This window comes from Thermonema sp. (assembly GCF_026003375.1).
Classification (GTDB): Bacteria; Bacteroidota; Bacteroidia; order Cytophagales; family Thermonemataceae; genus Thermonema; species Thermonema rossianum.
This window is the reverse complement of the sequence record NZ_BPHD01000002.1, coordinates 114,562-172,232: the sequence shown is the minus strand read 5'-3', so window position 1 is coordinate 172,232 and position 57,671 is coordinate 114,562. Positions and strand designations below refer to the sequence as shown.

The 57,671-nt window shown below is 47.9% G+C and carries 47 protein-coding genes and 1 CRISPR repeat array (2 of these 48 only partly in view); of the genes, 24 read left to right on the top strand and 23 right to left on the bottom strand.

Features of this window, described 5'->3' with window-relative positions:
- From QVE43_RS05790 to QVE43_RS05780, 3 genes are all read left to right on the top strand, one after another.
- Window positions 1-59, top strand: the end of a protein-coding gene (locus QVE43_RS05790) for a polyprenyl synthetase family protein (RefSeq protein WP_288005083.1). Its footprint begins 913 nt before the window's first position; 59 of the gene's 972 nt are visible here — the last part of the coding sequence; its start codon lies off the left edge, out of view; its stop codon occupies window positions 57-59.
- Window positions 60-98: 39 nt separating this feature from the next.
- Complete coding sequence (locus QVE43_RS05785; protein ID WP_288005081.1) at window positions 99-1,487, top strand: dipeptidase; 1,389 nt, start codon at window positions 99-101, stop codon at window positions 1,485-1,487.
- Between the two features lie 327 nt (window positions 1,488-1,814).
- Window positions 1,815-1,967, top strand: coding sequence for a hypothetical protein (locus QVE43_RS05780; RefSeq protein ID WP_288005080.1), 153 nt, complete (start codon window positions 1,815-1,817; stop codon window positions 1,965-1,967).
- On the opposite strand, the gene nuoH is transcribed toward QVE43_RS05780, so the two are convergent.
- From nuoH to QVE43_RS05685, 19 genes are all read right to left on the bottom strand, one after another.
- On the bottom strand, window positions 1,947-3,041 hold the full coding sequence (nuoH, locus tag QVE43_RS05775; RefSeq protein WP_038032089.1) for an NADH-quinone oxidoreductase subunit NuoH: 1,095 nt from the start codon (window positions 3,039-3,041) through the stop codon (window positions 1,947-1,949). The genes QVE43_RS05780 and nuoH overlap by 21 nt on opposite strands.
- A 20-nt stretch (window positions 3,042-3,061) precedes the next feature.
- Complete coding sequence (locus QVE43_RS05770) at window positions 3,062-4,009, bottom strand: succinylglutamate desuccinylase/aspartoacylase family protein (protein ID WP_288005079.1); 948 nt, start codon at window positions 4,007-4,009, stop codon at window positions 3,062-3,064.
- A gap of 84 nt (window positions 4,010-4,093) precedes the next feature.
- On the bottom strand, window positions 4,094-5,218 hold the full coding sequence (locus QVE43_RS05765; RefSeq protein WP_288005077.1) for a LysM peptidoglycan-binding domain-containing protein: 1,125 nt from the start codon (window positions 5,216-5,218) through the stop codon (window positions 4,094-4,096).
- A gap of 28 nt (window positions 5,219-5,246) precedes the next feature.
- Entirely contained in the window at window positions 5,247-6,071 is an 825-nt protein-coding gene (locus tag QVE43_RS05760) for a DUF4905 domain-containing protein (protein WP_288005075.1), read from the bottom strand.
- 168 nt (window positions 6,072-6,239) lie between these two features.
- Entirely contained in the window at window positions 6,240-6,704 is a 465-nt protein-coding gene (locus tag QVE43_RS05755) for a DUF6691 family protein (protein ID WP_288005073.1), read from the bottom strand.
- Between the two features lie 29 nt (window positions 6,705-6,733).
- A complete protein-coding gene (locus tag QVE43_RS05750) occupies window positions 6,734-7,318 on the bottom strand; it encodes a YeeE/YedE family protein (RefSeq protein ID WP_051633324.1) in 585 nt (194 codons plus the stop codon).
- A gap of 44 nt (window positions 7,319-7,362) precedes the next feature.
- A complete protein-coding gene (locus tag QVE43_RS05745; protein WP_288005070.1) occupies window positions 7,363-8,691 on the bottom strand; it encodes a hypothetical protein in 1,329 nt (442 codons plus the stop codon).
- A gap of 4 nt (window positions 8,692-8,695) precedes the next feature.
- The gene (locus QVE43_RS05740) at window positions 8,696-9,781 is read right to left on the bottom strand and encodes a c-type cytochrome (RefSeq protein WP_288005068.1); all 1,086 of its coding nucleotides are present in this window, start codon (window positions 9,779-9,781) and stop codon (window positions 8,696-8,698) included.
- A 721-nt stretch (window positions 9,782-10,502) separates the two neighbouring features.
- Window positions 10,503-10,889 (bottom strand): Co2+/Mg2+ efflux protein ApaG, encoded by a 387-nt coding sequence (gene apaG / locus QVE43_RS05735; protein WP_038032121.1) that lies wholly within the window; start codon window positions 10,887-10,889, stop codon window positions 10,503-10,505.
- A gap of 160 nt (window positions 10,890-11,049) precedes the next feature.
- Complete coding sequence (locus QVE43_RS05730; RefSeq protein WP_288005065.1) at window positions 11,050-11,601, bottom strand: hypothetical protein; 552 nt, start codon at window positions 11,599-11,601, stop codon at window positions 11,050-11,052.
- A gap of 83 nt (window positions 11,602-11,684) precedes the next feature.
- Window positions 11,685-16,474: a CRISPR direct-repeat array (repeat unit 30 nt; unit sequence ATTTCAATTCCACATTGGTGCGATTAAAAG).
- A 254-nt stretch (window positions 16,475-16,728) separates the two neighbouring features.
- Complete coding sequence (gene cas2 / locus QVE43_RS05725; RefSeq protein WP_038032082.1) at window positions 16,729-16,992, bottom strand: CRISPR-associated endonuclease Cas2; 264 nt, start codon at window positions 16,990-16,992, stop codon at window positions 16,729-16,731.
- A 1-nt stretch (window position 16,993) separates the two neighbouring features.
- Window positions 16,994-17,998: a type I-B CRISPR-associated endonuclease Cas1b gene (gene cas1b / locus QVE43_RS05720; RefSeq protein ID WP_288005063.1), complete on the bottom strand. Its 1,005-nt coding sequence runs from the start codon at window positions 17,996-17,998 to the stop codon at window positions 16,994-16,996.
- Between the two features lie 5 nt (window positions 17,999-18,003).
- Window positions 18,004-18,552, bottom strand: coding sequence for a CRISPR-associated protein Cas4 (gene cas4, locus QVE43_RS05715; RefSeq protein ID WP_288005062.1), 549 nt, complete (start codon window positions 18,550-18,552; stop codon window positions 18,004-18,006).
- A 4-nt stretch (window positions 18,553-18,556) separates the two neighbouring features.
- Window positions 18,557-20,980 (bottom strand): CRISPR-associated helicase Cas3', encoded by a 2,424-nt coding sequence (gene cas3 / locus QVE43_RS05710; protein WP_288005060.1) that lies wholly within the window; start codon window positions 20,978-20,980, stop codon window positions 18,557-18,559.
- Window positions 20,965-21,684 (bottom strand): CRISPR-associated protein Cas5, encoded by a 720-nt coding sequence (gene cas5 / locus QVE43_RS05705; protein WP_288005058.1) that lies wholly within the window; start codon window positions 21,682-21,684, stop codon window positions 20,965-20,967. The genes cas3 and cas5 overlap by 16 nt, the downstream gene beginning before the upstream one ends.
- Before the next feature lie 13 nt (window positions 21,685-21,697).
- Window positions 21,698-22,663, bottom strand: coding sequence for a type I CRISPR-associated protein Cas7 (locus tag QVE43_RS05700; protein ID WP_288005056.1), 966 nt, complete (start codon window positions 22,661-22,663; stop codon window positions 21,698-21,700).
- A gap of 57 nt (window positions 22,664-22,720) precedes the next feature.
- Window positions 22,721-24,592, bottom strand: a complete 1,872-nt coding sequence (locus tag QVE43_RS05695) for a hypothetical protein (protein ID WP_288005055.1) — start codon at window positions 24,590-24,592, stop codon at window positions 22,721-22,723.
- Window positions 24,593-24,622: 30 nt separating this feature from the next.
- A complete protein-coding gene (gene cas6 / locus QVE43_RS05690) occupies window positions 24,623-25,438 on the bottom strand; it encodes a CRISPR-associated endoribonuclease Cas6 (protein WP_288005053.1) in 816 nt (271 codons plus the stop codon).
- Between the two features lie 77 nt (window positions 25,439-25,515).
- Window positions 25,516-26,451, bottom strand: a complete 936-nt coding sequence (locus QVE43_RS05685; RefSeq protein ID WP_288005051.1) for a YafY family protein — start codon at window positions 26,449-26,451, stop codon at window positions 25,516-25,518.
- A 238-nt stretch (window positions 26,452-26,689) separates the two neighbouring features.
- Between QVE43_RS05685 and asnS the strand changes: the two genes are divergently transcribed.
- The 7 genes from asnS (at window position 26,690) to QVE43_RS05650 (ending at window position 34,458) form a co-directional block, all read left to right on the top strand.
- The gene (gene asnS / locus QVE43_RS05680) at window positions 26,690-28,129 is read left to right on the top strand and encodes an asparagine--tRNA ligase (protein ID WP_288005049.1); all 1,440 of its coding nucleotides are present in this window, start codon (window positions 26,690-26,692) and stop codon (window positions 28,127-28,129) included.
- Window positions 28,129-28,788 (top strand): CoA pyrophosphatase, encoded by a 660-nt coding sequence (locus QVE43_RS05675; protein ID WP_288005047.1) that lies wholly within the window; start codon window positions 28,129-28,131, stop codon window positions 28,786-28,788. The genes asnS and QVE43_RS05675 overlap by 1 nt, the downstream gene beginning before the upstream one ends.
- A 268-nt stretch (window positions 28,789-29,056) precedes the next feature.
- Complete coding sequence (locus QVE43_RS05670) at window positions 29,057-30,940, top strand: T9SS type A sorting domain-containing protein (protein ID WP_288005045.1); 1,884 nt, start codon at window positions 29,057-29,059, stop codon at window positions 30,938-30,940.
- 153 nt (window positions 30,941-31,093) lie between these two features.
- Complete coding sequence (locus QVE43_RS05665) at window positions 31,094-32,662, top strand: bifunctional GNAT family N-acetyltransferase/carbon-nitrogen hydrolase family protein (protein ID WP_288005043.1); 1,569 nt, start codon at window positions 31,094-31,096, stop codon at window positions 32,660-32,662.
- A gap of 81 nt (window positions 32,663-32,743) precedes the next feature.
- The gene (locus QVE43_RS05660; RefSeq protein WP_288005041.1) at window positions 32,744-33,262 is read left to right on the top strand and encodes a hypothetical protein; all 519 of its coding nucleotides are present in this window, start codon (window positions 32,744-32,746) and stop codon (window positions 33,260-33,262) included.
- Between the two features lie 63 nt (window positions 33,263-33,325).
- Complete coding sequence (locus QVE43_RS05655; protein ID WP_288005039.1) at window positions 33,326-33,892, top strand: hypothetical protein; 567 nt, start codon at window positions 33,326-33,328, stop codon at window positions 33,890-33,892.
- 128 nt (window positions 33,893-34,020) lie between these two features.
- Window positions 34,021-34,458, top strand: a complete 438-nt coding sequence (locus QVE43_RS05650; protein WP_288005037.1) for a hypothetical protein — start codon at window positions 34,021-34,023, stop codon at window positions 34,456-34,458.
- 996 nt (window positions 34,459-35,454) lie between these two features.
- Here the strand turns inward: QVE43_RS05650 and QVE43_RS05645 are convergent.
- Both QVE43_RS05645 and QVE43_RS05640 read right to left on the bottom strand, forming a co-directional pair.
- Window positions 35,455-38,247, bottom strand: a complete 2,793-nt coding sequence (locus QVE43_RS05645) for an aconitate hydratase (protein ID WP_288005035.1) — start codon at window positions 38,245-38,247, stop codon at window positions 35,455-35,457.
- Window positions 38,248-38,430: 183 nt separating this feature from the next.
- On the bottom strand, window positions 38,431-38,727 hold the full coding sequence (locus QVE43_RS05640; protein ID WP_038032063.1) for an SCP2 sterol-binding domain-containing protein: 297 nt from the start codon (window positions 38,725-38,727) through the stop codon (window positions 38,431-38,433).
- Between the two features lie 201 nt (window positions 38,728-38,928).
- Here QVE43_RS05640 and ung point away from each other — a divergent pair, with 201 nt between their 5' ends.
- The 5 genes from ung to QVE43_RS05615 all read left to right on the top strand — a co-directional run bounded on the left by ung (window position 38,929) and on the right by QVE43_RS05615 (window position 43,972).
- A complete protein-coding gene (gene ung, locus QVE43_RS05635; RefSeq protein ID WP_038032112.1) occupies window positions 38,929-39,585 on the top strand; it encodes a uracil-DNA glycosylase in 657 nt (218 codons plus the stop codon).
- A 65-nt stretch (window positions 39,586-39,650) separates the two neighbouring features.
- A complete protein-coding gene (locus QVE43_RS05630) occupies window positions 39,651-40,427 on the top strand; it encodes an enoyl-CoA hydratase/isomerase family protein (RefSeq protein WP_038032060.1) in 777 nt (258 codons plus the stop codon).
- A gap of 98 nt (window positions 40,428-40,525) precedes the next feature.
- Window positions 40,526-41,053 carry a hypothetical protein gene (locus QVE43_RS05625; protein ID WP_288005032.1) on the top strand — a complete coding sequence of 176 codons (528 nt, stop codon included), beginning with the start codon at window positions 40,526-40,528 and terminating at the stop codon, window positions 41,051-41,053.
- A gap of 13 nt (window positions 41,054-41,066) precedes the next feature.
- A complete protein-coding gene (locus QVE43_RS05620) occupies window positions 41,067-43,274 on the top strand; it encodes a GAF domain-containing protein (RefSeq protein WP_288005030.1) in 2,208 nt (735 codons plus the stop codon).
- A gap of 107 nt (window positions 43,275-43,381) precedes the next feature.
- The gene (locus QVE43_RS05615) at window positions 43,382-43,972 is read left to right on the top strand and encodes a DUF5606 domain-containing protein (protein ID WP_288005028.1); all 591 of its coding nucleotides are present in this window, start codon (window positions 43,382-43,384) and stop codon (window positions 43,970-43,972) included.
- A 352-nt stretch (window positions 43,973-44,324) separates the two neighbouring features.
- Here QVE43_RS05615 and trpA read toward each other — a convergent pair whose 3' ends face one another.
- Both trpA and QVE43_RS05605 read right to left on the bottom strand, forming a co-directional pair.
- Entirely contained in the window at window positions 44,325-45,119 is a 795-nt protein-coding gene (trpA, locus tag QVE43_RS05610) for a tryptophan synthase subunit alpha (RefSeq protein WP_288005026.1), read from the bottom strand.
- 18 nt (window positions 45,120-45,137) lie between these two features.
- The gene (locus tag QVE43_RS05605; RefSeq protein WP_288005025.1) at window positions 45,138-46,160 is read right to left on the bottom strand and encodes a helix-turn-helix domain-containing protein; all 1,023 of its coding nucleotides are present in this window, start codon (window positions 46,158-46,160) and stop codon (window positions 45,138-45,140) included.
- Window positions 46,161-47,513: 1,353 nt separating this feature from the next.
- On the opposite strand from QVE43_RS05605, the gene QVE43_RS05600 reads away from it, so the two are divergent.
- The 9 genes from QVE43_RS05600 to QVE43_RS05560 all read left to right on the top strand — a co-directional run.
- Entirely contained in the window at window positions 47,514-47,846 is a 333-nt protein-coding gene (locus tag QVE43_RS05600) for a hypothetical protein (RefSeq protein WP_288005024.1), read from the top strand.
- 237 nt (window positions 47,847-48,083) lie between these two features.
- A complete protein-coding gene (locus tag QVE43_RS05595) occupies window positions 48,084-49,019 on the top strand; it encodes a GLPGLI family protein (protein ID WP_288005022.1) in 936 nt (311 codons plus the stop codon).
- 87 nt (window positions 49,020-49,106) lie between these two features.
- The gene (locus QVE43_RS05590; protein WP_288005020.1) at window positions 49,107-51,866 is read left to right on the top strand and encodes a carboxypeptidase-like regulatory domain-containing protein; all 2,760 of its coding nucleotides are present in this window, start codon (window positions 49,107-49,109) and stop codon (window positions 51,864-51,866) included.
- Between the two features lie 34 nt (window positions 51,867-51,900).
- Window positions 51,901-52,740 (top strand): GLPGLI family protein, encoded by an 840-nt coding sequence (locus QVE43_RS05585; RefSeq protein WP_288005018.1) that lies wholly within the window; start codon window positions 51,901-51,903, stop codon window positions 52,738-52,740.
- 153 nt (window positions 52,741-52,893) lie between these two features.
- Complete coding sequence (locus tag QVE43_RS05580) at window positions 52,894-53,274, top strand: hypothetical protein (protein ID WP_288005016.1); 381 nt, start codon at window positions 52,894-52,896, stop codon at window positions 53,272-53,274.
- Between the two features lie 152 nt (window positions 53,275-53,426).
- On the top strand, window positions 53,427-54,194 hold the full coding sequence (locus tag QVE43_RS05575; protein WP_288005014.1) for a glycosyltransferase family 2 protein: 768 nt from the start codon (window positions 53,427-53,429) through the stop codon (window positions 54,192-54,194).
- A 4-nt stretch (window positions 54,195-54,198) separates the two neighbouring features.
- Entirely contained in the window at window positions 54,199-55,851 is a 1,653-nt protein-coding gene (locus QVE43_RS05570) for a glycosyltransferase family 39 protein (RefSeq protein WP_288005012.1), read from the top strand.
- 9 nt (window positions 55,852-55,860) lie between these two features.
- Window positions 55,861-56,895 (top strand): quinone-dependent dihydroorotate dehydrogenase, encoded by a 1,035-nt coding sequence (locus QVE43_RS05565; RefSeq protein ID WP_288005010.1) that lies wholly within the window; start codon window positions 55,861-55,863, stop codon window positions 56,893-56,895.
- Window positions 56,896-56,945: 50 nt separating this feature from the next.
- Window positions 56,946-57,671, top strand: partial view of a DNA translocase FtsK gene (locus QVE43_RS05560; protein WP_288005008.1) — the start only. The gene runs 1,935 nt beyond the window's last position; only the first 726 of its 2,661 coding nucleotides appear in the window; the start codon lies at window positions 56,946-56,948; the stop codon falls past the right edge of the window.

Below are 57,671 nucleotides of genomic sequence, written 5' to 3'. Positions count from 1 at the left end.
CCGACTTCGTGGCTTTGCTGGAGCAACTGATGCAAAAGCTTCTTGTCCGTAAAGTGTAATTTTCAATACCCGTCTTTTTCAAAAACTTACATTTATTTATGCAACACTATCAACAATACATCGAAGCAAACAAAGAGCGGTTCTTGCAAGAACTGTTTGATTTTCTGCGCATTCCGTCGGTGAGCACCGATCCTAAGTTCAAGGATGACGTAAAGCGGGCTGCCGTCTTTTTGCGCGATAAGTTATTGGAAGCCGGCGCCGACAAAGCACAGCTTTTCGAAACAGCCGGGCATCCTATTGTGTATGCCGAAAAAATAGTGGACCCCCAAGCACCTACGGTACTGGTGTATGGGCACTACGACGTGCAGCCGGCCGACCCCTACGAGCTGTGGGAGAGTCCGCCCTTCGAGCCTGTCATCAAAAAGACAGACATTCACCCGGATGGCGCCATCTTTGCCCGCGGTGCCTGCGACGATAAAGGGCAGGTGTATCTTCAAGTCAAGGCATTTGAAACCATGGTGAAGACCAACGACCTGCCTTGCAATGTCAAGTTTATGATTGAAGGGGAGGAAGAGTGCGGTTCCGATAACCTTGAGCCCTTTTTGAGGGAATACAAAGATATGTTGAAAGCCGATGTGATACTTATTTCCGACACCAGCATCATCAGCAACGATACCCCTTCCATCGAATGCGGCTTGCGTGGGCTTTCTTATGTGGAGGTAACCGTGACCGGACCCAACCGTGACCTGCACTCGGGTGTGTATGGTGGGGCCGTTGCCAACCCCATCAACGTGCTGTGCGAAATGATAGCTTCGCTCAAAGACGCCAAAGGGCGTATCACCATCCCCGGATTTTATGATAAGGTACAGGAGTTGAGCGCCGAAGAGCGGGCTTTGATGGCACAAATACCTTTCGACGAAGAGGCGTATAAGAAAGACTTGGGGGTTGAAGCTCTCTTTGGCGAAGAAGGCTATACCACCATCGAACGGGCTTCCATACGTCCTACCTTGGATGTAAACGGCATTTGGGGCGGTTATACGGGCGAAGGTGCAAAGACTGTACTGCCTTCAAAAGCACACGCCAAAATCAGCATGCGCTTGGTGCCTGACCAAGACCCCGACGAAATCACAGAGCTGTTTACCAAACATTTCCTTTCCATTGCGCCGCCCTATGTGAAGGTAGAGGTGCATCCGCACCATGGCGGTAAGCCGGTGGTGACGCCCATCGACTCGCCCGGCTTTCAGGCGGCAAGCCGTGCTTTCGAGCAGGCTTGGGGCAAAAAGCCCATCCCCACACGTGGCGGGGGAAGCATACCTATCGTAGCTTTGTTTGAAGAAATCTTGGGCTTGAAGAGTGTGCTTATGGGCTTCGGTTTGGACTCGGATGCCATCCATTCGCCCAATGAGCACTTCGGTCTGTTCAACTTTTACAAAGGTATAGAGACCGTACCGCTCTTTTATCAACACTTCAAGGAGTTGGCAAAATAAGGGCATAAGCAACAGAAGCAAAAAGCGCCACTTGTGGCGCTTTTTGTCCTTTAGTGTCCATGATACATTTCGAGCTTTTCCCTTGTCGTTTCGAATTCCCTTTCTTATCACTTCGGTTTCCCCTTTGTCATTTCGAGCGTAAGCGGGAAATCCCCTTTTGGGGGTATGGTTTGACGAGATGTCTCATTCCGTTCGACATGACAAGCTGCGCTTACGCTCCGTTCGACGCGACAAAGCACATGTGCTTTGAAAAAGTGCCTCGCTTCATTTGAGCTGACAGCTTTTGTTCATTTTTTGTATCTTCAGACTAAAACCAAAAAACAAACCATGCGCACTTATCTGCTTATTTTCCTGGTCATCATAGCCCTTGCCATGATAGGTATAGGCATTGCCATGAAACTACTGCCGCCGGCATTGACAGGCGTGGGCTTTCTTGTCATCGCTTATTTGCTGCATAACTCACCCAAGCACCATCCATAGGCGCCACAGGCTGCAAAACAACAAGCTGACCAAGGCAATGGGGAGTAATACCTTCCAGCAAAGTGTCATGAGCTGATCTACGCGCAGGCGTGGATAGGTCCAGCGCATCACGATTTGGAAAAAGACCAGCAGCAGCATCTTGCTTGAGAGCCACACCACAGCCCAGATGGTGCCGCTTACGGAAGTGCCTGCGGCCGTCCAGTCATTGAGGCGTAAAAAGCCGAGGTTGGGCAAAGGCGTATGCCATCCGCCAAAGAATAAAATCACGGACAAAAGACTCACCAAAATCATCATGCCGTACTCTGCCAGAAAGAAGACGGCAAAGCGAAAGCCGGAATATTCGGTATGATAACCACCAATGATTTCCGACTCGCCTTCGGGAATATCGAAAGGTGCACGGTTGCACTCTGCCAAGGAGGTGATGTAAAAAACCAAAAAAGGCACCAGCAAGAAAGGAAAGCGCACGATATTCCAGGTGAGCAGTCCTCCATAAGCGCGCAAATCGGCCGGCAGGGCAGGCAGCCCCAGCCAGTGCAGGGAGCTTGGTGCCCGGCTTCCCTGCATCTGCACAATGAAGCTCAAATCCACACTTTGATAGAGCACCACCACCGAAAGCAAGCTCATGGTAAGCGGCACTTCATAGGAAACCATTTGAGCTGCCGAACGCATGGCGCCGAATAGTGAAAATTTGTTGTTCGAAGCCCAGCCGGCCATCAAAATGCCTATGACGTCGAGTGATACGATGGCCAACAGAAACAATAAGCCTGTTTCCAAAGAGGCGTGTTGTATGGGCGGCGCTATAGGAACCACCGCAAAACCGGCAAAAACAGCCGGGAATATCAAAAAAGGCGCGATGCGAAACAGCCACTTGTCGGCAGCTTGTGGCACGATGTCTTCTTTTTGCAGAAACTTGAGCAGGTCGGCTACCGGCTGAAGCAAGCCATAAGGACCTACTTCGGTGGGTCCCATGCGGTCTTGGATGAAAGCGGCTATTTTACGCTCTGCATAAAAAACAATAAGCACATTGACCAGTACAAAGCCCAGATAGATGCCGAAGGCAAGCAGTGTGTCCATGTAGTATCTTCTTTGCTGCTTTACAAAAGTAGTAAATCATAGCCTAAATGAATGAGCGCATCGCCGGCATTGACTACCGGGTTGTTGTTCAAGCCGATGATATAGCCTTCATGGGGGGCTTTCACAAGGATGCGCACGCTGCCGTAGGGGTCGGTGATTTCGGCAAGGCGTTGCCCCTTCTTTACATAGTCGCCATATTCTACCAAGCTATGGAAAATGCCGGCTGTGCGGGCGCGCAGCCAGCTGGTTTTTTGTAATACTTTTGTAGGATACACAGCCGGGGGCGGGGGATCGCCCGTAATCATGCCCATGCGGTGCATCAGGCGCATCACGCCGGCAATGCCTTCTTCTACAGACAGCTTGTCGATACGGCTCGATTCGCCGCCTTCGTACACCAAAACAGGTTTGCCCAGCTTGGCAGCGGCTTTGCGGAAAGAGCCTTCTATCAGCCCGGAATTGAGTATAAAAGGGGGGGCAAAAGCTTTGGCAAGCGCTACGTTTTGTGTCTCTTTGAAGACACAACGCAACTGCGGAAAGTTGCTCAAGGCTTTACCGCCGGTGTGGAAGTCCACGCCGAAGTCGATATGGGGTACTATTTCGTTCATGAGCACATGGGCAATGCGCCGTGCCAGCGAGCCGGTGGGTGCCCCCGGAAAGCTGCGGTTGAGGTCCTTGCCGTCGGGCAGGGTGCGACTGCCTTGCAAAAAACCGTAGATATTCACCAGCGGAATGGCAATGACGGTGCCCGCATCGGGATGCAGCCGTTTTTCGGCAATGAGGCGCCGCAAGATGGCAATGCCGTTGATTTCATCGCCGTGGATGCCCGCAGTGAGCAGCAGGGTAGGTCCGGCAGCCTTCCCCTTGTAAATAAAAACGGGCATGTCAATCAAGGTATGAGAGGGCAGTCGTTCAATTTCTATGTCTATGCGCTTGAACTGCCCGGGTAGAATGTCGTCGAGGTCTATCATGGAACGGAAGTATTGCTTTTAGCATATGAAAAAAGCCCGGCTTACCGTTTGTAAGCAGAGCTTTCGGCTTGTGAGTGTGTTCGTTTATGGAATGTAAGAGACTTCTACCGGGAAGCGTTTGCCTTTGGCGCCCAAGGCTTCATAGGCGGCTTTCGATATTTTGATAATGACTTTGTTGCGTACGTCCGATTCGGGCAGCTTGCCAATAATACGCACAAATACATTTTCGCCATTGGCTTGGTTCTTCACGGCGATGATGGTGCCAATGGGGGCATCTTTGTGTAAGCCCACATAGCTTGATACCGATTCGTCTTCGATGACCTCGCCCATGCCTTTCTCTATGATTTTTTTGTAACCGGCCACTTCCACGGTTTGCACGGCATCTTCATATTCTGTTGACGGGGCGTCCGGTACTTCATTGCTGACTTCTTGCGGCTTTTCTTCCGGCTGCTTGCTTTCCTTAGGCGGAACGCTCTTGTTTACTTGGGGCGAAGGTTGCTCTTTGGGTGTGGCAGCAGGAGTGGTGGTCTGTTTGTCCGGTGCTGCACCGCTTTGTTTTTTAGGATAGATGGTCAGTTTTTGCCCTACGTCCAGCGCATCGCTTTCCAGACGGTTCCACTCTTTGATGTCGCTGACCTTTACACCATAGCGTTTGGCAATGACATAGAGGTACTCGCCTTCTTGCACCTCGTGCACGATGGCGGCGCTGTTTTCTTGCTTGCTTGCGTAGATGGTTTGCCGAGGATCCGACACTACCAGCACCTGACCGGCATAAATATTATTGTCGGCAAGTCCGTTCCAGCGCTTGATGTCTTCCACCTCTACGCCATATTGCTTGGAGATGCGATAGAGCGTTTCGCCGGCCTGCACGGTATGTTTTTTTACACCTTTGAGCGTGTCGCGCTGTGCCGAATACACGGCCGGCCGGTACTTTTTGTAGGGGATGCGTATCAAGTCGCCTATTTTCAGTATTTCAACATGGGGGTTGGCTGCCTGTATCTCTTCTATGCTTACACCGTAGCGCTTTGCCAAGGTATAGAGTGTTTCTTTGGGTTCCACTTCATGGATGATCCATGCTTTGGTGCCGTCTTTCGATACTTCCAGACGCACAGAGTCGGCAGGAACAGGCATGGCCTTCACACGGGCAGGGCTCAGGTTTATCAGCGCAAAAAGCACACAGACATTGAATAGTGATAAAATGTATCGCATAGCTTACAAATAGTTTCTTTCTTGGCGTTTAGCTTTCTTCTTTTTCTAATTGGAAAGATATTAATTCCGTACGATTTTTAATAACAATCAGTTCATTTTTTAGCACAAAGAACAGGTCGGCATAGGTGTTGCGCAGTTTGCTGTCGAGCATGAAATGCAGATAGGGGGTGCCTTCATTGTCGCTTACCAGCAGGTAATAATCGAAGTAATTTCCATTTTTCAGGTAATAGCCTAAAATGTGCCAGTCGTCCAGCTCTATGTAATCGATGACTTTTTGCGGGTAGTTTTCTTTGGAAAAGATTTGAACGAATTGGGCGAGGGTGTCGAAGTGGGGGTGGTGTTCGTTGTATTGCAGCGGGCTGACAGCCATTTGTTCAAATAGGCGGCGAATGCCTTGCTTGGGGCGGTTGATGCTCTGCGGTTTGCCCGTATGCAGGTTCAGGGCACTGTATTTGGGCAGCAGTTCGCCGCGTTTGAAAACCACCAGGGCATCTTCTTCTTTGAGCAGGGTGTAGTAGGCGTATTCGTGGTTTTCCCACAGCTTTGTTTGTTGGAATATATCATAAACGAAGAAGCCCCGTTGGGTAGGTTGTTTTTCGTCTTCGTAATAGAAAAAGACAACCTTGCCTTTATGAGCGGCGCCCATACTGATCCACCAAGGGTCATCAAAGCTTTTGTCTGTCCACAATAATTTGTGCTTAAGCAGGTCTATCACCGAAAAGTAGGTTTTACGCTCTTTCTTGTCGCGCAACTCTACTACCAAAAGGTCTTCTACGTCGTCGGTAAGGACACGCCAGATGGGCAGCTTGAAGGCATGATGAAAGTTGACCGGAAGGTTTTCTACTGTTTTCATAGAAATGTTTTTTCACTTGGTTAAGGGAAGGTATAATGATATAAAATTAAGCTACTTTTTTGGGAAAAAAGTAAAAAGCACAAATAAAAAAGCCAAGTAGTTGGTAATAAAGGCAAAAAGCCTACCACAGACGGCAGGCTTTTTTTGATTGCAGAAAAAGTAAGGCGCTTAATGCGGCAGTTTATCGCGCAGGAAGCCGTAGGCCATGGTGCCCAGCACGGCAGCACCAATCATAAGCGCAAAATGCAGGAAGCCGGCGCCCAAGCCAATGAACATGGGTCCCGGGCAGGCACCGGTCATAGCCCAGCCCAAACCAAAGAGGATGCCCCCAAAAAGGTAGCGCTTATAAGTGGGGGCTTTGGGCGGCACTACGATGCGCTCGCCCCGCACGTTGCGGATGATGCCTTTGCGTATCAGCCAGTGGATGAATATGCCGAGCACTATGGCTGTGCCAATGACACCATACATGTGGAAGGCGTGGAAATGAAACATTTCAAAGATGCGAAACCAAGAGATGACCTCTGCCTGCACCATGATGACGCCGAAGGCAATGCCTACAACAAAGAAGCTAATCAGCTGACGCAATGCCGGTTTTTTGTTTTTATTTTCGATGGGTTTATCTGCTACTTTCATTGTGTACTTTCAACTTTAGAGGTTCAACATTATCCCAAAAGGAATGGAATGATTAGATAGGTGCTTATGAGCCCGCCAATAAAAAAGCCTATCACGGCTACGAGTGAGGGCAACTGCAGATTGCTTAATCCACTGATGGCATGCCCGGAGGTGCAACCACCGGCCCAGCGGGCACCGAAGCCCACCAAAAAGCCGCCTACGATAGTAAGCACCAAGCCGGCAGGGCTGCCGAGGTTTTCAAGAGAAAAGATTTCCATAGGATAAAAGCCCTGCTGCGGGTCGATGCCCATGGAGGCCAACAAGGTGCGGGTAGCTTCCGACAGGTTCAAAGCTGCGCCTTCGGGATACATGAAGTGGTAAGCAATGAAGCCCCCCGCCATACTTCCCAGCAAAAAGCTCAGGTTCCAGCTTTGGTGGCGCCAATCGATGTCGAAGAAGTCGCAACGGCGCCCTACGCCGGTCATGGCGCAGATGGTGCGGAAGTTAGAAGAAACACCAAACGATTCGCCCAGCCATAAGAGTGCCAACATCACAAGGGCAATGCCTGCGCCTGCCCAGTACCAGGGCAGATAGGCTTGTGCTTCTACGAACAATTGATTCCAGATTTGTTCCATACAGTTTCAGGATTTTTTTTTGCAAATATATGAAAATATGTTAATTATTGCAATTTGTAGCTTACGAGCAAGTGAAACAAAGCCAGGTTGAGCTTTCCGAAACGCTGTGCATCGTTGAGCTTTTGTGTGAGGGGCGTTTTGTAGGTAATGAACGCCGAAAGGTTCCAGTGTGCGTGCCGGTAGCTTAGCTCCGTATTGAAATGCTGATAGGTAGCCAAGCCGTAGCGGTTCGAGGCATAGTTGCCGGGGGCGGGAGTTTGGTGCCATCCCCAGTCGGTACGCAGCTGCCAGTGTTTGCCCCAATGCGTCCGGTGCTCAAGCACGACTGCTTGGGTGAAAGCAAGCCCTTCGCTTCGTTCGCGTCTTTGAAAGGTAAAAAACGGGTCGCGTCCCCACTCGCGGGGAAAGGTGAAGGGGGCATTGCCGTTCAAATACAAGTAACTGATGCCCAAGTGGTGCTTGGCGGCAGGCGTGTAAGACACCTTTGTCCCGAGGCTATAGTTGTAGCCTTTAGCGGGGAAGTAGTACCAGTCCGTGGCAGTGTTGGCATCGCCCTGCCATTTGTTTTGATAATGCCCCTGCCAAGCTACCGTCCATTGAGGGTGCAGGCGGGCGCTTCCTTCGGCATAGTAAAGGGTGAACAGACGGTCGGCGGCGTAGGCGTAAAAGTCTTGCCGTATGCTATTGCCATGCAGCCCCCCATGGACAATAAACAGGTAGTCGCTGTCTATGTTACCGGCATAAGCATGAGGGGTGCCGTCGGCAGCCCTGCCCGAGGGATACAGACCTATGCTCTCTTCTATGCTGCGCCAACCATCGGTATTGCGTACCCACACGGCTTGAATGCCATAGCCTTCCAGCAGCCATTGTTGGTTTTTCCATTGCAGATGCGCCCCTTGGGCAAGAGTCGGAATCATGCGTCCGTCTTGCGGGTTGAAGAAGGGCGTCTTGATGCGCATGCGCCCATACGCTGCCTGCCATTGCTTGGCATGAAAGCGCACATAAGCTTCGCCTATGTCGCTGATATGGCGGTTGCCGGGGTTATTCACATCAAGCAACCCGATGGCATAGCGGCTGCCTTTGCCTGTAAGGGGGTCGGGGGTGTCGAAGTTGCCGCCGATAAGCTGTGCGCTGTAAAAAGCAGCCGCTACTTCCCAGCGTTTGCCTGCCCGCAGGCTTGCTTTCAGATGCCCGCCGGTAGTCAGAGCATAAAAATCTTTGGGTGCGCCTTCGTTCAGTTCATACAAGAAATAATTGCGCCACTCGCCCGAAGTCTGCAGGCGGGGCAGGCTGTCGGCAGCAGGCTTTTGCTGAGCCATCAGTGGAGCATGAAGGGTAAAGTAAGTGAGGATAAGAACAAAATAAGTGCGCATGGTTTTATTTTACGTTTTTGCCACCATAAAACTCAATGATGGGCGGGAAAGGTCCGTATTTGTGTTGTATGGGCGGAAAAGTGTCGGCATATGGTCCATAGGGTGCCGATACCGGTTTGCGTTCAAGGCTGCCGGGATAATCTTTCTCTTTGCCCGGCTTGCGGGGGCGTGGGTGGTGATAGGCATTGATGAAGGCGGCTACGTCGTAGGCTTCTTCATCGCTGAGCATGGGGGCATCGGCTGTAGCCCCAAAAGGCATATTGGCTTTGATGAACTTGGCAGCAGTGATCAGACGATGCATGCCGGCGCCGTCGTTGTAGCTGTCGGGTCCCCACAAGGGCGGGTATTGATAGCCGCCGGCTTGGTTGCGCACGCCTTCGCCGTTTTTGCCATGACAAGAAGCGCATTTCAGCTCGTAAATCTCTTTGCCGCGCAGGGTGTCGGCAGGGCGGTCGGGCAGGGTGATGTCCGGCAAGCCTGTGCCCTTGATTTTTTCGCCTGTGGGCACGCCACGGCTAATCCACTGCATGTAGGCAACCATGGCGCGCATTTCGCGGCTATCGACAGGCAAGGAGCGCCCGTTCATACTGCGTTCCATGCAGCCGTTGATGCGTTCTTCTATGCTGCCTACTTTGTTTTCACGCCTACGGTATTGCGGAAAGCGCCCCACCACACCTACGTAGGGAATGCCGTAATACTTGGTGCCGGCATCGAGGTGGCAATTTTGGCATGCCAGGCGGTTGCCCGCATAACGCATCTTAGGATTGGGGGCGTCCGGTCCCAAATATTTGTAAGTCTCGTGAATGAGGGCATAGCCATAGCGTACCAAACTGTCGTAGGGGCTGTTGCCCAGACTGCTCAAATCGGGCTTTTTGAAAAAGTCTTTCGTGCCGGCTTGGGCAGTGTTTGCTGCCGTCATGGTGGGCACCGTGGGCGCAGGTGCGGGCTGTGCCACCTGTTGGCGCAACTGTTTGTTTTCTTGCAGCAGCCATACGTCCAATCCCATGAGGATGATGACCACCAGCCCAAAAGCAAAAAGCAACAGCACGATGATTTGCAGCAACTTGGCTATGAATTCAGATGTTTTCATGGTTTGTCTTCATTTGAGAATACTTTTCAATAGGCAAATATATAAACATTTTTTCATATGAAAAAAGTTTGCCTTGTTTGTTGCCGGGATAAGCTTGCCGTGCCCTTTTATGGCAGAAGCAGGTCGTAGTTTTTCATGCTGAATCTCAGGGCACTTGTCCTTTCGAGCCGAATGCAGTGAGGTGAGAAAACTCAAGCTCATTAAACCAAAATTTATCTTTTGTCATGTCGAACGAAGTGAGACATCTCGTCAAACCATGCCTTTTTCCCCAAAAAAGAGATTTCTCGCTAACGCTCGAAATGACAAAAGGGGGCACTCGAAGTGATAAGAGAAAAGAAGGTGCTTGAAAAAAGCAAAAGACCTTGAAAAAACTACTTTTCATTTCGAATGAAGCCCGGCGGAGTATGTCCTTTCGAACGGGGTGTAAGCGTAGCTTATCCTTTCGAACCGCATGCAGCTTGTCATCTCGAACGAGCGTGAGCGAGTGAGAGATCTCAATCAAGCCAAGCTACAAGAGGCAAAAGAGACTTCTCGCTAACGCTCGAAATGACAAAGAAAGAGCACGAAGCAGATAAAAGGAATCCTTGAAAGAGCAAAAAAGGAACCTTGATAGAACAAAGAAAGCTACAAAGGCAAAGAAAGAAGGAGGAGGCAAAAAGAAGAGGCAAACAAAAAAGCCCTTTCTTACGAAAGAGCCTTTTCAGAAAAAAGACGGGCAGTCTTAGTTGAGTCTATAGGGAACAATGAGCGTAAACTGCGGAATCTGCACATGGAACTCTTTGTTGTCGAGCAGGCGCCGCATCAGGTAGTAGCCATACATTTTGCCTATGTCGGTGCGCAGGTTGCAGCCCGATACGTATTCGTGTTTTTGCCCGGGTTCTATGACCACCTGTTTGCCCCGCACGCCGGCGCCTTCCACTTCTTTTATCATCCAATTGGAGTCGAAGACAAACCAGTGCCTGCGCATCAATTGAATGGTGTAGGGGCTTTGGTTTTCGATGATAATGCGGTAAACAAAGACATAGTGGGCATGCAAAGGACTCGAGTAGTCGGGTTGGTATTCGGTTAGTACACTGACACGCACCCCCTCCGTAACTTGTGTAACCATAGCGTTGCAGTTCTTGTGAGTGAAGTTGTTCTTTAAAATAAAGGTACTAAGATTGCCTTCGACACACAAGAAAATGTAGGAAAAAAGCGCTAATTTTTTGTTTTTGAGGGGGTTGGGTGCCAAATGCCGGATATTCGGCAGCAAAAAGGCCACCGGTCGTTTATCTTTCTCGAAAAACAATGCGTTCTTTTACCCATGAAGAACGCCCTTCCAAGTCTGTTTCTACACGGTGTATGAGTAAAACCAGCGGTTTGGACGATACACCTTCTACTAAATTTTGCAGGGTTTCTTCCCATGTATCGCCTAAGTACATATCGAGCCGGATGGTAATGGGCTCAATAAGTGCTTCGAATGTGGCAGTTGCGCGGTTGTAACTAAACAGGTGATAAAACTTGTAGTTACTGGTAAACCACATGGGCAATACGCCTATTTCATCGGCACCGTCGCCGGTTAAATCGCCTTCGTTGACCAAATAACCACTGACCGCACTCTGTACTTCTATGGGTTTTAAGTTGGGGTTGGAAAAAATGACATATCCCACGCAAGGCTCATATACACAACCCATCTCTACACTGGGAGCAGCATACAGCCATGCATACTCTTTGACACCATCGCCATTAAAATCGCCTTCCACGGCAGGCACATGTCCATATTCAGCGATGCTATAGGGTTCTCCCTGCGCCTGCAGGGAAGATATGCCGTAAATATGCATTGCAACAAGGAGTATTCCTTTTGCCAATAAAGCCCGGTACCTACAAAGCGGATTCATAAAAGCTGATTGACAAATCTATGTCTATTTCAATTCCACATTGGTGCGATTAAAAGGAATATAAGGATTGTCCTTTGCAGTAGCCGGAATGTATTTCAATTCCACATTGGTGCGATTAAAAGACACCGCGCACCGTGCTCATTAGCGTATTAAGTATCATTTCAATTCCACATTGGTGCGATTAAAAGATGTAATGCCCTCCGAGGAGTTCATATATACCGCCAATTTCAATTCCACATTGGTGCGATTAAAAGGTGAGGTTTACGACTATGCAGCTTCAAAAACAGCTTTTGATTTCAATTCCACATTGGTGCGATTAAAAGCTGCCATACCTGAGTGCCGTCGAGGGTCATCTGCATTTCAATTCCACATTGGTGCGATTAAAAGATGTAATGCCCTCCGAGGAGTTCATATATACCGCCAATTTCAATTCCACATTGGTGCGATTAAAAGTTTTTGTCAAAGTTACGTATTTAGACGACTTTGCAATTTCAATTCCACATTGGTGCGATTAAAAGGGGCGAATTTGTCACACGAGCTGGAATTCGTTGCCATTTCAATTCCACATTGGTGCGATTAAAAGTAGAAGTTAAATTTATATAGTATAAAAAAAAGTTATTTCAATTCCACATTGGTGCGATTAAAAGATATGGTCTTGAATATGTTATTAAAAATTGGCACGAATTTCAATTCCACATTGGTGCGATTAAAAGTAGCGTCTATTGCTCTTAGCGTCTAAACAGGATAAATTTCAATTCCACATTGGTGCGATTAAAAGAAAGCGACAATTGCGCTATAGCTGTTGTTTACAAATTTCAATTCCACATTGGTGCGATTAAAAGAGCGGCGCCGCACAAAAGACGGCAGCGGCTGAGCCGAATTTCAATTCCACATTGGTGCGATTAAAAGGATAACTACACCGTCGGCAAGTTCGTACTCCCCGTATTTCAATTCCACATTGGTGCGATTAAAAGGGCGTATTCGAGAGCAACGGACAGTTCCGTGTAGCGATTTCAATTCCACATTGGTGCGATTAAAAGAATTTTTGTTTTTGCGTTCATAGTACTATTATTTTTTATTTCAATTCCACATTGGTGCGATTAAAAGCCATTTCGGGAGCTAACGCCTTATTGGCTTTTGTCATTTCAATTCCACATTGGTGCGATTAAAAGGGCTGCAAACAGCGCTCGAAAGGTCGTAAATTTAAATTTCAATTCCACATTGGTGCGATTAAAAGACATTAAAAAGTTCAATGAGAATTGCGCAACGTTCATTTCAATTCCACATTGGTGCGATTAAAAGTCCGTAACTTCCTGAGATTTCATCTCCTATTGTCAATTTCAATTCCACATTGGTGCGATTAAAAGGGATGGATTTTTGTAATACAGAGCTGCACTCGGGATTTCAATTCCACATTGGTGCGATTAAAAGTAGTCTGTTACCAGCAAAGTTTGCTGTACGTTTTCATTTCAATTCCACATTGGTGCGATTAAAAGCAAAAAAAGTAGTCCTAAACAAAAAAGTTGGCTTCGATTTCAATTCCACATTGGTGCGATTAAAAGGGCTACAAAGTAGATAAAAAGCGCGCCCTCGACAAAATTTCAATTCCACATTGGTGCGATTAAAAGAGAGAGCGGCAAGGGCTACTATTCACAATAAATTACAGAATTTCAATTCCACATTGGTGCGATTAAAAGTCGTTGTGTATAACTTCAATCTCAATGGCGCCCCTATTTCAATTCCACATTGGTGCGATTAAAAGCAAAACCCCCTCGCCGCTGCTTTTGGTTGCGGGTATTTCAATTCCACATTGGTGCGATTAAAAGAATTACAGTTCGGAAAAATTGGATACGGTGAAGATTATTTCAATTCCACATTGGTGCGATTAAAAGAAACGTCTCTAAACGGGCTTTTTTCAGCTTGCGAAATTTCAATTCCACATTGGTGCGATTAAAAGCTCGTACGGAGTAAAGAACCTTTTTCGCTTCACAATTTCAATTCCACATTGGTGCGATTAAAAGGTACGTAAATTTGAGACACGCACCGCCGGCATGAACCAATTTCAATTCCACATTGGTGCGATTAAAAGAGGTCGATACACTATATATGATGAATTCGCAAGCAAATATTTCAATTCCACATTGGTGCGATTAAAAGCATCGGGGTTCTGGCACCGCGTTCAATACCTCCATATTTCAATTCCACATTGGTGCGATTAAAAGCGTCAGCTCCGTTTCGTATTTCAAAGCCAACTCTATTTCAATTCCACATTGGTGCGATTAAAAGCAAAGAGACGTTAGCGCTTATTGCGTTGGTTGTCATTTCAATTCCACATTGGTGCGATTAAAAGTAAGAAAAAAGCCAAAGGCGGCGGGGGGTATTATTATATTTCAATTCCACATTGGTGCGATTAAAAGAGACGTGAAGGCAAGACCGTTACGGCAACGGCACTATTTCAATTCCACATTGGTGCGATTAAAAGGGTGATCGCTAAATACGGATTGTACGCATTTCAATTCCACATTGGTGCGATTAAAAGCTGCGCACCCGGAGTACCAGCTTCGCCGATTTCAATTCCACATTGGTGCGATTAAAAGATTGGAAGCGTCCAATTAACACTCTCAGTATCATTTCAATTCCACATTGGTGCGATTAAAAGAGTTTTGAGGGATTCCTCTTCAGTTGAAAATTTCAATTCCACATTGGTGCGATTAAAAGCATGCTCAAATACTCTATATGATATGGTTCATTATTTCAATTCCACATTGGTGCGATTAAAAGCGTCCTTCCAAATCACTCAACAATGACTTAACATTTCAATTCCACATTGGTGCGATTAAAAGCCCTTTCGGTGTCGCAACATAACGTAAACACACATTTCAATTCCACATTGGTGCGATTAAAAGCGGCGCTCTACACTTCCCGGCAGCGGGTCAAGTGTTTGATTTCAATTCCACATTGGTGCGATTAAAAGACAACTTAAACGAGTGTAATCAAGAGTATACTTAATTTCAATTCCACATTGGTGCGATTAAAAGCAACTATAGAACAAATTTTTTAAAGATACAATATATTTCAATTCCACATTGGTGCGATTAAAAGCACTTCCAACAACGGCGTTACATAGTCATGAACGTATTTCAATTCCACATTGGTGCGATTAAAAGCAAAAGCGGGGCGAATCTTACAAGAGGCATGTAATATTTCAATTCCACATTGGTGCGATTAAAAGTGTAAGTGCAATAGCTTTGGTGCAATATTAACATATTTCAATTCCACATTGGTGCGATTAAAAGAGTCTCTTTCAAGCGCTTCTAATCGTATTTTGAAATTTCAATTCCACATTGGTGCGATTAAAAGTACGAATTGAAAGTTGCGAACTTTGTCATTTCAATTCCACATTGGTGCGATTAAAAGGCCTGTATGCTTCATAGGTAGCAAATTTCAATTCCACATTGGTGCGATTAAAAGTTTTTAATAACAAGTAAGACCTATCACTGTAAATTTCAATTCCACATTGGTGCGATTAAAAGCCAGCAAGACCTCGAACGTAACTGGAGCACTTTATTTCAATTCCACATTGGTGCGATTAAAAGTGCGTAAACTGTAAATATAAATAAATATAAGTGAATTTCAATTCCACATTGGTGCGATTAAAAGTGGTACATGACTGGCAGAGAACCGCTGTCGCAATATTTCAATTCCACATTGGTGCGATTAAAAGTCAAAAGCCAACGCTTGGAGCACACAGAATTAGCATATTTCAATTCCACATTGGTGCGATTAAAAGAGTCCAAGACGTTTTAGCACTTGTGCTCTCAAATCTATTTCAATTCCACATTGGTGCGATTAAAAGAGCAATTAGAGAAAGCAGAGCGATTCGTCGCAGCAATTTCAATTCCACATTGGTGCGATTAAAAGCGATGCTTTTCTGCTCGTTGCACTTTTAAGTCATTTCAATTCCACATTGGTGCGATTAAAAGTAAAGTTCTATTTACTTTTGTTTCAGTAAGCATTTCAATTCCACATTGGTGCGATTAAAAGTAATCAGTATGTATGGAGAGCGGAAAGGCAGAAATTTCAATTCCACATTGGTGCGATTAAAAGTTTAGATCGATACTTTCGATAACTTTCTGGTGATTTCAATTCCACATTGGTGCGATTAAAAGAAGTCTTTTCTATGACACAGAACGTACAAAACGATTTCAATTCCACATTGGTGCGATTAAAAGTGCGGCCTAAGATAGCAGTGCTATAGCGCGATTTCAATTCCACATTGGTGCGATTAAAAGCAACTTCGGTTTGAATATACAGCCTTAATTTCAATTCCACATTGGTGCGATTAAAAGTACATAGCCAAGGCTAAATCACAGCTAATTTCAATTCCACATTGGTGCGATTAAAAGTGCAAGTAAGACTTGCTACGTGAACGCTTAATTTCAATTCCACATTGGTGCGATTAAAAGTCAAGCTCACAAGTCAAGCTATGCGAGCATTTCAATTCCACATTGGTGCGATTAAAAGAGCACTGCGTACTGAAGACAACAAATCGATTTCAATTCCACATTGGTGCGATTAAAAGATAGCATGTACACGCTGGCTAAGTGTACTGAATTTCAATTCCACATTGGTGCGATTAAAAGAATCTGTGTTCAGCCATATCGACAGTATAATTTCAATTCCACATTGGTGCGATTAAAAGACTGCAATGCTAGTTGAACGTGCGATATTTCAATTCCACATTGGTGCGATTAAAAGAGTTCTAAGCTATCGTGCAGCTATTAAGATTTCAATTCCACATTGGTGCGATTAAAAGCCGTAGGCAATATAAAGCAAAAAGTGCTTTTTTGCAAGGGTAGAGGGCGCTTTTTTGTGAAAGGGGGAGAGAAAAAAGTCGTCGATGGGGAGTAGTGCAATTTTGCCGGGGGTACGACGACTTTTGTAATTTGTTGATTGTCAGTTGTTTGTGTTCTAACTTTTTCGATTTGTTTCTTCCTGTCCACTGATAGGGACGCCGGTTGAGTGTACATCGACGATATTCGTTTTGTTAACTGTATGTTTTTCAGTGTTTTACAAAAAGTTGTCTGTTGTGTTTTTTTCCTTTCCTATGATTTGTTTATCGAGCCGGTGCCCGTGCCGGCTGCTGAATATAATGAAGCTGTCGGTTTCGGGGTCCATGAGGCTACGCGCCTCATAGATGAGTTGTTGCAGTTTGGCTTCGGTGATTTCGCCTTCGAAGACCGAGTTTTGTATCCAATGCAAATAACGGCGGCACAGCTTGAGCATCTTGGCCGTGCGCTCTTGGGCTACATCATATACGGCAATGACATACATTTTACCACCAGGCTTTAAAGGGTTTGTAGGTTTGAATATTCAAAATGTGTTTGATGAGCTTGTAGCATTCCAGGCGCACGAGGTGTTCATAGCTGACTTTCCGATTGAGGGTGCGGTGCCGGATGGTCGTTTTCAGGCGTTCTTCCCACTGCTCTACAAATTTTCTGGCAGCCGAAGGGCGCAGTACGCAGCGGTTGAGCTCGCGGCGAAAGTCGGAGGGTTGTAGTATCTTTTTATTGAGCACATTGAAGATGGTGCGATCGACAAGCAGCGGTTTGAATATTTCGGCAAGGTCGAGTGACAGGCTGTAGCGGCGCATGCCCGGCTCGTGCAGAAAGCTGATGGTGGGGTTGAGTTGGGTGTGGTAAAGCTGCCGCAGGCAGAGGGTGTAACACAACATATTGCCAAATGAAATGAGGGTGTTCAGTTCGTTTTCGGGCGGTTGTTTGCTGCGCCGCTCAAAGGCAAAGCCGGACACGATGTGCTCAAAGCACTCGTAATAAATTTGGCGTATGTTGCCTTCTATGCCCATGAGGGTTTCTATGTCGTGGCTTGATTCGATGTGTTGCATGAGCCCTTCTATTTGGGCAATGGGGGTGTGCAGGGGCGTGCCGCGAGAGGCGTAGTAACGCAGGTTTTTCAGCATGTTGAATGCAGCACCTTTCACAAAAAGGCGTGCCAGCATCAGGCGCTTGGCTGCGTGCAGATAGTGTTGCGTTTGGGCAATCTGCACTTTGCCGGCAAGCAGATAATCGCGCGGCATGAATGAGCCGGTGTAGAACTCGTAGTAATTGAAGAAATGCACGGCAATGCCTTGTTGCCCTAAGAAGTTGTACAGGGCACTGTTGGCATCCAAAGCACCAAACACGTAGAGTTCTTTCACGCTTTCAACGGGCAGGTAGCGGGCTTGTCCTTCGTTGCCTTCTTCGTCTGTGGGCACGAACTTCAGGGTGTTGTCTTTGCGACTCAAGCGCCCGGGATTGAACAGATAATACGATTTCTTCATGGCATCTATTCGGTTTCGTCTATGTAGCAATAGTCATAGTAGGCACATTGGCGGCACAGCGGACTGCGTTGCAGGGGCGGGCATTGTGCATCGCGCAAAATCTGCACAATGGCATGCAGCTCTTGGCGGAGCCGTGCCTCGGTGGCCGCATCGAGCGGTGGCACTTCGGTGGTGCTGCGCAACAAAGGATATTCTATGATGCCGCGGCATCCTTCCATGCCGTTTTCTTTCAACAGGAGTTGATAAAAGCGCAGCTGGGCGATGTGTGCTTCTTCTTTGCGGTCCGATTTTTTGGTTTCGTGAATGGTGCGGCTGTCGGTGTCCAGATAGTCGAGCACGCCCAACAGCTGCACACCGGGGCACAACTGTGCCCGCAGTTCCAACTGGCGATCGCGTGTGCTGCGGCGCCCATAGCTGTGCTCATCTACCAGCTTGCCGGCATATACCAAGTCGCTGTTGTGCTCCATGCGTATGTGATGATGGAAGAGCCACATGCGACGCGGGCACGTCAAATAGTAAGACATGAGCACAGCGGTAATAGTAATGGGTGGCATGGTTTTATAAAATCAAGTCAACAGTACTTTGAATATCTAAGCCATACTCGTAGCTGTATAGTTGCCGGTTGGCCAGGGAACGTATTCCGAAGGAATCGCTGCTATAGACCGGTGGTGTTGCATTTCGGGGTAGTCTTACGTTGATGGTGTAGTCCTGAATGTGTCGCATCAACTGGGAGAGTTTAAGCCGAAGCGGAAGACTTGTGCGGTAGTCCGGGCATTGACCGATTTGTTCGGCTATTGTTTCTGCTTGCCGGTAGGGATCATGCTCGATGTCGGGAGCAATATAGTATTGATAAGTTTCTCCATAGGTTTCTTCTTGGATAAGTCTAAACCTACCCATGGTTTCAAACTTTCCTTTGTAAACAAGTTCAATAAGGTTGTGATTTTGCTTCTGCCCGTCTATCCATATTTCACAATCGCCTATAGACAGGTTTCGTGCAATGCGTTCAAAAAATCTTTTTTGAACATGGACCAGGTTTTTTTCTTCTATTTCCGTACAGTTTTTAAAGAGCTCAGCTTCCATATTGTTCAATTCGCCACGGAAGTCTTTATATACTATCTTGGCAAAGCTTTTACCTTCGCTTTTCAGGTGAAAGAGAAAGACATGCCCACCTTCCGGAAGTTTATTGTTGCGATTACAGCGTCCGGCGCTTTGTATGAGAGCCGGTAGTGGGCATAAGTCTCTGTAAACCACAGGGAAGTCAATATCTACGCCGGCCTCTATGAGTTGGGTGGAAATAAATATTACACGTTGCTTGCCTTCCTGAAGGGACTGCTGTATTTCCCGGATCTTACGCCGTCGATCGTGGGGGGTAAAATGGGTATTGAGCAGGAAAAGCCAGGTATTCCGGTCATGTAAAAGCTTTGCTTTTAGTGCTTTATACAGCTCTTTAGAACTTTGAATGGTATTTACAATAACCAAACAAGATTTGTCTTGTTGCAAGATGGCACTTACCAGCCGGCCATAATCCAGCTCAAAGGGATCGTGGCGTATGATTTTATAACGGTTGAAACAGGCGTGCTGAAAATATTTTGTGTATTCAAGCAGCTCTGCCGGCGGGCTATAGCCGGGAAAAAGCTTTTGTGGTTTTCTTTCTTCGGGCAAATATGGTTTTTCGGGGAAGATGAACTCGGGCATGGTGGCACTCGACAAAATGGCAAAGCACTGGTTCCGTTCGCAGAAAGCTTGTAACCAAGCCGCAAAGAAAATATACAACCTTGGGGGGAGTGCCTGTATTTCATCTATAAGAAATATGCGGTTACTTAAGTTGGGTAACTTTAACAAGGTAGCATTGCGGTTGCTCAACAATGTTTCAAAAAGCTGTACAAAGGTGGTTATGACAAAAGGATGGTCGAAGGTAGTGCGCAGAAAGTCGCGTTTAAGCAGCTTATCAAGCAAAGACTCATCTATGGTGTAGTCTAGTTGCTCGATGAGTTTTTCCATGTTTTTGTCATGCGCCTTCGAAGACACCGCCAACACCAGCTCTTCTTCCAGCAGTTTCTCTGCAATTGCCTGCGTTTGTTCTATAATAGACAAGAAAGGAAGGGCATAGACAATGCCCATTTCAGGGTACTTTTCTTGTATGATAGAAGCCAAGCGCAACAGTGTGAGCGTTTTGCCGGCGCCGGTAGGCGCAGTCAGTGTGAAGATTCGTGATTTGCCTTCGTTCAAGAAAGTACGTAGTCTGCTTTCTGCTTCTTTACGTAGGGCTATTCTTTGCTTGTTTAAGTCGTTATCGGCAGAAAAGCGATGAAAGGTATTGGTTAAGGCGTCAGGTAGTTTTTTTCTCAAGCGCTCAATTGTTTGAGGAAGCGCATAAAGCTCATTGTTGCCGGCGTCGCGCTTATCTGCCTCAATGAGAGAGGCAAAGGCGAATTGAGTATCCATAAAGTAGTCCAATGGCTTGTCTTGCCACTTTGCTACTATTTTTTGAATAAACGAACCCAGCTTTTCAATAATATTGGAAATCTCAAAGCTATTATGCTGAATACCTAAGTTTTCCCTGAGAAAGTCGGAAAAAGGTAGGTGCGGATTTTCTTCCAGGAAAGACTTAAGCTGAGACAGATGTTCCCGGCTGGTGGGGTGTTCAATATCAGGCAAATTGCCATGATGTTTGATAATCAGAAGAAAGATGATATAAATATAAATGGGCTCTTTTATCTCTTGACGAAGACTTTGATTATTTGTTAAAAAAAATGCAAGCCATGCTAATGCCGAGAGGTAGGCGTGTGCACTGTAGCCATTTACTTCTTTCTTTTCCAACTTCTGTTGAAAGAAGGGATTGATTTTGCCTAAGTCATGAAAATAGGCTGCCCATTTTACCACCGGAGAGGGGGAGCGGTGCAGAGCTTTTTGCACCACTCCCTCGATATGTTTTTCCAGTGGCTTACCCGGATGTGATTGATATTTCAAACGAGCACACATGCAAATGATACATTTTGCCGGTTACTACGATACTGGTTGTACTTTCCTTCCACCTTGATGCTGGCATTAACTGGAAACACTACGGGGACATAACTGTCCGGCAGATTGCGTAAACGGCTGTTTTGAATAGTTGGTATTTTATCAAAGCCTAAAACAACCTCTTGCACTGTATCCATGCGGGGTTTGTGGGAAGAAAGTACAAAGTAGGAGGTATCAAACTCTCCTTCGTTTTCTTGCAATACTTCCCCCTCATCCAGCAGTTCCAGGTTGCAGGGGCAATTGTGCAGCCCCAATACCGCCGGGTAGTATTGCTCTTCACTTTTTAGGCAGTTCACGAAATTTGAAAAAAGTGCTTCGGCATCGCTACCCGTTTGTCGTAGCGCCACGATGACTTCATACTGTGGGTTGCGTATGATTTCCATGGTTTTCCGGCTTTTATCATAAACATCGCTTATAGAAGGGCGAGCGGTGAAGCCGAAGCTCATTTTGCTCAACGGTGCGGGCACCTTGACGCTATAAGCAATGTCTTGGCAAAGTTGAGGGAAAGCCTTCCTCAACTTTGCACGCTCCCAGCCACTGACGGCGCCCATCAAACCGATAAGCGCAGTTTTGGGAATAATATTGTGGGTAAGTGGCTGGTTGTTGGTTTCGGTCCGGCGGAAATGTGCCCACTGTCCGCTAATTTTCATTCGGAAGGCTTTCATACTTCAATTTGGCTTAAGCTGTTTGATAAACAGGTTTGAGTTGCATTTTTTTCAATTTGTCGCTTAGTAGTTCCGTCAAGGCAGCTTCCACAGCTGGGTGCTCGGTATAGTAGCGCACTTCTTTTATTTTGGGCGAGTTGATGATTTCTTTCAGGCGATCGACTTTCAATCCAGCTTCTTCGAAAGAACGCACCTGTTCCTCGCTCACGCCTCCGGCAGGTTCAAGGTAAAGTGCACGGTCTATGCCATATACTTTATCCGTAGGCTTTTGATAAACAAACTGTAACAATAACAATGAGTCCTGCCCGGATTTGCTGCGGGTGTTGCTGTTGTTTACACTCTCCCATAGCGCCGTGAACATTGTATCGAGGTCATCGGGGGTGAGTGAAGTGTAGCGTGCAGCAAAGGGGGTGACCCAGCCATGAATTTGACAAACGGCATAAGGTACAATACTGGTAGTGCCGATAGCACCGCGCGATTTCTCACCGGAAGAGCTGAACAGTGAGGTGTTTTGATGAATGCGCAAATCTACACGGTTGAGTGATGGGTTGAGCAAAGCAAATTGCACCGGTCCGGTAAGGTTTACAGCGGCCTTTTCCTTTGTAGATATCCCACCGAACAAGCGTACATCTATACACTCCTGCATTACCTTCAGAAGTTGTTCTTCTGTTATCTTTTTAGGGTTGCTTATGTTATGCTTGGTTTTGTGTTTTTCAATTAAGGCATTAAGACGGCTGGCAGAACCGGACTCTTTGGAGTCCAAAAGGGATTTTTCTTTGTCGGTAACGTAAATTTCAAAGTTGCCGGCTTCCTGCAGATAGTCACGAATAAAGCGTTTGATACGCACATCGCTTACAAGAATCTTTTTGCTGTCTTCATCATAGCGTTGCTCGCCGGTGAAGGGGTCGCCGTTAGGAATGGAGTACTTCACCTCGTACAAGAATAAGATTTCGCTTTTTTCTTTGATTATGTTTTCCATGACCGTTGAGTTTTTAATGGTTTATTAAAATCAGTTTAACTGGCTGAAAAATAAAGTTTAAACCTCTTGGTTTGCTTCTTTGACCTCACTATTTGCTTCATTTTTGGTTTTTTGCTGAAAATAGGCTTCGAAAAAGCCCAATGCGCAAACATCTTTGTTGTAGTGCTTGGGAGGAGCACCCAAAAGCTGTGCCAACTCTTGCGAGGCGTTTCGCTGGTCGGGAAACATCCGCTCATGTATAGTGAGCTTCTCATTCAAAAAGTTGTAAAACTTCAGAATGTCAGCATAATGCGCAATGCGGCGTGTGAGATTGCCCACATAGTTCTTTTCAAAACTTTTGATAGGGCAGTCGTCGCGCCATGCGGCAAAGGGGCGTGCCATGATCCCCAGGCAGTAACCTATCCGGTAACTTGGATTCTGTTTTATTTCCATGATTCTGTCGTTTTGTTGCAATTCAAGAAGCAAATACAGTTGATATTTTAGGGAGTGATAGTAAACTTTGCCGTCTCGTAATTGCTGCTCTACATTGTCTACAAACGCAGGAAGCAACACAGCATCATTGCGATAGCTGTCCATATAAATCTTTGACAGCACACTCACAAAGTGATTGCGTAGTTTATCACTTTTCCCTTTTGATAAATTCAATATTTGTTTCAGTGCATTGTGAATTTCGAGTTGTAGCTGCTCAACTTGCTTATAACCTTCTTTTCGTGCCAGTTCTCGTATCTTTATCTTGATGTTTTGTATGCGCTGTTCCAATAAGCTCAAGAAGCTTTTGCTAAGGTTCTCTATAGTCAGCAGGTAGGTGGCCGGGCTGGCAGCACTCTTGGGAGATATAAAGACTATGTCGTAAGCAATATCATTACTGAATGGAGCATGAGTAAGAGCGTGAGTCATAGGCTCGAAGAGTACATCCCACTCGTCTTGCTCATCGGTGCTGTTGTTTTTTGCCGCAGTTGCTTGTTGTTTGTCTTTGAGAGCCTTTTCTTTATCCACCGCCTTCTCTATTGTCTTGCCGGGAGTGGTAAAGAACTCAATCAAGGCATCGGCTGTAATGTTCGGACCATGAGGAAGTGCTACTACATGCACATTGCTGTCAGGCTTAAAGAAAGCTGTTTCGGCAAACCCCATGGCATACATAAGAGCCCAGATGTCATCCAAGCTATTGAAAAGATACATCTGGTAACTGTGCTTAAATAACGGGCTGTCTGTAAGGGTTTTATTCGTCAGAACACTTCGCTTATTGTCATCTTCTGAAACGCCCATGGTAATCAAGCCCTTTTTCAGGCTGAAGCCTTTGAGTTCATCGGTATTTACCGGATAGGCGAATGATTCCAGTATATGCTTTTTCAGTACTTGCATGGCTTCTTCTTGCTCATACCAAAACTTGCCGCCTTCGAAGCAAAAGTGTAGAATGACTGCCGGGTGGCTTTTTAGTAGCGCTTCTATTTCCTCCTTCCTTTCTTTGAAGGCATGCCTGAACTTTACAATGAAGGAGTCTTCCGGCAGAGTGGCTGCTTGCTCTTCAGCAGCATCGAAAGAACTTTTCTTTAGCAAGCGATAATTGCCGTTTTCTTCAATGATTGCACTACCTGTCTTCTTGGGATAGTGAGCATAAGAAATATCGCCATAAAGGTAACGTTTGGAAGAGTCGCGGTCGGAAGTCTTGTAATTGAGGGTATAAAGCAATTTAATGTAGTCCTCGTCCTTGATTTCTTCTTTTTGTTCCAAATTAATGAATAACCTGTCTTCTTTTGAATCTACCGGAATTTTGTATATCACCGGCTCTATGGGGTTATTGTTGTTATCTTTTTTCTTCCGGTAAACATCTATATCTTGTTTCACCGGGTTAAAATACCGGTGATATTGCATCCCCTGCGGGTGTTGCTGCACTATCTTGCCGATTTCTACAATTGTTTCCAGCATCATATCTTTTCAATTTAAAGTTATGTTCTACTACTAAATGACTTTAAGCGAAGCGGTGTCATGCACCACCTGCACCAGACCCATGCCGGCGGCGGCATTTTTTTCGCCGAAGCCGGCGTTGTAACCTATTTCATGCAGTTCGATGGGGGCGGTCAGTTCGAAGCTGAACTCATAGCCACGCAAGTCGGTGGTTTTGACCCGCAGCAGCTTGGAGCGCGGGCGGCTGAGCAGGCGGAAAGCAAAAGGCACATTGTAGGGCAAGCTTTCTTCGAGAGGCGCTTCATTGCTAAGCACCGTGACGCCCTGCCATGCACGCCATTTGCGCAGCAGGTTTTGCAGCAGCAAAGAAGCATATTCCGGTGCGTCCGGTGCCAGGTATTGCGGATAGGGGTTGCCCTCGTAGAGGCGGCTTATCAGGATGGGCGATTCGCAGCGGTAGCGCATCGTTTCTTTGAATGCCGGTGGCGGCAGCATACGCACCGTCTGCACCTCGAAGTCCACATGGTAATGCCTGCTGCCCAGCGAAAAGCGTTGATGTTCAAACAAGCCGGTTACGAAGTGCTGCAGGGTGTCCGGCACATGAAACGAGAGCGTCAAGGTGGTAGGGGCTTCTTTCAGCACCAGCATTTTACTTTGCCGGTCAACGCCGTAGCGGCGCGGCTGCAGCTTGCCGAAAGTAAACAGACGGTATGCCCGCTTGCCATAGACGTGCCCTTGTTGATGCAGCCATTCGGCAAAGTCGCCATCGGCTTGTGCCAGTGTCTTGTAAATCCATGAAGACAGATGATACTGATAGTTGAAATCCACCTTGGCTTCATTCGAATGTTGTAGTGTCAGCTGAATTCTCATTGCGATGATTTTATTTGGTTATCTGTGATTGATGGAAGTAAATCTACTATTGCAGGTATGACAAAAACTGTCCCACCTCAAAAATTTTTTTCACCTTTTTTCAGAAAAACCATTTTTTCAAACTGTGCCTGCAAGTGTGCCACCAGCTCACCGGGTGCCACAATATCGATGACGTGCTCATGATTGCCCAAAAGGAAGTTGGTCAGCCCTATAAATTGATGGTTGACCTTGCAACGAAAAGCATAGGTTTCGGCATCTATCTTTTCGCAATATTGGGCGCAAAGCGGAAACTGCTCTATGAGCAGATTATAGCCGCCCGTTTTCAGGCGGATATCCACCGTTACTTGGTCCTTATCTACAATGAGGAAAGGGTCGGTAGGCAGAGGGCGGTGCTTATGTTCATATTGCCATGCTTCATCGAGTACCACCACTTCGCCACAGCGCGAAGGGCGGAAAATACGGTTGCCTTGGCGGTGCAGGTCATAGGCAAAACACAGGTCTTCGGCTGCCCGCAGCTCGAATACCTCTACCCGGCGGTCTTTCGTTTCGTTGGAGTTGACCGAACGGTAGTTCTTCAATAACACCTGCCGTTTTTGCTTTTGTGCTTCTGCCAGACGTTCTATTTTGGTTAAAAAAGGCTTGGGGTAGGCCAGCAAGCCCAGTTTATGGAAATCATAAAGTGAGCCCAGTTTTTCTTTCAAGCGGCGCGCTTTGTTTGCCTGCAAAGGCAGGCTGTCTATGGCACGATAGAGCATCTCCTGCTCTTCGCCGGAAAAATAAAGCAGGTCGCGCAACTCCTTGCCTTTCTCTTCTGTGCGCAGCGCATAGCGGTATTTGCGGTCATAATCGACAACAAAACCGGCATTGCGCAACTCTTCCAAGTCACGTTTTATGGTGCGCTCATTTACGCCCATCTTCTCTGCCAGCTCTTTGAGCGTATAGGCATAGGGACTTTGAATAAGCCTCACCAAAAGGCGCAATACGCGCGCACGGGGGCGATTTTTGTCAATCATGGGCTCAATCCTTTATGTGCGTGGTAGTGGGCAACGGTGTACCCTGTCGCATGACAAAATAATGATTTTCCAAAATATTACACATTTTTTTGCAAGCTTGTAATGGAAAAGGACGGAAGCGCCAAACCGTACTTTCCCCGCCGGCACCGCTTGTGTTTCTTCAAAAAGCACTAACTTTAAGCCCCTAAGCGTAGAAAAGATTTTACAAACAAGGCAATTAAAAACATATACACAGACTATGGCAAAACCAACTATCAAAGAGCTATTGGCCATGGCGCCACAAGAGCAGAGCGTGGAAGTATTGGGCTGGGTGCGCAACCGCAGAGGCAGCAAGCAAGTAGCTTTTATCACTGTCAACGATGGCTCTACCATTCACAACATACAGGTGGTCGTTGACTTGAACCAAATCCCCGAAGAGCAGCTGAAAGACGTGCATACCGGCGCTTCGGTGCGGGTGTTGGGCAAGCTGGTGCCTTCGCAGGGCAGCGGGCAGGCTGTGGAGGTGCAAGCCCAAGAGATAGAGGTACTGGGACCGGCCGATCCGGAAAAATATCCCTTCCAACCCAAAAAACACTCATTGGAGTTTGTGCGCGAAAACGCACACCTGCGTGCCCGTACCACCACCTTTGGCGCTGTGTTTCGCATCCGTCATCATGTATCCTATGCCATCCATAAGTTCTTCCATGAAGAAGGTTTCTTCTATGTGCATTCGCCCATCATCACGGCTTCCGATGCCGAAGGGGCAGGGGCTATGTTCCGGGTCACTACCCTCGACCCCAAAAACCCGCCCTTGACCGAAGACGGTGAAGTAAACTTCAAAGAAGACTTCTTTGAGCGCCCGACGAACCTGACTGTTTCCGGGCAACTTGAAGCCGAACTCATGGCTTTGGGCTTGGGGCGTGTATATACTTTCGGTCCTACTTTCCGTGCCGAAAACTCGAACACAACCCGCCACCTGGCAGAATTCTGGATGATAGAACCCGAAGCCGCTTTTTACGACATACACGACAACATGGATTTGGCAGAGCGCTTTGTGAAGTACGTCATACGGCATGTGCTCGAGCATTGCGCCGACGACCTGCCTTTCCTGGAAAAGCGCCTGCTCGACGAAGAAAAGAGCAAGAAACAAGAAGAGCGCAGCCCCATGCCGCTCATCGAAAAACTGAACTTCGTGGTAGAAAATGCTTTCGAGCGCCTGACCTACACCGAAGCCATCGATATTTTGCTGCAGTCGAAGCCGCACAAGAAAAACCAGTTTCAGTTTCCTGTATCATGGGGCATTGACCTGCAGGCAGAGCACGAGCGCTACCTGGTGGAAAAGCACTTCAAAAAGCCGGTGATTTTGACCGACTACCCCAAAGAAATCAAGGCTTTTTATATGAAGCAAAACGACGACGGCAAGACCGTCCGCGCCATGGATGTGCTCTTCCCGGGTATTGGCGAAATCATTGGCGGCTCGCAGCGTGAAGAAGACTATGACAAACTCAAGCGCCGCATGGAAGAAGTGGGCATCTCTACCGAAGAAATGTGGTGGTACCTCGATACCCGCCGCTTCGGCTCTGTGCCTCACAGTGGCTTTGGCTTGGGCTTGGAGCGTTTTGTGCAGTTCATCACCGGCATGGGCAACATTCGTGATGTGATTCCTTTCCCCCGTACACCCGGTAACGCCGAGTTCTGATGCAAAACAGACAACTGCAACCGCCCCCGGAGCACCTGAAAAAGCAACTATGGCAGGCACTGCGCGGTCCGCTGCCGGGCTGGCGTGCCCATATAGACATGGCCCCTCCGCAGCGCTTCCCCGACAAGGAGCCGCGTGACCTGCCCCCACCACCCGGTGCACGCTTGGGGGCGGTGCTGCTGCTCTTATATCCCAAACACGGCAGCTGGCATATGCCTTTCATCGTGCGGCAAAAATACCCCGGTGTGCACAGCGGACAAATCGCTTTTCCCGGCGGTAAAGTAGATGATACCGACCCCGGTTATGTGCATACGGCACTGCGCGAAACAGCCGAAGAAGTGGGGGTGGTTGTGTCGCCGGAGCAGGTGATAGGAAAACTAAGCCCGCTGTATATCCCCCCAAGCAATTTCATGGTCTATCCGCAGGTGGCAATGATAGACTATACACCTGTTTTTACACCGGAACCCGCCGAAGTGGCCGAAATATTGGAAATCCCTTTGTATCAGTTCGAGCATTGCCGTGATGTGTATGTACGCCCTTGGAAAGACCAAGAATATCGCATCCCTTGTTTCCGTATTGGAGACCATATCATATGGGGCGCCACAGCCATGATATTAAATGAATTTTTGAATGTGTGGAAGCAAGTCATGGAAGGGTAATCAAAGCAGAAGCCACCATTGTGAGGCATTGAGAAGTACAGATAATAAATATTGAAAACAGCTTTTTTAAAAAGCATTGTTTTGGTCTGCACGCTTGGTAGCACGCACCAGTATCGTTGAACTGTTTTTGATGTAACGGCTTGTTAATTTTATTGGTTTGATACCGATTGGCATTTATCGAGTATTAGGCTACTTCCGTCGAAAAAAAAAACACAAATAATGGAAATTATGTATATTTGAATACAAATATACATAGCTCATTTGGCATATGAAAGCATTATGGTCCTTACTATTGTGGATATCTTTAAGTGCGCACTGGGCACAAGCGCAGTATGTCAACGCTTATGCCAAAGTATTGGCAGTAAGTGGCAACAATCTGACGCTTTCTACTGCTCCCGGTGAAATCAACGAAACATACGATACTTTCGATAATGGTGACCTGATTATCATTATGCAAATGCAAGGCAATGTGTTGGGAAACACCACCAACACCAGCGCTTTTGGCGACCCCATTGCCGGCTTGGGCAGTGTGGGGTTGTATGAAGTAAGGCAAATTGTTTCTCAGACTTACTCTCCACAGCGTGTGCTTACGCTCGATGCGCCTCCTGCCAATACCTATCAAATAGATTCTAACAGCAGTTTACAAGTCATTACTTTTCGCCGCTTGGGCAATCCAAACTATACGACAACCTCGAATTTGGCAGCCTTGCCATGGAATGGAAATATTGGTGGCGTATTGGCAATAGATGTGCCCGGCACGCTCACGCTCGCCCACAACCTTACAGCTGATGGTGCAGGTTTTCGGGGAGGACCCAATGATGATAATACACAAAGTTTATGGCGCAACATGCCAAACCCTGTTTGTGAAGACAATGTTTTTTATTCTAACTATCCCGGTGTGCGTGCTCCTAAGGGAGAGGGGATTTACAAAAATACCAACCCAAACTATGTGGCAGCTCGAGGGAAGCTACTAAATGGTGGTGGGGGTGGCAACAGCCACAATGGCGGCGGCGGGGGCGGCGGAAATTACAGCGCCGGTGGCAATGGCGGGTGGGGATGGAACTGCGACCAAGTCAATCGTAGTGCTGGTGGACTGGGAGGGATTGCTCTTAATGGTTATACAAGCATCAACCGCGTCTTTATGGGCGGTGGCGGTGGTGCCGGTGAACGAAACAACGGCTTCGATTCGTATGGGGGCAATGGCGGTGGCATCATCATTTTGCGGGCAGCTTCTGTAGGGACAAGTGGTAGCTGCACCTCAGCCCGGCTTATTTCGGCAAACGGCAATGATGCTGCACCCGGCAATGGTTGGGATGGCTGTGGGGGTGGCGGTGCCGGCGGAAGCATTGTGCTTATAGTAAATAACTGGAATGTACCACTTTCTTGTCCAATTCATGTGAGTGTAAATGGGGGAAATGGGGGCAATGTGAACTCTTCTATGCACGGTGGAGGTGGCGGCGGAGGGCAAGGAGTGATTTTCTTTACCACCCCTTTGCCGGCGAATGTAACCACCAGTACAGCCCCGGGTATTGGAGGGTGCAATAACAACGCCAACCCCTGCGATAGAGCCGCTAATGGGCAAAATGCAGGAAGCAGTGTGTTTACTTCGCAGTTTACGCCCTTGCCCGTAGAGTTGCTGGGTTTCCGGGCTTTGGCTTTGGAATATCCGAAGGTCCGTCTTGAGTGGGCTGTAGCTCAACCCGAAGAAGCAGCAGCTTTCCATATTGAGCGTTCTGTTGACCTGCAAACATGGGAAGAAATAGGCAGACTCTTATCCAAGCCTCATCAACAATATTATAGCTTTTATGATACAGAGGCATCGAACCGGCAAATTTATTACCGTCTGAAAGTATATCGTACCTCAGGCGAACACTTCTACTCCAACGTTCAGTTTGTGGATTTTGGCCATGTTACCGCCGAAGTATATTTATATCCGAACCCTACCACTAATAAAGTGTTTATAAGCAGCAACAGGAAATTACTCAAAGTTTGGGTATGTGGCATAGAAGGGACGCTCCTTGCTGATGTGCCTGTGCGAGTAGAGGGACACCAAGCAGAGGTGAGTTTGCATTCCTTAGCCAATGGTTTCTATTTGTTATATATTCAAACCGAAAACCAATTGAAAATAGAGCGCGTGTGCTTACAAAAGTAAGCAGCTGTGCCGGATTAGTTGGGCAGGCTGTGGTCCAGTAATGAATGCCCGAAAGTACACACTTTATGCCACTGTCTGCCCTCTTTTTTTATTTTATTTTTAATTTTTGCCTTTTTTACGTATATTTAAACAAATCAACCCAATCCTTTTTTTATGCATTCCATTGACAATGTAAAACTCGATTTTTTACGTATAGAAGACTACGAAGACCTTTGCGAAGCCATGCGCGCAGCCTACCCTTCCATGCCAACCGTATGGCAGCGCTCGCATGTCGAACGTCTTATAAAGCTTTTTCCGGAAGGGCAGGTGGTTATCCGTGTAGATGGCAAGCTGGCAGCTTGTGCACTTGCCATTATTGTGGAAGACGACCTGGCAGAAGAACACCATACCTACCGCGAAATTACCGGGAACTACACCTTCAATACCCATACCCCCGATGGCGACGTGCTATATGGCATTGAGCTGTTTGTGCACCCCGATTACCGCGGCTTGCGCTTGGGGCGCCGCCTCTATGATTACCGTAAGGAACTGTGCGAGCGCCTGAACCTCAAAAAAATAGTATTTGGCGGGCGCATCCCCAATTATCACCAATATGCTGCTGAACTGACACCCAAGGAATACATTGCAAAGGTAGCACACAAGGAAATTCACGACCCCGTGTTGAGCTTTCAGCTTTCGAACGACTTTCATGTGGTGCGTGTGCTGAAAGGATATCTGGAGGGCGACGAAGCCTCGCAAGAATATGCGGTTTTGCTCGAATGGGATAACATCTACTACACCCCGCCGCAACGCAAACCCAAAATCAACAAAACCGTTGTGCGCTTGGGACTGGTGCAGTGGCAAATGCGCTTTTACAAAGGACTGGACGACCTCATGCAGCAGGCAGAGTTTTTTGTAGATGCGCTGTCTGCCTACCGGGCCGATTTTGCCCTCTTCCCTGAGTTTTTCAATGCACCGCTGATGGCTGCTTACAACCACCTGTCCGAGGCTGACGCCATTCGCGCTTTGGCAGAATATACGCCGGTGATTTCACAGCGCTTTTCAGAGCTGGCAGTCAGCTACAATATCAATATCATTACCGGCAGCATGCCGCTGCTCACCGACGAAGGCAAGCTATTGAACGTGGGGCATTTGTGCCATAGAGATGGTAAAGTAGAACGCTATGAGAAAATACATGTTACCCCCGATGAAGCCAAAGTGTGGGGGCTGGAGGGCGGCAGCCGGCTGCGTGCTTTCGATACCGACTGTGGTAAAATAGGTATTTTGATTTGCTACGATTCGGAATTTCCGGAGCTAAGCCGCCTGCTGGCCGATGAAGGCATGCAAATCCTGTTTGTTCCCTTCCTTACCGATACCCAAAACGGCTATTCGCGGGTGCGCCATTGTGCACAAGCCCGTGCCATAGAAAACGAGTGCTATGTGGCCATTGCCGGCAGCGTGGGCAATCTGCCCAAGGTGCACAACATGGATATTCAATACGCCCAATCGATGGTATTCACGCCTTGCGACTTTGCCTTTCCTGCCAATGGCGTGAAGGCAGAAGCCACCCCCAATACGGAAATGATATTGATTGCCGATGTGGACCTGGACCTTTTACGCGAGCTGCACCAATACGGTAGCGTGCGCAACCTCAAAGACCGCCGTACAGATGTGTATCGTGTGGAGCGTGTGAAGCGGGAGCAAGTGCCTGCCGGTTCCGGCATAGAGCACCCAACTGCTTGATTGCAAGCTTGTAAAGAGGCATCGCAAGGGGAAGAAATGCTTTTATTTGCTCTATGAGTTCACTCAAAAATACATATAGCCATGCAAGTGATTCGTTTTCTTCTCTTCCTGTTGCTTGCCTCTGCTTCTCTTTGGATGCAACAACAGGCGCAGGCACAAATTGCCTTGTTTGATTCCCTTCGCAATGAGCGCGCCCGCACCTTGGTGATGAGTTCTGACTCTTTGGGTGGCTTAAAAGTAACATTCAATGCTGCCGGCGCTTTGGACGCCGCTTCGATTACCCGGAGAGAGTTTACCAAAGGACCCATAGCAGCCTCTATACGCTGGGTGCTCAATATGGAGACTGGTCAGCTAAGACTCTATTACGATGGCGAGGTGTTATTTGAGAAAAAAATGAATGAAATCAATAATGGAAAAGCTCTTTTATCTGATGGTAGTTTTTGCAATGTAACGCGTTTTTTCTTAGATGGGGGGGAAATCTTAGAGGTATACTCTAAAAAAGAATCCGGTGAAAAACGTCCTGTGTGCCTAATCTATTATTCGCCGGATGCTGACCAAGCCTTGTTTTGCTTCGGCAGGGTTTATGTGTCGCTTCTTTAAGAAGCCGGCTAAATAGCTTCCATGTATAAACATTGGTGTGTAAACAATATAAATGTCATTCATATGAACTTGAAATGCTTTCACTTGTTTGTTACCGTTATCTGCATGGCTTTGAGCATGCTGCGTGTGCCGTCTGCTTGGGGGCAAATTCCGGAAGATGTGCATGAAAACGAGCAAAAGGCAAAATCTGATTCGCTTTTTGAAGCCTATCGTGGTCAAAAAGTGATTTTTTTGGGTGCCTCCTCTTTCAGAGAAGTAAATACCGGGCAATCCGGCAATACGCTAAGCATGTCTGTAGAGCAACCTTCGGTATGGATATTAAATATAAGCCGGGGAGTAGCAGAGTTTTATATCGAAGGTGATTCGCTGCGTACCTCTTTGGTGTTGCTTTCCATGTACCAAGAGGAAAACCATAAGCCCATTGGACCGCCCCCCGCAGAAGCAGAGCAGTACGAAGACGCTATCTATGTTTACTTGCTCACTGCCACCGGCAAAGCCGTCTCTATGGTGGTAGAGATGTATCGGATCAAGAACGAGGAGAATTTGAAGGCTGTCGCTTACCTTTGGAGCGAGGAAATCAATGCCCCCGCGGTGCGTTTCGATAATGTCGGCTTGCAAGTATTGGATTAAAGCAGCATGAGGGTGCCCCTGTGGCACCTTTTTTTGTTGTGAGACCCACCAACAAGCTTGCAAAGCTGCATGGCGGAAGCTAAAAAAGCCTTCTTTTGTGTGTATGTTCAAATAAAACACACACAGCCATGACAGCAGCGATTCGTTTGGGTATTTTCCTTGTGGTGGCGCTTTTGTGCCAAAGGCCGTGGCAGCATGCCCGGGCGCAGCAAGTAGTTCTTATTTCGGATGGCGTTGCCGTAGTTAGCATCGAAGGTGAAATATTGGATTCTTCCCGTGTGCGTCATGTTATTCGCCTCGACATAGACAATTCGATACTTAGAATTACCGGCAATAATGTGGATTGGCGTTTTGCTATCCTTGATGCGCAAAAGATGGAAAATGAAGATGAAGCGGAATCAAGGGAAGTGTGGGTGATGAATGCCATCGACCAGAAGTCTGACTCGTATGTTATCTTTCTCTACAAAAGACAAATAAGTGAGGAGCAAAGCGTTATATCTATGATAGCGGTGTTCGATAAAGAAGATCAAAGCAGTATTGCATTTTATGACCTGAAACTTCTATGAAACACATTTGCCCCGGCTTAGTCCGGGCTTTTTTATTCTAAGCCTTTGCTCATTTCGTCTTTTCTTCTTTCCTGCTTCGCTTTTGTTGTTTTGTTTTCATCCTTTAGTCATTTTAAACGTCCTGCTTCGTTGTTTCTCGCTTTTTTCCTTTGTCTGTCATTTCGAGCGCTCTTTTTTGTCATTTCGAGCGCAGCGAGAAATCTCTTTTACTTCTTGTCGCTTGGTTTGAATGAAATTGAGATTTCTCACCTCACTGCGTTCGGTTCAAAATGACAAGCTACGCTTCGCCCGTTCGAGATGACAAGCTGTGTTTGTGTAGTCCGTTTTCTTTGTTTTGTTATCGAGTACCCTTTTTTGTCATTTCGAGCGCAGCAAGAAATCTCTTTTACTTCTTGTCGCTTGGTTTGATGAGATCTCTCACTCGCTTCGCTCGTTCGAGATGACAAGCTGCGCTTCACCCGCTCGAGATGATAAGCTGTGTTTTTGTAGTCCATTTTCTTTGTTTTGTTATCGAGTACCCTTTTTTGTCATTTCGAGCGCAGCGAGAAATCTCTTTTATTTCTTGTCGCTTGGTTTGATGAGATCTCTCACTCGCTTCGCTCGTTCGAGATGACAAGCTGCGCTTCACCCGCTCGAGATGATAAGCTGTGTTTTTGTAGTCCATTTTCTTTGTTTTGTTATCGAGTACCCTTTTTTGTCATTTCGAGCGCAGCGAGAAATCTCGTTTACTTCTTGTCGCTTGGTTTGAGTGAAATTGAGATTTCTCACCTCACTGTGTTCGGTTCGAAATGACAAGCTACGCTTCGCCTGCTCGAAAGGACAAGCTAAATTTGGTTTGAAATGACAGGCTTTGTGATCCTTGAAATAACAGCCTCGCTTGGTTTCGTTGAACATGCCTAAGAAAACAGCTTCGTAGCCGTTTCTGATGGGCATTTCCATTGGGGCAAACAGAAAATAAAAAAGCCCCTCATGTGAGGGGCTTGGCATAGCATATGTTTACGCCTCTTGCAAGAACTGCCGCAGCACGTAGTTCAATATGCCTTTATGGCGGTAATATTCCACTTCTATTTCCGAATCGAGGCGGCAAATGACGTCAAACTCGATGGTTTCGCCATTGCTTTTTTGTGCCTTTACGCGTAAAACAGCCTGCGGCTTGATGTTGTCGTTCAAACCTTCAATGCTGAAGGTCTCGGTGCCGTCGAGCCCTAAGCTTGCCGCCGATTCGCCCGCTTTGAACTGCAGCGGAAGCACACCCATGCCAATTAGGTTGCTGCGGTGGATGCGCTCATAGCTCTCGGCTATCACTGCCCGGATACCCAGCAGGTAGGTCCCTTTGGCCGCCCAGTCGCGCGACGAGCCACTACCATATTCCTTACCTGCCAGTACCAGCAGCGGGGTGCCGTCCGATTGGTATTTCATTGCCGCATCGAAGACGGTCATTTCTTCGCCCGTAGGCAGGTAGGTGGTGTAGCCGCCCTCACGTTTTGCCAGCTTGTTTTTGATACGCACATTGGCAAAAGTGCCGCGCATCATCACCTCGTGGTTGCCACGGCGCGAACCGTAGCTGTTGAAGTCTTTGGGTTGCACGCCTTTGGCGGTGAGGTACTTGCCGGCGGGCGAGTCGGGTTTAAACGAGCCGGCAGGCGATATGTGGTCGGTGGTAACGCTGTCGCCTAAGTACAACAGCACGCGCGCCCCTTCCAGCGATTCGATGGGCTCGGGCTTTTCCGGCAGATTTTTAAAGAAGGGGGCTTCCTGTATATAGGTAGAGTTTTCGTCCCATTGGTAAATTTCGCCCGAAGGTGCCGGCAGCGATTGCCACAGGTCGTCGCCTTCGAATATCTGCCCGTAGTTTTTGCGGAAGTCTTCGGGCGTGATGACCCGCTTCATTACTTCAAATATTTCTTCTTGGGTAGGCCATATGTCTTTTAAGTAAACCGGCTCAAGGTTGGGGTCATAGCCCAAGGGTTCGTTGAGCAGATCTATATCCACGCGTCCGGCAATGGCATAAGCCACCACCAGCATAGGCGAAGCCAGGAAGTTCATTTTTACCTGCGGATGCACCCGCGCCTCAAAGTTGCGGTTGCCCGACAGCACACTGGCAGTAATCAAGTTGTGTTTTTCTATGGCTTCGGCAATGGGGGCAGGCAGCGGGCCGCTGTTGCCAATACAAGAAGTACAGCCGTAGCCTACTACGTGGAAACGCAGGGCTTCGAGCTCTTCCAGCAAGCCGGAGCGCTCCAGATAGTCGGTAACTACCTTTGAGCCGGGCGCCAAGCTTGTTTTTACCCATGGTTTCACATCCAAACCACGCTCAATGGCTTTTTTGGCAACCAGACCGGCGCCCAGCATCACACTTGGGTTCGAAGTGTTGGTGCACGAGGTGATGGCAGCGATGACAATGGCGCCGTCGCTCAGCAGATATTCCTCATTGTTGAGGCGGACACGCACCGTGCGTTGTTTGTTCTTTACTTCTTCAACGGCTACTTCGGCACCGACGGGCTTGTGCTGCGGGTGGTCGGTAAATGCCGTTTGGCTGCCCCCCTCATTAAGCCATGTGTTTTCTTGGCGCTCTTCGGGCTCTATGTAATCGCGTTGATGCTCTTCTTTCAATAATTTTTTGAAGCTTTCTTTCAGGTCTTTTACCAAAATTTTATCTTGCGGACGCTTCGGACCTGAAACAGTGGGTTGCACGCTGCCCAAGTCCAGCTCCAGCACATGTGAATACTCCACGGGGTCTTGCGCGTTGCGCCACAGGGCGTTGGCTTTGCAGTAGTCTTCTACCACGCGTATCCACTCGTCGGGGCGTCCGGTCAGAGCCATATAGTCGAGTGTGCGGTCATCTACGGGGAAGAAAGTAACCGTACAGCCAAATTCGGGCGACATGTTCGAGATGGTCGCACGGTCCGGAACGGTGAGCTTATCCAGCCCGTCGCCAAATACTTCCACAAACTTGCCCACAACTCCGAATTGACGCAGCAAGTGGGTGATGGTCAACACCAGGTCGGTGGCGGTGGTGCCGGCAGGCAGCTCACCGGTAAGCTTCAAGCCGATGACCTGCGGTGTGAGGAAGTAAATGGGTTGTCCCAGCAGGGCAGCTTCTGCCTCTATACCACCGACGCCCCAGCCCAATACACCAATACCATTGACCATGGGCGTGTGGGAGTCAGTACCTACCAGCGTGTCGGGGAAGAGCACGCCATCTTTTTCCATGACGCCCTTGGCGAGGTATTCGAGGTTTACTTGGTGGCAAATGCCCATGCCGGGAGGCACTACCGAAAAGTTTTTAAAGGCTTTTTGTGCCCATTTGAGCAGCTGGTAGCGCTCTTTGTTTCGCTCGTATTCCAACTCCACATTGCGGCGGAAGGCATAGCTCGTACCGAAATATTCCACCTGAATGGAGTGGTCAATGACCAGGTCCACGGGAACGAGCGGATTGATTTTCTTCGGGTCTTTGCCTTTGCGCTGCATTTCAGAGCGCAACGAAGCCAAATCGACGACGGCAGGCACGCCCGTGAAGTCTTGCATCAAGACGCGCGCCGGCTTGTAAGGAATTTCCTTGTCGCTTCCGGCTGCTTGCCAGTTGAGCAACGTCTCCAAGTGCTCGGTGGTAATGCCGAAGTTGTCGAAATTGCGCAGGGCATTTTCCAGCAATATACGGATGGAATAAGGCAAGCGGCGAACAGAAAAGCCTTTTTCTTCTACTGCAGGCAGTGAATAGTAATCATACTTTTTGCCGCCCGATTCAAGAGAGCGGCGTACCTCTTGTGATAACTTTTGCAGGTCCATAGTATTCATGTTTTAAGTTTAATCGTTCATTCATGCTACTGTAATAACAAAAACAAAAGATAAAAATTCTTAGCAAAGAAGCAATTTTTTGCCACTAAAGACAATAAAAAGCCGCTGCGGTCACCACAGCGGCTGAAGTTAGGAATGCATACTAAATGTATTGAACGGAAGCATGCCACGGCTTTAGCCGACAATTTGCATGAACTTCATGGCAATGCCCATATTGCCTTTTACTTTCAGCTTGCCCATCATAAAAGCGCCCATGGGGTTGAGGTCGCCATCCAACAGTTTTTGTGCATCATTGGCAGAAAGTTCCACCACACATTCCGCTTCTTTGTCTTCATTGTGCACTTGGGGCGGGGTGGTGGTGGCATCTACATATACCACACCTGCATCGGTTACAAACTTGATGGTAGAGCCCAGCGAGCTGTTGTCGCCCAAAAGGGTTTTCATTCGTTCAGTCAGCGTGTTTAAACTCATAGTTGTTTTGTTTTATAATAGGTTTTGAAGCATTCAAAAAAAGCAAAATTTTATCACTTATTCAATGATTTGTACAAAATTTTCCTGCCGTTGTCAATAGAAACTTGGCTTGTGTGTGAGCGCTTTCCATGCAATGCCCGGGCTTTTTTTAATTTTGACCTTTAAAATGTTGCATTCAAACGACCGTGTATCGTGCAAGCCATAGACGTAAAAATAGAGCCTTCTTGGAAAGAAGCCCTTAAAGAGGAATTTAGCAAGCCGTATTTTCATGAGTTGGTGCAGTTTGTCAAGGAAGAATACCGCAAGCACACGGTATATCCGCCGGGGAGGCAGATATTCCGGGCATTTGAGGCCTGTCCTTTCGACCAAACCAAAGTGGTCATCATAGGGCAGGATCCTTACCACGGACCGGGACAAGCTCATGGCTTGGCATTTTCCGTGAACGACGGGGTGCCCATTCCCCCTTCATTGCGCAACATATTTGCCGAAGTGCACGAAGACGTGGGCACACCGCCGCCCGCATCGGGCAATCTGGAGCGTTGGGCGCAGCAGGGCGTTTTGCTGCTCAATGCCATCTTGACGGTGCGGGCGCGTGAAGCCGGTTCGCACCGCGGCAAAGGATGGGAGCAATTTACCGACGCGGTCATCAAAGCGCTTTCGGAGCAAAAAGAGCATTTGGTGTTTTTGTTGTGGGGGCGTTATGCACAAGAAAAAGGCAGGGTGATAGACAAAACCAAGCACTTGGTGCTGGAAGCCCCGCATCCTTCGCCCTTGGCACGAGGTTTTCGCGGCTGCCGCCATTTTAGCAAAGCCAATGCTTACCTCCGCGCTCATGGGCAAACACCTATAGTGTGGTAAAACCTTTGGTTTGCACCTCTTGTTGTGTTTTTCTTATTTGGTATTGAATTTTAAAAAGAAAAAATATGGAATCAATGGTACTCTATGAAGTGTCGGAGCGCATTGCTTACATCACGCTGAATCGCCCGGATAAGCGCAATGCGCTGAATGATGAAATGGTAGAAGCTTTGTATGCAGCCTTTTGCCGTGCCGAAGAAGATGAGCAGGCAAAGGTGGTTGTGTTGCGTGCAAGAGGCAAGGCTTTTTGTGCCGGCGCCGATTTGGCTTATTTGCAGCAGCTTCAAAAAAATAGTTATGAAGAAAACCTGGCCGATTCTTCGCGTCTGAAAGCGCTGTTTCATAAGATTTACACGCTCAAAAAAACGGTGATAGCCCAAGTGCAGGGGCATGCCATTGCCGGAGGTTGCGGGCTGGCTACCGTCTGCGACGTAACCTTTTCCGTGCCCGAAGCCAAGTTCGGATACACCGAGGTGAAAATAGGTTTTATTCCGGCTATCGTTTCTTTGTTTTTGCTGCGCAAGATAGGCGAGGGGCGTGCCAAAGAGCTGCTGCTTTCGGGGCGCTTGATTGATGCACAAGAAGCACTGGCTTTGGGCTTGGTGCATCGTGTGGTAGAGGCAGACCGTCTTGAAACCGAAGTGAAAGCTTATGCTTTGCAGCTGTGCACACAAAATTCGGCTTCTTCCATGGAGCTTACCAAACGCATGATTGCCGAAATACAGGAACGTACGCTTGAACAAGGCTTGCAGTATGCAGCCCAAATGAATGCCATGGCACGCGAAACCGATGATTGCCGCCGCGGTATCGCTGCTTTCCTTGAAAAAAAGCCTTTGGAATGGTAGTTTTTTGAATGCTCGCTTGCGCTTTTGTTCATAAATTGGGTAGATTTGGAGTTTGTTTGTAAAATGCCTAAATTTCAATTGCTTACAAGACTGAACGAATGGAAACAAGCAGAATAGAAACACATTGGCTCGAGCCGCTGAAGACAGGCGGAAAAACATGGATTTGGCATCCCGAGTTTGAACCTGAAGACGACGGCCTGTATGCCCATATACTATTCTTGCGCCGCGATGAAGAAGGGAAAGAGTGGGTGTGCGATGCGGTGATGCATACCTTGGCAACACTCTACCACTACCAGCTGCACGAAGAAGCCGAAATGCGTTTGAAAGCGCTGATGCCTGCCTGGCGTGGATGGGAAGCTTTTGCCGAGCTGCCCGAAGCCATGCAAGCCAAAGCACAGGCCTTGTATGATGAAATAGTGCAGGAGTTGATAGAAGAAGGCGAAATGAAAGTACAGGAAAGTGTGGAGGTTTATCGCGATGAAGCGAACTGCTTGGAAGAAATAGACGTATATTTAAATAAGGAAGCCATAGACGTGCCTGCCATTGATTGGTTTGTGCAGGCATACCGGCGGCAATCGGTATCCTTGGATCCCAACTTCTACAGTTTTGAAGAAGAGATAGAGTAAAACAAAGCAATGTATGTGGAAATTTAGGCATATTCAATCAAAATTGTGGGTAAGTGCACTGCTGCTGCTGTTGGTAAGCATGACAGTAGGGGGGGCTGCCTTTTTCTATGTGCGCTATATTGCCCACTATGAAGATTTTAAGTCCCACAGCGAGCAATTCAATGCCCATGTTCATCGAGCCTATGCGCTTATGCAGGCATTCCTGGAAACAGAGCAGCGCAACGAGCATTATATGGAAACCGGCAAAAGCCATGTGCTCTTCGAATACGAAAAAGTGAAGCAGGAAGGCAACCGCCTGCTCTCACAGCTGGAACAGAAAGAAGGTGTGCAACATGAGCGCATGGCGGCAGAGCTGGGCGTCGATTCTCTTTTGAGCCGGACCGGCGCCGAATGGCGTGCCTTTGACAAAACCTTTGCCCGCTTGCAGGAGCGTGTCAAAGAAAAAGGATTTGTGACAAGCGGCGCCCTGGGACAAATGCATGTGGCTGCGCGTAGGCTGCACCTTATACTCAAAGAGCAGGACACTTTGGCTTTGGCGCTGTTTGAGAAAATGCGCCACTATGAAAAAGACTTCTTTTTAAAAAAAGATGCCCGTTTGGTGCGTAGGGTAGAAAAGGCAGCACAAGAGCTGGAAGCTGCCCTGCCGGCAAACATGAATTCAGCCCTGCGCATGACCATCAAAGACAACCTGAACGATTACCTGCAAGCTTTTGGCAGGGCAGTGGCTTTGGAAAAACAAATAGGGCTTGATGACAACAGCGGCTTGCGTGCCGAAGCAAAACAATGGATGATTCAGCTGCACAACGACAGCCGCCTGCTGGCCGGAAGCACCGCCCGCCATATCGACACGCTTTGGTGGCGCGCCAAGCTTATCTTTGGTTCCGCCCTGTTGCTGCTGCTCATGATGGGCGTGGCCGTAGCTGTCTATCAGCACTATGCCGTGGCACGTCCTATCCGCCGTCTCGATGCCATTACTTCTACCGTGACCGAAGACATCAACAACGAAGAAGCTACGCAGGCATTGGCTGAGTTCGACGATGAAACAGAAGTGGGCGAAATAGCCAAGAACTTCAGCGCCATGGTCACCAAGCTGAAAGCAAGTGTGGAAGAAACCAAAAGCCGCGACGAAAAACTGGCAGAATATATTCGTGAAGAAGCCAAGCGTAAGTGGGCAACCGAAGGCTTGGCCATCTTTGGCGAGATTTTGCGTTCCAACTACAACGACCTCGAACGGCAGGCTTATGAAATCATTTCCACTTTGGTAGAATACACCGAATGTCAGATGGGCGCGCTCTTTATTGTGAACGATGAAGAAGAGCCCCCTTATCTGGAATTGAAAGCAAGCTATGCTTACGGGCGCCCCAAACACTTGAAGAAAAAAGTGGCATGGGGAGAAGGCATTGTGGGTGCCGCCTGGCGCGAAGGCGATAAAATAAGTTTGACAGACATACCGGAAGATTATCCCAAAGTCATCACGGGCAGCCTCATTGAAGGCAAGCCCAAACACGTGCTGGTGGTGCCTCTGCAAAGCGACACCACCGGTATTGTCGGCGTGATTGAGCTGGCCGCCATCCGCATCATAGAAGAAGATAAAATAGAGTTCATAGAGCGTCTTTCGAGCCGTATTGCTTCGACCATTGCGGCGGTGCGCGCCAACGAACGCAACGCAAAACTGCTGGAGGCTTCACGCAAATACGCCGAAGAGCTCAAAAACAAAGAAAAAGAGCTGGAGGTCAAGGTGCAGCAATACGATCAGTGGATTCGCGAGCTGGAGAAAAAACTCAATGCCGTTGCAGAAGAAGCACATGTTTACCGCAGCATTATCAATCGCATTTACGAGGGCATCATCCTTACCAACGAACGCTTTATCATTACCAAAGTGAACCGCTATGTATTGAAGCGCTTTGGTTACCGCCGCATGGAGTTGGAAGGGCAGCCTGTGGACATCCTTATAGAGACCAACTACAGTAACATCATAGACTTGCGCCAGCGACGCTTTCAGCTAAGTTACAAGTCATTTACTCAGAGCGTCACCGGCAAAGTCATTGATGCCGAAGGCAAGGTGCATCCCGTGCAGATGATGGCCGGCAAGCTGGAAATCGATACCAAGATTGTGTATGTATTTTTGTTCAACGAAGTGCCCGTGGGCGAAGAAGATAGCATCGATATCAGCTTCTTCGACGACGACAGCACCGACAATGACGACGCCATCCGTATTTAAGAAGCGCCTTTTCAACTTAAAAACGCAGAGTAAGAAACGCTTACTCTGCGTTTTATTATTAAATTTGTGAGCTAATTAAACGAGAAGTCATAAACAGACAAGATTCTATGGAGTTCAGAGAAATTGCTTGTGTAACCGGAAAGCCCGGGCTCTATCGCGTATTGAAGCCTATGCGCAATGGTATTTTGGTGGAAAGCCTCGACGCGCAAAAAAAGAAGCTTCCCTTGGGGCCATCTGCAAAAGTAGCCATCTTGCAAGAAATTACATTCTATACCGATGATGCCGAAGGGGCTTATCCTTTGGTAGAGGTGCTTTATACCATGAAAGAAAAATATGGTGAGCAGCTGCCCGTGCATCACAAAACAAGCAGTGATGAAGAAGTAATGGCTTTCTTTGCCGAAGTGCTGCCCCAATACAGCCGTGAGCGTGTGTTTACTTCCGACGTGCGCAAGCTGCTGAAGTGGTATGAAATCTTATTGAAAGAAGCACCGGCAGTGCTGGAGCGCCCGCAAGAAGAAAAACCTGCCGAGGAGCAAGCCGAAGCAGCTGAAGAAAAGCCCAAGCGCAAGCGCAGCACCAAGAAAAAAGCTACTGAAGAAGCTCCGGTAGAAGAAGCGGCAGCCGAAGAAGCACAGCCCAAGAAAAAAACCGCCCGTAAGCGTACTACAAAGAAGAAATCGGAAGGAAGCGAAGAATAAAGCGGCATTAAGAAGAGAATGTGTATAGCCTGAAAATAGGAAGGTTCCATCCTTTTGAGGCTTTTCTTCTTTGTCATTTCGAGCGCAAGCGAGAAATCTATTGCTTCTCGTAGCTTGGCAGGATTGAGATCGCTCACTCCCTTCGCTCGTTCGAGATGGCATGCTACGTGAAGTTCGAAATGACAAGCCTCTTTTCACACCGTGGGAACGGAAAGATCGGAATCGACATAACTTGGGCAAGAAGCCTATCTTTGGGTAACATCCCCAAAAAGAGAAAAGGAAGGAGTACTCCTTCCTTTTTTTGTGCAACACTGCTTGTAAATAAAGAGCAAAGACTTCTGCTAAATACCATTTAAGTGGTTGATACCGGCGATTTAAATCGCTCTACGAAGCTTTTACACAGCGCCGGGAAGTCCTCTTCGCTTGCCCCTTGCAGTGCTTCGATAAACGCCGAGCCCACAATGGCGCCCCGGGTATAGCGGCAAGCCAGCTCAAAACCACTTCTGTCTTTGATGCCAAAGCCCACCATTGCAGGGGTTTGCAGCTGCATGGAAGCCACTCTTTGCAGATAGGCTTCGGTGGCAGATTGGGCGGCGTTTTTGGTGCCCGTGGTGCTGGCTGTCGATACCAGGTAAATAAAGGCATTGCTGAGGGCATCTATTTTACGGATACGCGCTTCGTCGGTTTGTGGCGTAACCAGGAAAACAGCCGCCAAACCATGCTTTTCAAAAAGGGGTTTGAACTCACGCTCATATTCATCAAGCGGCAAGTCGGGTAAAATAAGACCATCGATGCCCACCTTTTCGCAGTCGGCACAAAAGCGCTCCATGCCATACTGCATCACCGGGTTGAGGTAGCCCATCAGCAAAACCGGCAGCTGTATTTCATCGCGCATGCCGGCCAGCTGCTCGAACAGCAGCGATAGGGTCATGCCGTTTTTCAGGGCTTGGGTGCTGCTGTCTTGTATGACCGGACCGTCAGCCAAAGGGTCGGAAAAAGGCATGCCTATTTCTACCAAATCGGTGCCGGCTGCCTGCAGTGCACGCAACAGGGGGCGCGTGCTGTGGAGGGTAGGATAGCCGGCAGTAAAATACACATTCAATAAATTGCCTTGCTTCTGCAAGAACACATCTTGTAAACGGTTCATAGCTGTTGATACTTCGGTTTATTTTTTCAAGAAACGTTGCAATTGCTTTTGTAAGTGCATGCACATGTCCATCAGCTCTTCGCTTTGTGCCGAAGGCATGGGCACTTCGCGGCTGATAAACAGGACGACCTGCCATATTTCAAAGATTTCGCGCAGGTTGAAACGCATGCCTTCCCATTCACCATCGAGCATGAGCAGGTAGCCTTTGTCACGCAGGTGATTTTCTACTTGCCCATATACCAGCCCGTGCCGTTGGGTAAGCAGCAGGCAGGGCGTACGGTCGTGCAGGCGGTACCAGTTGCGGGTATATTCACCTATAAACAGGGCATTTTTAAAGCCCATCTCTTCGGTACTTTCAAAGGCACGGTATTGCTTGCCACGGTCCAGCAGGCTGAGTTGTATTTTGGGCAGTGCCTGCACGAAGTCATTGTCTTCAAAATAAGCCAAATAGTCGGGCAGCTGATGGATGCGCACCAAAGGTATATCTGCGGAAGTACTGACAGGGCTCTCTTCAAACAGCTCGTCTAAGGTAGGATAGCGCTCGGTAGCCGAAGGGCGTTTCTTTTCGTGCGTGCTTCTTTTATCGAAAGAGGGTTCGTCTTCTTCCGTATCATCGTCGAACAAATATTTGCCGCTGTGCCCTTTGTTTGTTTTTTTGAAGCGGGGTGCCGGAGGTTCATGGAAGTCATTGTCATCGTCTTCCAACCACTGTGGTTCGTCGTCTTCTTCTGCCGGGTCTGCTTCTTCTGTTTCTTCTTCAAAAAGAGGTGCCTCGGGGGCAGGTGCGTCTTCTTTGGGAATACCTTCGGGCACCACACTTGCCGCACGCTTCACCTTTGCCAAATCTATGGTGATGAGCTCATCTACAGTAATGCCGAAGAGGCGGGCAAAACGCACCAGGTTCTTTAAGTTGGGCGCTGCACGTCCGTCTTCATAGGCTGCCAGCAGCGAGCGCTTGATGCCTATGGCTTGGGCAAGGCGTTCTTGGGTATAGCCGTGCAGACGGCGCAAATAACGTATGTTTTGGCTTACTAAGCTCATAATCTTGAAGGGTCTTTCACAAATATAATCAGACGGGCGGCTTTTTGAAAATGCTGCCCCGAAGAAAGTACTTTGTTGATGGTTGTGGATGGAAAAATACATTGTAAGTATTGACTCTTTTTTTTTTTTTTTTTGCAACGGTTATTGAAGAAGGGAAGCTTCCCGCTGCGCAGCTCAATGACCGTCTTTACTCCCTGAAAGGGCACCTGTCCCACGGTGTAAAAGTGGGGATGTGTTATTATAAACTAAATTCAGTAAAAAGATGAAAAAGATAGCTCTTTTGTGTCTTCTTACAGGAGGCATGGCATTGACCTCGTTTGCCGGTAATGGAAAATCTCAGTTGCAAAAAGCAATGGAGACGTCAAAAACTGACCAGGTTGTGGTACAGAGTCCGCCAGAGTTAGCAGGTAAGGGAGCGTGCCTCGATCAAAGTGGAAGTCCCTCTTTTTAAAGGCGAAGCGTTCAATTATAAAAGTGAGACTTGGGTGCGTGCATATGGTACAATTAAAGTAAAGTAGTGGAAGCTACTCGAAAGCTTTGCCAGAATCAAGGCAAAGACGCACTGTGCTGTGAGATTAAGTAGTAGACCCAACAAGTGTTAGGAGAAAGAGAGACATCAGTTGACTACTGGAGGAGTTTGAGCAAGGTATAGTCTAGGGAGCCTCTAAAAAAAGAAAAAGCTAGAAGCACTCGCCCCATAAGGAGAGCAAGTCAGAGAACAATGGGCAGCCGCAAGAGGGAGGGATGTCTTATAGATACGCAAATACGTGCATGTTAAAGGGAAAGAGATACCGAGTGACGACTTCTTCTGTGTCTCACAAATTAAAGTGTAGAAGGGCTTACTTAAACAAGAAGGATGAGGGAAGCGCTCACCTTCTTTGCTGCCTGTTAAGGAAAGGCTCCTGGTATACTTAAGTTCAGGAAAAAACAAAGAAGCATGATGATACTACGTATCGTTTTGCATACTAGCCTTCATTTGTCTGCAGCCTATGCGTATGGACAAGACAGTCTGTCTCCACCAGGGCGAGAGTACGCCGGGGCGTTATTTTCAAGTGCTGTACGAAGTGGAAAACCGGGTGTTCTGAAGGATACGATACGCGGTTTGAAGGCACATTATGCCTCAAAGGCGGAAAAGATACTTTGTGCTATCAGGAATTGTTAATGTATGATGATAAAAAGAGAGTATTTTACCACGTACAAAAGAATGGCGAAGATGTAAAGGAGTATAAGCTTTCCTTGGGAACAAGCACTTTTGCGAGGAAAGAAAAGAAGAAAAGAAAAAAGAGGAAGAAAGAAGAAGAGGAAGAAAGTGGAACGTTAGACTCTCTTGTGATAATAGAAAATGCTTCGGATTTGCTTTTAGACTGGGATAAGTCAAAAGCCGAAAGCAAAGTCATTCAGGGGAATGTTTGCTACAAAGACACCGCCCGCAAGGATGGCAAGGCACTTTATGAGGTCTGGTATTGCCCCGATTTACCTGCCGGCGGTCCTTGGATTTTGTGGCATCCCGAGGGCTTGGTTTTGGAAGCGCGCACACTGGATCAAAGCTTGATACTCGAGGGCAAAAGAGGTGCAGTACACAGAAGAGGTGCGTTTTTTCGCCGCCTTGGGCAATGGGAGGGTGTTCAGCCCATGAATCGCAGCGAATATATCGAAGTGGGGAGAAGGAGTTTGGGGCTTTTATGAAAGAGCAGATAGTTCAAGCAAGTAAAGCCCTATTTGAAGCTTATGAGTGTAAGTAATATCCGAGGTATGGGCTAGACGGGAGCATGTTTGGGCTTGTTGAGAGATCCCGTGGTGGAAGCCATTGTCAAAAAAGCACTGGACGATGCAATAGAAGAGCTAATTAGGCTGAAGCAAAAACAATAAGGAGCAATAACTAAGGTTAAAAGGTATTGAAAAACAACACTAACAAGTGCAGGTATGAAAAGAAGCATGTTCGTTTGGTTGTTTATATTTTGGGGAGTGCTTGCATCCTGCTTGCGGGCAGGTGCTCAAAACCGTCTTTCCGGGAAGGTCGGATACCTGGTTGTAGAAGACTTGGATTGGCGCGATTCATCACAAATGCCCCCCTTGGTGAAGCGAAATGTGAGGGAGGCTACTTTGTATTTTGATGCTGAATCTACCTTCTTTATAGAGCGCACAGAGGGTATTCCCTTGTCCGGTGTAAAAGAAAACATTGACAGCTTGGCAGCGCCTTTCATGGGAATGTCACAAGAAGAACTGGCTATGGAATATGCCGAAAATGGACCAAATGATTTTTTTATTGAGGTGGAAGAAGAAGGAATAATTGCCTTCCGAGGAGACCGGTATTATGAGTCAGTAAGCACTTTAAATGAAATGAGCAAAGTGCCCTTCGCTTATGCCGAACACCGGGACTCCGTAAAAATCAACTGGAAGGTGTTCCCCGAAGAAAAGCAAATAGGCGAGCTGCTATGCCGGAAAGCAGTGGGGAGCCTTAGGGGGCGTACTTATGTGGCTTGGTATTGCCCGCAAATACCGGTTCCTTATGGTCCTTGGCTGCTGAATGGCTTGCCGGGCTTGATTGTAGAAGCGCACGACCTTTCCCGGCAGGTGAATTTCCTTTTTAAGAGCCTTACTTTGTCGGAACAGATAAAAGTACCCCGGGTGGAGGATATCAGGAAGAAAAAAAGAAAAGTGAAAATAGTGAGCAGGGAAAAGTACTATGATATTATGATGGAAAGCATGGTTAAGGTTATAAGAATGCTCGCCGATACGGACTACGACATAGAGGTGTCATTGGACGAAACCGTTATTAGTAAAGGTAGAGAAATGGACCAATATTCGCTACAAATCCAAAAAAATGCACTTGACAAAGTATTACGCAGGAAGAAATAAAAATGGGTAGTGTCAAGAATAGAAATAGAATAAGGGGACGGTAAAATCAGAATTACAATATTGAAATCTGAATAAAAAGGATAAGTGATGTATCGGAGAGGGTTATTTACTCTGCTATTGTTTTTTCACGCAATGGCAGGGCAGGCGCAGCATGTTTTGGAAGGGTGGGTGCGCGACAGCCTGCAGCAGCCGGTGCCTTCGGCTTTTGTGTCACTGGTCGACAGCTCGATGCACCTGCATGCGCAGGAAATCACGGATGCGGAGGGGTACTTCAAAATGGAAGGACGCTTCCCGGAACGTGCGCTTTTGATTATAGAAGCGTTGGGGTACCGCGAAAAGCGTTTGCCGGTGGAGTGGGGCAGGAACGCCCGCCTTCGTTTGGCGCCCATCGTCTTGGAGCCATTCGCCATGAATATAGAACAAGTGGTCATTGAAGGGCAACGCTATGAAATCAAAGAAAATGGCGACAGCACCATTTACAAAGCAGAGGACTACCTGGAAGGCAACGAGCGCAATGTGGAAGATGCTTTGAAAAAACTGCCGGGCGTGGAGGTAGATAAAGACGGCATCGTGTATTTGCGTGGGAAGCGGGTGTCGAAGGTGATGTTGGAAGATGACGACCTGACCGGCTCGAACTATACCTTGCTTACGCGCAACCTGTCGGTTGACTTGGTGGAGGAGTTCCACTTTGTGGATAACTACGAAGACAATCCCGCCTTGCGTGGCTTGTCGCAAACCGACGAGCTGATTTTGAATTTAAAAGTCAAGAAAAAAAGCTTTGGAAAATTTGTCGGTTCCGTAAGCCTTGCTTCGGGCGCCGATGTAAAAACCGGCACCGGCACATGGCGGCGTGAAGTCTCTGCTTCTTTGCTTTATTTGTGGGCGAAAGGGCAGGCCGTGGAAGAAGCCAAAGCCAAGCGGCGTGTCAATAAGCTGGTGAGCTTGACCAACCACAACAACACCGGCAATGACCTGATGAATCGCTACAGCTTCGATCCGTTTGGCAGCAGTCCGTTCGACTTTGGCGATGTGCGCAATGGCTATCTCAATGATTTTTACCTGCAGTCGCCTGTAGCCTTGCAAAAACAGCGCAACCTGTTCAACGACGGCGTAAAGTCTCTTAACACCTTGATTTTCCGCCCTGCCGCTGATTGGAAATCTACAGCCACTGTGTTGTATTATGAAGACCGCGTGCAGCAAGCATTCAGCGAGTCGAGCCGTTATGCGGCGGCAGGGGCTGCCTTCTCTCGCGCCTATGAGCATGCCGAGCAGCTGCACGAGTGGCTGGGAGGAATCCGGCTGCGGCAGTTTGTGGAGTTGAGCCAAGAGGCAAACATAGAACTGAATACGGTATGGCAGCAAAACAACCGCCCTTTTAGTCAAACCAACCGCACCTTCATCGATGGCTTGTTGGCAGACCGGTTGGCACAAGCCCAACAACGCCGCTATTTTGCTCAAGACCACGAGCTGAAACTCACCAAGCGGTGGAACAAACACCATGCCTGGGTGGTATCGGCCTACTACCATGCCGACTCGCTGCGCGAAGCACTCGATGCCCGCACGCAGGCCGATCGTTATGCAGACTTTTTTGGGCTTGACTTCGCCGCCAATGGCGTAGAACAAGAGGTACTCAGCTATTTTGAACGGTGGGGCGGGCAGCTGCAAGGCGTGTACCGTTTGAGTCCACGCAGTTATTGGGAATACATCACGCACTACACGGCGCACAAAGAGCGCTTGCAGGGCAGCACCGTTATACAAGGCGATAACAACGAACGCTTTGCACCTGTTGACTTCGGAAAGCCCCAAAGCTTGGAGGTCCAAGATGTGGGGGCTATGTTGTCGCATCATTATGCCATTACGAAAGCCTTGAAATGGCGCAGCAGCCTGCATGCCCGGCGTGCATACGCAAAACGCAGGCAGGCCGATGCGGAAGAGCATTCCGGCTTTTGGCTGGGAAGCGCTTCCACCGGCTTTGCCTATGAAAAAAAGAGCGATAAGGCTACTTCTACCTGGAGCTTCATTTATGACTATCAAACACAGTTGCCTACCTTGCGGTCTGTGCATGGTATGCTATACTTGCCCAACTTCGACCGCATTTATACCGGTGCCGACAGCCTGGCGGTATTGCGCTCACACAGCTTCAACTTAAGCTTGTCGCGCTATCATGGTTTCGCTTCTTGGCTGCGCTGGAATCTCTCTTATACCTACCACCTGCCGGCTTCTTCTTCCCGTTTTCGTTTTGCGCCCTTGCTCGATTACACGCAGCTCATTTGGGCAGGCAATAGTGCCACACTCGCCCAAAACATTGAATGGGAGTTCCCGCTGTATTTCATCAATTCCAAAGCACATGTGGAACTCAACGCTTCACGCACACAAAGCCTAAATGAAGGGATTGGCGTAGGAGAACGCCGTTTTGTGGCATATGCCTTGATGCCCGCTGTATTCATTGAGTCGCGTTTCTTTGGGTGGTTCAATTACTATGCAGGCGCGGAGATGGAGCAAAGCATGACGTCCGTAGAAGAAGCAGGCAGTACTTTTTCTTTCGACAACCGCTATTTCAATGCTTACCTGAATTTTTCTTTACGTTTCTGGGACGAACGCCTGTTGTGGAAAATCAATAATCAGGTGGTGTATTTGCCGGAGCAAAAAGATGCTTATCATTTTCTCGATACAGAAATATCTATCAACTGGCATGAAGAAGGGCGTTTCCCTTTGTTCATACGGGCCTATAACCTGACCGACCGGCAGGTGCTGCAAATCAATGCATCAAGCGATGTGGCGGGCAGCACACGAAGCTTCAATCTTTTGCCACGTTATGTGTTGCTTGGCTGCCGGCTGTCGTGGTAAGAAACAAGAGATAATAAATGAAAACAACCATATCATGAGACTACAAAGTGTGTTTATCGTTGCTTTATTCATCATACAGTGCATGCCTGCTCGCGCACAGGTTACGCATGTCAGGTATTTGGTGGTGGAAGATTGGAGGTGGAAAGACAGCGCGCACTTTCCCGAAACTACCAAAAAGAATGCATGGTATGCAGACCTGTATTTTGATACATCCGCATCGCTTTATGTAGAGCGGGCAGAGCCCGCTTCCGAAGAAGAGCAAATGCGCTGGATGTCTGAAAAGATGCAGCAGGCACAAGAAGAGGGGACGGCGCTCATCAATCCGAACGAGATGCCTTTTCGCCTGCATCCTTGGGAGTACTATTTCTACAATGCCTGTGCTTCCGGAAAGCAAGCTTGGGAGTGGGTGGCAAGCCGGTCCATGGGAGGCAACGAAGCGTGCGAGTCCTTGCAGATACGCTGGGTTGTGCACCCTGCAGAGCAGCGTGTCATATCGGGAGTAGCTTGCAAAAAGGCAGTGGGGCGTTTCCGGGGGCGGCAATATGTGGCGTGGTATGCGCCTTCTATTCCGTATGCCCATGGTCCGTGGAAACTGAACGGGCTGCCCGGCCTGATATTGGAAGCATATGAGGAAAACAAAAAACTGGTCTTTCGTCTGGTAGGCGTGGAGTACCTGCAGCAGGAACGCCTGGAAGACGAGGTAGAGCAGGTGCGCCGGCAAATCAATCCTTCGTCTTATTACGCATCGCGCCACGATTACTTGAAAGCACAAATAGAGGAAGAAAACCGCAAACAAAGGATGAGGGGTGCTGCTTCGCCTTTCTCTTTGCAACAAGCGGCAAAGAAGTGGCGTGAGCTGGATGCATGGAGGTGATATGGTTTTAAGCGTATTTTGAAAAAATACAAGTTCTGTGTTGAATAGTAAAGGGCTTCTATTGATAGCCCTTTTTTTATTACAAGCTTGCAGAAACCATTTTTGCTCGGTGTCGCCTCCTATATTTGCAGCGTTCACCCAAAAAAAGCACTGATGAAAAATCAAGCACTTTTTATCGTTTTTGGCATACTTTTGATAATAAGTGGAGTGAAAGCGCAAGGGATAAACGGATGGCATTCCCTTGACAACAACTACCACTATTCAAGCCGTCCTTATCGTGATGTGTATAATCATGCTTACAAGCATGCAGAGAACCTGTGGAAGGATGCAGACAGAGATGACTACGTGGGCTACTATGATTACAATGACCGCAACCCTGCGGTAACTACAAGACCACAGCGCCCGGCGAGTCCGTCTTATGCAGTGCCTTCCTACTCGATGCCGGCAAGCGTGCGCCCGATCTATACGGGTCCCCGTGGTGGGCATTATTATTACAACAGCAGGGGAAAGAAGGTGTATGTCCGCCCGGAATAAAGGCTTTTCTACTCATTGTAGCTACCTATATAATGCCGACTGTTTGTTGATGACCGCCGGTGTGCAGCCCGCTGCACCCGGCTTTTTGTTTGGCTTAATTGGCAGTGCCCCGAAATGCTTTTATATTTGTGTGCCAAAATCATTGAACCAACATGTATTCAGGAAAAAAAGTAGCCGTTGTTTTACCTGCCTACAATGCAGCCCGCACACTGGAAAGAACCTACCGGGAAATCCCTTTTGATATTGTAGATGAAGTGATACTGGTAGATGACGCAAGCTCGGACGATACCTCTGAGCTGGCGCGTAAGCTTGGCATACGGCACGTGATTCGGCATGAGCAAAACAAGGGTTATGGGGGCAATCAAAAGACCTGTTACCGGACGGCGCTTGCCTTGGGCGCCGACATTGTGGTGATGCTACACCCCGACTATCAATATACGCCCAAGCTGATAACCGCCATGGTGTCTATCATAGGTGAGGAGGTGTATCCGGTAGTGTTTGCTTCCCGTATCTTAGGAAAAGGCGCTTTGCGTGGCGGTATGCCCTTGTACAAGTATGTAGCCAACCGCGCTTTGACACTCTTCCAAAATATACTGCTGAACCAAAAGCTGTCGGAGTACCACACCGGTTACCGGGCTTTTTCGGCAGAGGTATTGCGCAATGTAGACTTCGAGCAAAACTCGGATGATTTTATTTTCGATAACGAAATCATAGCGCAAATATTCAACGCAGGCTATGAAATAGCCGAAGTAACCTGCCCCACACGCTACTTTGAAGAGGCTTCCTCGATCAACTTCAAGCGCAGCGTGATTTATGGCTTGGGTGTGTTGCGTGTGTCTTTGCGTTACCGTTTGCATCGTTGGGGTGTGTGGCCTTGGCAGTTGCTCAAAAAACAAACCGGTACGTCAACAACAAAGTAAGGTTATGATAAAGCGCATCTTCGATAAAGACTATCCCTACCATTGGCTGATTTTGATGCTGTCGGGGATGGTCTTTTTCTTTCCTTTTCTGGGAAAAGTGCATCTCTTCGACTGGGATGAGATCAATTTTGCCGAGTCGGCACGTGAAATGCTCGTGACGGGCAACTATACACGCGTGCAAATCAACTTTGAGCCTTTTTGGGAAAAACCGCCTTTTTTCTTCTGGCTGCAGGTGCTTAGCATGAAGCTTTTTGGGGTGAATGAATGGGCAGCCCGCTTTCCCAATGCCGTCTTTGGGGTAATTACACTGCTTACTTTCTATTTTATAGGAAAGCGCCATTACGATGGGCGCTTTGGTTTCATTTGGGGGTTGTGTTACTTGGGTTCTTTTTTGCCGCATTTTTATTTTAAATCTGCCATCATCGACCCCGTGTTCAATTACTTTATATTCATGGGAGTGTATGGCTTGGCACGTGCTGTGGCAGCTTACAAGACGCCCTTCGCTTTGAAATGGGCAACGCTGGCCGGTGCAGCTACCGGCATGGCTATTTTAACCAAAGGACCGGTGGGCTTGTTGATGGTGGGCTTGAGTTTTTTGGTTTTCTGGGCTTGGTATGGTTTTCGTAAGGTAGCACGCCCGGTAGATGTACTTGCGTTTGCATTCGCTGCTTTTGTGACTTCTTTTGCTTGGTATGGCCTGGAACTCATTCAACATGGCACCTGGTTTATTGAGGAGTTTATCCGTTACCACATTCGCTTGCTGACCACACCGGATGCCGGCCACGAGCAGCCTTTCTTTTATCATTTTGTAGTGGTGTTTTTGGGTTGCTTCCCCATGTCTGTGCTGGCATTGCCCGCCTTTGGCAAACAGGAGCAGCGCCCCGACCCCCTGCACCTGCGCCGTTGGATGTTGGCACTCTTCTGGGTGGTAATGATTGTATTCACCCTGGTGAAAACCAAAATCGTGCATTATTCATCGCTGTCTTATTTCCCGCTTTCCTTCTTGGCTGCCTATGTAGTGTACTGGCACATGGAAGAGCAAAAGCCTTTGCCGCTGTATGTGCGCCGCTTGTTATTGATTGTGGCTACCGTTTTTGGTTTGTTGCTTACGGCCCTTCCTTTGTTTGCCTATTTCAAAGAGTCGTTCTACCACTTTATTAAAGACCCCTTCGCGGTGGCTTGCTTGCAAACAGAGGTACATTGGGGCGGTTGGGAATTCCTGATGGGCTTGATTTATGTAGTACTGGCTTCGGTAGGCATCTATTGGATATGGCAGCACCGCCTGCGTGCCGGTTTGTTGTGGCTTTGCTATGCCACGGCCGTCTGTCTGATGGGCTATCTGGTAGTGATAGTGCCCAAGATAGAAGCCTATTCGCAAAGACCGGCCATTGAGTTCTACGAAAGCTTGCAGGGAAAAGATGTGTATGTGCGTCCGGTAGGCTTCAAGAGCTACGCCCATTACTTCTATGCCCGCGTGCAGCCACAAGCCAACCCCAAAAGTAAAGACGAAGCGTGGTTGTTGCATGGCGACATAGACAAGCCCGCCTACTTTGTGGTGAAAGCCAACCAAAAAGACCGCATGGCACCTTATGCCGACGTGAAGCTGATAGGCGAAAAAGGTGGCTTTGCTTTCTTCGTTCGAGAACCCAAAAAATAAAATTGAGGGATGTATTCACTGATTCGCCGTTTGCTTTTTTTATTGCCTGCCGAGCAGGCACATCTTTTTACCTTTTCCTGCTTGCGCGTGCTCATGCGCCTGCCTTTTGTCAAAGCTTTGTGCAAAAGGCTTTTCGTAGTAGAAGACCCGCGCCTGGAACGCGAGTATTGGGGTATTCGCTTCCGTAACCCCATAGGGTTGGCGGCAGGCTTCGATAAAAACGCCCTGTTGATAGATGCGTGGGAATGTTTCGGCTTTGGTTTTGTGGAAATAGGGACTGTGACGCCCCGTCCACAGGCAGGCAATCCCCGCCCCCGCTTGTTTCGCCTTATTCAGGACCGCGCCATCATCAACCGGATGGGCTTCAACAACGATGGGGTGGATGCCATCGTGGAGCGTTTGAAAAAACGCAAATCGAACATTGTGATAGGCGGCAACATAGGCAAAAACAAAACCACCCCCAATGAGCGTGCCGTAGAAGACTACGTGATTTGCTTCGAAAAACTGTTTGAATATGTGGATTATTTTGTGGTGAATGTGAGTTCGCCCAATACGCCTAACCTAAGGGCACTGCAGGAAAAAGAGCCGCTAAAGCAACTGCTGGAAGAGCTGCAGCGTCGCAATATGGCTAAGCCGCAGCCCAAGCCTATTTTATTGAAAATAGCCCCTGATTTGAGCGAAGAGCAATTGAAAGATGTGATAGAGATAGTGAAGCATACCGGCATTGCCGGCATTATTGCCACCAACACCACTATTGGCAGGGACGGACTGCGTACCCCCCCGGAAAAAGTGGCAGCCATAGGCGCCGGTGGGCTTAGTGGTGCTCCCTTGCGCGCGCGTTCGGAAGAAATATTACAGCTGTTGCGCAAATATGCGGGCGACGACTTCCCCATTGTTTCGGTAGGCGGCTTGATGACCCCCGGTGACGTGTGCCGCCGCTTGAGTGCCGGTGCCGACCTGGTGCAGCTTTATACCGGCTTTGTGTATGCCGGGCCTACTTTGGTGAAGCGCAGTCTCGAACAGCTGTTGCATGAAGAAAGTTGAAATGATTTCGTTAAATTAGCTTTTGCAAAATATGCCTGCTTGTTGACATTATGACCAAAAACACACCTAAGAATACACCCAAAAACGAACCTATACGCAGAGCCAAAAAACGAATAGGGCTGCTGAAAGACAGACGCTTGCAGCTGGTGCTGGGCTTTGCTTTGTTTTTTATGGCTTTTTACCTGCTTTTGGCTTTCACTTCTTATTTGTTTACAGCCAAAGCCGACCAAAGCGTGGTGGAAGCCATCGACAGCACCGGCGTAATTGAAGCCGGCGACGAAGTGGAAAACTGGCTGGGTATTTATGGGGCGTTGCTGTCTTATCGTTTCATCTTTCGTTGGATGGGCTTAGGCGCTTTCTTTATTGTGCCTTTGCTGGTACACACAGCCGTGGACCTTATTTTCCGGGTGCGTTTGTTTGCTTTTAAGCGTACCTTCTTGCTTTTTCTCTTTTTGGCTTTTTGGCTTAGTTACACGCTCGGTTATTTGGCTGTGACACTGCCCGGTGGCAACTACTTTACACTGATTGCCGGCGGTGTGGGCTACGAGCTGGCACGATGGACCCACGCCCTCATTGGCTGGGGCACTCCCTTGTGGCTGGCATTTTGCTTCATTGTCTTTGCCATTTACTTCTGGAACATCACAGCCGTGGATTGGAAGCAGTGGCGTGCGTTCAAGCGTATGGCCGCTCACGGCATGGAAGCCGTTTCATCGAAGAAGCATCCGGTACCGCCTGCAACGCCTTCATTGGATACCGCAGAGGAAGAAAGCGATGAA

What these genes read in the sequence shown, in the direction of transcription:
- QVE43_RS05785 (WP_288005081.1), top strand. Translation starts at nt 99, where the DNA reads ATGCAACACTATCAACAATACATCGAAGCAAACAAAGAGCGGTTCTTG.
- QVE43_RS05780 (WP_288005080.1), top strand. Translation starts at nt 1,815, where the DNA reads ATGCGCACTTATCTGCTTATTTTCCTGGTCATCATAGCCCTTGCCATG.
- nuoH (WP_038032089.1), bottom strand. Translation starts at nt 3,041, where the DNA reads ATGGACACACTGCTTGCCTTCGGCATCTATCTGGGCTTTGTACTGGTC.
- QVE43_RS05770 (WP_288005079.1), bottom strand. Translation starts at nt 4,009, where the DNA reads ATGATAGACCTCGACGACATTCTACCCGGGCAGTTCAAGCGCATAGAC.
- QVE43_RS05765 (WP_288005077.1), bottom strand. Translation starts at nt 5,218, where the DNA reads ATGCGATACATTTTATCACTATTCAATGTCTGTGTGCTTTTTGCGCTG.
- QVE43_RS05760 (WP_288005075.1), bottom strand. Translation starts at nt 6,071, where the DNA reads ATGAAAACAGTAGAAAACCTTCCGGTCAACTTTCATCATGCCTTCAAG.
- QVE43_RS05755 (WP_288005073.1), bottom strand. Translation starts at nt 6,704, where the DNA reads ATGAAAGTAGCAGATAAACCCATCGAAAATAAAAACAAAAAACCGGCA.
- QVE43_RS05750 (WP_051633324.1), bottom strand. Translation starts at nt 7,318, where the DNA reads ATGGAACAAATCTGGAATCAATTGTTCGTAGAAGCACAAGCCTATCTG.
- QVE43_RS05745 (WP_288005070.1), bottom strand. Translation starts at nt 8,691, where the DNA reads ATGCGCACTTATTTTGTTCTTATCCTCACTTACTTTACCCTTCATGCT.
- QVE43_RS05740 (WP_288005068.1), bottom strand. Translation starts at nt 9,781, where the DNA reads ATGAAAACATCTGAATTCATAGCCAAGTTGCTGCAAATCATCGTGCTG.
- apaG (WP_038032121.1), bottom strand. Translation starts at nt 10,889, where the DNA reads ATGGTTACACAAGTTACGGAGGGGGTGCGTGTCAGTGTACTAACCGAA.
- QVE43_RS05730 (WP_288005065.1), bottom strand. Translation starts at nt 11,601, where the DNA reads ATGCATATTTACGGCATATCTTCCCTGCAGGCGCAGGGAGAACCCTAT.
- cas2 (WP_038032082.1), bottom strand. Translation starts at nt 16,992, where the DNA reads ATGTATGTCATTGCCGTATATGATGTAGCCCAAGAGCGCACGGCCAAG.
- cas1b (WP_288005063.1), bottom strand. Translation starts at nt 17,998, where the DNA reads ATGAAGAAATCGTATTATCTGTTCAATCCCGGGCGCTTGAGTCGCAAA.
- cas4 (WP_288005062.1), bottom strand. Translation starts at nt 18,552, where the DNA reads ATGCCACCCATTACTATTACCGCTGTGCTCATGTCTTACTATTTGACG.
- cas3 (WP_288005060.1), bottom strand. Translation starts at nt 20,980, where the DNA reads ATGTGTGCTCGTTTGAAATATCAATCACATCCGGGTAAGCCACTGGAA.
- cas5 (WP_288005058.1), bottom strand. Translation starts at nt 21,684, where the DNA reads ATGAAAGCCTTCCGAATGAAAATTAGCGGACAGTGGGCACATTTCCGC.
- QVE43_RS05700 (WP_288005056.1), bottom strand. Translation starts at nt 22,663, where the DNA reads ATGGAAAACATAATCAAAGAAAAAAGCGAAATCTTATTCTTGTACGAG.
- QVE43_RS05695 (WP_288005055.1), bottom strand. Translation starts at nt 24,592, where the DNA reads ATGATGCTGGAAACAATTGTAGAAATCGGCAAGATAGTGCAGCAACAC.
- cas6 (WP_288005053.1), bottom strand. Translation starts at nt 25,438, where the DNA reads ATGAGAATTCAGCTGACACTACAACATTCGAATGAAGCCAAGGTGGAT.
- QVE43_RS05685 (WP_288005051.1), bottom strand. Translation starts at nt 26,451, where the DNA reads ATGATTGACAAAAATCGCCCCCGTGCGCGCGTATTGCGCCTTTTGGTG.
- asnS (WP_288005049.1), top strand. Translation starts at nt 26,690, where the DNA reads ATGGCAAAACCAACTATCAAAGAGCTATTGGCCATGGCGCCACAAGAG.
- QVE43_RS05675 (WP_288005047.1), top strand. Translation starts at nt 28,129, where the DNA reads ATGCAAAACAGACAACTGCAACCGCCCCCGGAGCACCTGAAAAAGCAA.
- QVE43_RS05670 (WP_288005045.1), top strand. Translation starts at nt 29,057, where the DNA reads ATGAAAGCATTATGGTCCTTACTATTGTGGATATCTTTAAGTGCGCAC.
- QVE43_RS05665 (WP_288005043.1), top strand. Translation starts at nt 31,094, where the DNA reads ATGCATTCCATTGACAATGTAAAACTCGATTTTTTACGTATAGAAGAC.
- QVE43_RS05660 (WP_288005041.1), top strand. Translation starts at nt 32,744, where the DNA reads ATGCAAGTGATTCGTTTTCTTCTCTTCCTGTTGCTTGCCTCTGCTTCT.
- QVE43_RS05655 (WP_288005039.1), top strand. Translation starts at nt 33,326, where the DNA reads ATGAACTTGAAATGCTTTCACTTGTTTGTTACCGTTATCTGCATGGCT.
- QVE43_RS05650 (WP_288005037.1), top strand. Translation starts at nt 34,021, where the DNA reads ATGACAGCAGCGATTCGTTTGGGTATTTTCCTTGTGGTGGCGCTTTTG.
- QVE43_RS05645 (WP_288005035.1), bottom strand. Translation starts at nt 38,247, where the DNA reads ATGGACCTGCAAAAGTTATCACAAGAGGTACGCCGCTCTCTTGAATCG.
- QVE43_RS05640 (WP_038032063.1), bottom strand. Translation starts at nt 38,727, where the DNA reads ATGAGTTTAAACACGCTGACTGAACGAATGAAAACCCTTTTGGGCGAC.
- QVE43_RS05630 (WP_038032060.1), top strand. Translation starts at nt 39,651, where the DNA reads ATGGAATCAATGGTACTCTATGAAGTGTCGGAGCGCATTGCTTACATC.
- QVE43_RS05625 (WP_288005032.1), top strand. Translation starts at nt 40,526, where the DNA reads ATGGAAACAAGCAGAATAGAAACACATTGGCTCGAGCCGCTGAAGACA.
- QVE43_RS05620 (WP_288005030.1), top strand. Translation starts at nt 41,067, where the DNA reads ATGTGGAAATTTAGGCATATTCAATCAAAATTGTGGGTAAGTGCACTG.
- QVE43_RS05615 (WP_288005028.1), top strand. Translation starts at nt 43,382, where the DNA reads ATGGAGTTCAGAGAAATTGCTTGTGTAACCGGAAAGCCCGGGCTCTAT.
- trpA (WP_288005026.1), bottom strand. Translation starts at nt 45,119, where the DNA reads ATGAACCGTTTACAAGATGTGTTCTTGCAGAAGCAAGGCAATTTATTG.
- QVE43_RS05605 (WP_288005025.1), bottom strand. Translation starts at nt 46,160, where the DNA reads ATGAGCTTAGTAAGCCAAAACATACGTTATTTGCGCCGTCTGCACGGC.
- QVE43_RS05595 (WP_288005022.1), top strand. Translation starts at nt 48,084, where the DNA reads ATGAAAAGAAGCATGTTCGTTTGGTTGTTTATATTTTGGGGAGTGCTT.
- QVE43_RS05590 (WP_288005020.1), top strand. Translation starts at nt 49,107, where the DNA reads ATGTATCGGAGAGGGTTATTTACTCTGCTATTGTTTTTTCACGCAATG.
- QVE43_RS05585 (WP_288005018.1), top strand. Translation starts at nt 51,901, where the DNA reads ATGAGACTACAAAGTGTGTTTATCGTTGCTTTATTCATCATACAGTGC.
- QVE43_RS05580 (WP_288005016.1), top strand. Translation starts at nt 52,894, where the DNA reads ATGAAAAATCAAGCACTTTTTATCGTTTTTGGCATACTTTTGATAATA.
- QVE43_RS05575 (WP_288005014.1), top strand. Translation starts at nt 53,427, where the DNA reads ATGTATTCAGGAAAAAAAGTAGCCGTTGTTTTACCTGCCTACAATGCA.
- QVE43_RS05570 (WP_288005012.1), top strand. Translation starts at nt 54,199, where the DNA reads ATGATAAAGCGCATCTTCGATAAAGACTATCCCTACCATTGGCTGATT.
- QVE43_RS05565 (WP_288005010.1), top strand. Translation starts at nt 55,861, where the DNA reads ATGTATTCACTGATTCGCCGTTTGCTTTTTTTATTGCCTGCCGAGCAG.